At 43.4% G+C, this 57,671-nt stretch carries 51 protein-coding genes and 1 pseudogene (1 of these 52 only partly in view); 4 read left to right on the forward strand and 48 right to left on the reverse strand.

All coding sequences use genetic code 11. The features are described from left to right. The 45 genes from DFQ00_RS30070 to DFQ00_RS28990 all read right to left on the reverse strand — a co-directional run. The coding region (locus DFQ00_RS30070; RefSeq protein WP_110894384.1) for a collagen-like repeat preface domain-containing protein at positions 1 to 2,134 on the reverse strand (2,134 nt) is incomplete at its 3' end. A 187-nt stretch (positions 2,135 to 2,321) separates the two neighbouring features. Continuing rightward, positions 2,322 to 3,716 (reverse strand): ATP-binding protein, encoded by a 1,395-nt coding sequence (locus DFQ00_RS03940; protein ID WP_174812107.1) that lies wholly within the window; start codon positions 3,714 to 3,716, stop codon positions 2,322 to 2,324. A 55-nt stretch (positions 3,717 to 3,771) separates the two neighbouring features. After that, a complete protein-coding gene (locus DFQ00_RS03945) occupies positions 3,772 to 4,488 on the reverse strand; it encodes a response regulator transcription factor (RefSeq protein ID WP_110894386.1) in 717 nt (238 codons plus the stop codon). A gap of 141 nt (positions 4,489 to 4,629) precedes the next feature. Continuing rightward, on the reverse strand, positions 4,630 to 5,892 hold the full coding sequence (gene ccsA, locus DFQ00_RS03950) for a cytochrome c biogenesis protein CcsA (protein WP_110894388.1): 1,263 nt from the start codon (positions 5,890 to 5,892) through the stop codon (positions 4,630 to 4,632). Beyond that, complete coding sequence (gene resB, locus DFQ00_RS03955; RefSeq protein WP_110894390.1) at positions 5,889 to 7,562, reverse strand: cytochrome c biogenesis protein ResB; 1,674 nt, start codon at positions 7,560 to 7,562, stop codon at positions 5,889 to 5,891. Before resB ends, ccsA begins: the two co-directional genes overlap by 4 nt. Before the next feature lie 14 nt (positions 7,563 to 7,576). Then, positions 7,577 to 8,104: a redoxin family protein gene (locus DFQ00_RS03960; RefSeq protein WP_110894392.1), complete on the reverse strand. Its 528-nt coding sequence runs from the start codon at positions 8,102 to 8,104 to the stop codon at positions 7,577 to 7,579. A 136-nt stretch (positions 8,105 to 8,240) separates the two neighbouring features. Next, complete coding sequence (locus tag DFQ00_RS03965; protein ID WP_110894394.1) at positions 8,241 to 8,990, reverse strand: pseudouridine synthase; 750 nt, start codon at positions 8,988 to 8,990, stop codon at positions 8,241 to 8,243. 134 nt (positions 8,991 to 9,124) lie between these two features. Continuing rightward, positions 9,125 to 9,946 (reverse strand): S1 family peptidase, encoded by an 822-nt coding sequence (locus tag DFQ00_RS03970; protein ID WP_110894396.1) that lies wholly within the window; start codon positions 9,944 to 9,946, stop codon positions 9,125 to 9,127. Positions 9,947 to 10,073: 127 nt separating this feature from the next. Beyond that, on the reverse strand, positions 10,074 to 10,607 hold the full coding sequence (locus DFQ00_RS03975; protein WP_110894398.1) for a spore maturation protein: 534 nt from the start codon (positions 10,605 to 10,607) through the stop codon (positions 10,074 to 10,076). Positions 10,608 to 10,613: 6 nt separating this feature from the next. Next, positions 10,614 to 11,240, reverse strand: a complete 627-nt coding sequence (locus DFQ00_RS03980) for a nucleoside recognition domain-containing protein (RefSeq protein ID WP_110894400.1) — start codon at positions 11,238 to 11,240, stop codon at positions 10,614 to 10,616. 81 nt (positions 11,241 to 11,321) lie between these two features. Continuing rightward, on the reverse strand, positions 11,322 to 12,506 hold the full coding sequence (locus DFQ00_RS03985) for a D-alanyl-D-alanine carboxypeptidase family protein (RefSeq protein ID WP_110894402.1): 1,185 nt from the start codon (positions 12,504 to 12,506) through the stop codon (positions 11,322 to 11,324). Positions 12,507 to 12,686: 180 nt separating this feature from the next. Next, positions 12,687 to 13,490, reverse strand: a complete 804-nt coding sequence (locus DFQ00_RS03990) for a sigma-70 family RNA polymerase sigma factor (RefSeq protein ID WP_110894404.1) — start codon at positions 13,488 to 13,490, stop codon at positions 12,687 to 12,689. A 73-nt stretch (positions 13,491 to 13,563) separates the two neighbouring features. After that, complete coding sequence (locus DFQ00_RS03995) at positions 13,564 to 14,208, reverse strand: lytic transglycosylase domain-containing protein (RefSeq protein WP_146236095.1); 645 nt, start codon at positions 14,206 to 14,208, stop codon at positions 13,564 to 13,566. A 78-nt stretch (positions 14,209 to 14,286) separates the two neighbouring features. Beyond that, positions 14,287 to 14,505 (reverse strand): hypothetical protein, encoded by a 219-nt coding sequence (locus tag DFQ00_RS04000; protein ID WP_110894408.1) that lies wholly within the window; start codon positions 14,503 to 14,505, stop codon positions 14,287 to 14,289. Continuing rightward, complete coding sequence (locus DFQ00_RS04005) at positions 14,496 to 14,936, reverse strand: hypothetical protein (RefSeq protein ID WP_110894410.1); 441 nt, start codon at positions 14,934 to 14,936, stop codon at positions 14,496 to 14,498. Before DFQ00_RS04005 ends, DFQ00_RS04000 begins: the two co-directional genes overlap by 10 nt. 97 nt (positions 14,937 to 15,033) lie before the next feature. Further along, positions 15,034 to 15,351: a hypothetical protein gene (locus tag DFQ00_RS04010; RefSeq protein WP_146236096.1), complete on the reverse strand. Its 318-nt coding sequence runs from the start codon at positions 15,349 to 15,351 to the stop codon at positions 15,034 to 15,036. Positions 15,352 to 15,556: 205 nt separating this feature from the next. Next, entirely contained in the window at positions 15,557 to 16,120 is a 564-nt protein-coding gene (locus DFQ00_RS04015) for a sigma-70 family RNA polymerase sigma factor (RefSeq protein ID WP_110894414.1), read from the reverse strand. 573 nt (positions 16,121 to 16,693) lie between these two features. Next, a complete protein-coding gene (locus DFQ00_RS04020) occupies positions 16,694 to 17,110 on the reverse strand; it encodes a Na-translocating system protein MpsC family protein (protein ID WP_341866249.1) in 417 nt (138 codons plus the stop codon). Between the two features lie 175 nt (positions 17,111 to 17,285). Continuing rightward, positions 17,286 to 17,477, reverse strand: a complete 192-nt coding sequence (locus DFQ00_RS04025; protein ID WP_110894418.1) for a hypothetical protein — start codon at positions 17,475 to 17,477, stop codon at positions 17,286 to 17,288. Beyond that, a complete protein-coding gene (locus tag DFQ00_RS04030) occupies positions 17,446 to 17,769 on the reverse strand; it encodes a hypothetical protein (RefSeq protein ID WP_110894420.1) in 324 nt (107 codons plus the stop codon). The genes DFQ00_RS04025 and DFQ00_RS04030 overlap by 32 nt, the downstream gene beginning before the upstream one ends. Positions 17,770 to 17,847: 78 nt before the next feature. Then, positions 17,848 to 18,768: a PH domain-containing protein gene (locus DFQ00_RS04035; protein WP_110894422.1), complete on the reverse strand. Its 921-nt coding sequence runs from the start codon at positions 18,766 to 18,768 to the stop codon at positions 17,848 to 17,850. Between the two features lie 14 nt (positions 18,769 to 18,782). After that, positions 18,783 to 19,178 carry a hypothetical protein gene (locus DFQ00_RS04040; RefSeq protein ID WP_110894424.1) on the reverse strand — a complete coding sequence of 132 codons (396 nt, stop codon included), beginning with the start codon at positions 19,176 to 19,178 and terminating at the stop codon, positions 18,783 to 18,785. Further along, on the reverse strand, positions 19,175 to 19,735 hold the full coding sequence (locus DFQ00_RS04045) for a hypothetical protein (RefSeq protein ID WP_110894426.1): 561 nt from the start codon (positions 19,733 to 19,735) through the stop codon (positions 19,175 to 19,177). The genes DFQ00_RS04040 and DFQ00_RS04045 overlap by 4 nt, the downstream gene beginning before the upstream one ends. A 13-nt stretch (positions 19,736 to 19,748) precedes the next feature. After that, entirely contained in the window at positions 19,749 to 20,540 is a 792-nt protein-coding gene (locus DFQ00_RS04050) for a hypothetical protein (protein ID WP_110894428.1), read from the reverse strand. Positions 20,541 to 20,555: 15 nt separating this feature from the next. After that, positions 20,556 to 21,509 (reverse strand): hypothetical protein, encoded by a 954-nt coding sequence (locus tag DFQ00_RS04055; RefSeq protein WP_110894430.1) that lies wholly within the window; start codon positions 21,507 to 21,509, stop codon positions 20,556 to 20,558. A gap of 3 nt (positions 21,510 to 21,512) precedes the next feature. Beyond that, the gene (locus DFQ00_RS04060) at positions 21,513 to 22,595 is read right to left on the reverse strand and encodes a hypothetical protein (protein ID WP_110894431.1); all 1,083 of its coding nucleotides are present in this window, start codon (positions 22,593 to 22,595) and stop codon (positions 21,513 to 21,515) included. An 11-nt stretch (positions 22,596 to 22,606) separates the two neighbouring features. Beyond that, positions 22,607 to 22,960, reverse strand: coding sequence for a hypothetical protein (locus DFQ00_RS04065; RefSeq protein WP_110894432.1), 354 nt, complete (start codon positions 22,958 to 22,960; stop codon positions 22,607 to 22,609). A gap of 1 nt (position 22,961) precedes the next feature. Further along, positions 22,962 to 24,728, reverse strand: coding sequence for a hypothetical protein (locus DFQ00_RS04070; RefSeq protein WP_110894433.1), 1,767 nt, complete (start codon positions 24,726 to 24,728; stop codon positions 22,962 to 22,964). 54 nt (positions 24,729 to 24,782) lie between these two features. After that, positions 24,783 to 25,916 (reverse strand): hypothetical protein, encoded by a 1,134-nt coding sequence (locus DFQ00_RS04075; RefSeq protein ID WP_110894434.1) that lies wholly within the window; start codon positions 25,914 to 25,916, stop codon positions 24,783 to 24,785. A 16-nt stretch (positions 25,917 to 25,932) separates the two neighbouring features. Continuing rightward, on the reverse strand, positions 25,933 to 30,558 hold the full coding sequence (locus tag DFQ00_RS04080) for a hypothetical protein (RefSeq protein ID WP_110894435.1): 4,626 nt from the start codon (positions 30,556 to 30,558) through the stop codon (positions 25,933 to 25,935). Positions 30,559 to 30,603: 45 nt separating this feature from the next. Then, positions 30,604 to 36,309, reverse strand: a complete 5,706-nt coding sequence (locus DFQ00_RS04085; protein ID WP_110894436.1) for a hypothetical protein — start codon at positions 36,307 to 36,309, stop codon at positions 30,604 to 30,606. Between the two features lie 101 nt (positions 36,310 to 36,410). Further along, the gene (locus DFQ00_RS04090) at positions 36,411 to 37,547 is read right to left on the reverse strand and encodes a hypothetical protein (protein WP_110894437.1); all 1,137 of its coding nucleotides are present in this window, start codon (positions 37,545 to 37,547) and stop codon (positions 36,411 to 36,413) included. A 14-nt stretch (positions 37,548 to 37,561) separates the two neighbouring features. Next, positions 37,562 to 39,517 carry a hypothetical protein gene (locus tag DFQ00_RS04095; protein WP_110894438.1) on the reverse strand — a complete coding sequence of 652 codons (1,956 nt, stop codon included), beginning with the start codon at positions 39,515 to 39,517 and terminating at the stop codon, positions 37,562 to 37,564. An 11-nt stretch (positions 39,518 to 39,528) separates the two neighbouring features. Continuing rightward, positions 39,529 to 39,939 (reverse strand): hypothetical protein, encoded by a 411-nt coding sequence (locus DFQ00_RS04100; RefSeq protein WP_090922364.1) that lies wholly within the window; start codon positions 39,937 to 39,939, stop codon positions 39,529 to 39,531. An 18-nt stretch (positions 39,940 to 39,957) separates the two neighbouring features. After that, positions 39,958 to 40,374, reverse strand: a complete 417-nt coding sequence (locus DFQ00_RS04105; protein ID WP_110894439.1) for a hypothetical protein — start codon at positions 40,372 to 40,374, stop codon at positions 39,958 to 39,960. Next, entirely contained in the window at positions 40,374 to 43,496 is a 3,123-nt protein-coding gene (locus tag DFQ00_RS04110; RefSeq protein WP_110894440.1) for a M23 family metallopeptidase, read from the reverse strand. The genes DFQ00_RS04105 and DFQ00_RS04110 overlap by 1 nt, the downstream gene beginning before the upstream one ends. A 15-nt stretch (positions 43,497 to 43,511) precedes the next feature. After that, complete coding sequence (locus DFQ00_RS04115; RefSeq protein WP_110894441.1) at positions 43,512 to 44,915, reverse strand: hypothetical protein; 1,404 nt, start codon at positions 44,913 to 44,915, stop codon at positions 43,512 to 43,514. Between the two features lie 49 nt (positions 44,916 to 44,964). Further along, positions 44,965 to 45,615: an S-layer homology domain-containing protein gene (locus tag DFQ00_RS04120; RefSeq protein ID WP_110894443.1), complete on the reverse strand. Its 651-nt coding sequence runs from the start codon at positions 45,613 to 45,615 to the stop codon at positions 44,965 to 44,967. A gap of 33 nt (positions 45,616 to 45,648) precedes the next feature. Further along, positions 45,649 to 49,461, reverse strand: coding sequence for a coiled-coil domain-containing protein (locus DFQ00_RS04125; protein WP_110894445.1), 3,813 nt, complete (start codon positions 49,459 to 49,461; stop codon positions 45,649 to 45,651). A 68-nt stretch (positions 49,462 to 49,529) separates the two neighbouring features. After that, entirely contained in the window at positions 49,530 to 49,865 is a 336-nt protein-coding gene (locus DFQ00_RS04130) for a hypothetical protein (protein WP_110894447.1), read from the reverse strand. A gap of 17 nt (positions 49,866 to 49,882) precedes the next feature. Continuing rightward, entirely contained in the window at positions 49,883 to 50,362 is a 480-nt protein-coding gene (locus tag DFQ00_RS04135; RefSeq protein WP_110894449.1) for a hypothetical protein, read from the reverse strand. Between the two features lie 130 nt (positions 50,363 to 50,492). Further along, positions 50,493 to 51,314, reverse strand: coding sequence for a hypothetical protein (locus DFQ00_RS04140; RefSeq protein ID WP_110894451.1), 822 nt, complete (start codon positions 51,312 to 51,314; stop codon positions 50,493 to 50,495). A 190-nt stretch (positions 51,315 to 51,504) separates the two neighbouring features. Then, a complete protein-coding gene (locus tag DFQ00_RS04145; protein WP_110894453.1) occupies positions 51,505 to 52,143 on the reverse strand; it encodes a hypothetical protein in 639 nt (212 codons plus the stop codon). Next, positions 52,140 to 53,222 (reverse strand): glycosyltransferase, encoded by a 1,083-nt coding sequence (locus DFQ00_RS04150; protein WP_167433591.1) that lies wholly within the window; start codon positions 53,220 to 53,222, stop codon positions 52,140 to 52,142. The genes DFQ00_RS04145 and DFQ00_RS04150 overlap by 4 nt, the downstream gene beginning before the upstream one ends. Next, the gene (locus tag DFQ00_RS28990) at positions 53,200 to 53,859 is read right to left on the reverse strand and encodes a glycosyltransferase family 2 protein (RefSeq protein ID WP_167433592.1); all 660 of its coding nucleotides are present in this window, start codon (positions 53,857 to 53,859) and stop codon (positions 53,200 to 53,202) included. Before DFQ00_RS28990 ends, DFQ00_RS04150 begins: the two co-directional genes overlap by 23 nt. A gap of 131 nt (positions 53,860 to 53,990) precedes the next feature. Between DFQ00_RS28990 and DFQ00_RS04155 the strand changes: the two genes are divergently transcribed. The 4 genes from DFQ00_RS04155 (at position 53,991) to DFQ00_RS04170 (ending at position 56,059) form a co-directional block, all read left to right on the forward strand. Continuing rightward, the gene (locus tag DFQ00_RS04155) at positions 53,991 to 54,794 is read left to right on the forward strand and encodes a GT-D fold domain-containing protein (protein ID WP_110894457.1); all 804 of its coding nucleotides are present in this window, start codon (positions 53,991 to 53,993) and stop codon (positions 54,792 to 54,794) included. Between the two features lie 178 nt (positions 54,795 to 54,972). Next, positions 54,973 to 55,242, forward strand: a complete 270-nt coding sequence (locus tag DFQ00_RS04160) for a hypothetical protein (RefSeq protein ID WP_110894459.1) — start codon at positions 54,973 to 54,975, stop codon at positions 55,240 to 55,242. Positions 55,243 to 55,356: 114 nt separating this feature from the next. After that, positions 55,357 to 55,647, forward strand: coding sequence for a hypothetical protein (locus DFQ00_RS29410; RefSeq protein WP_146236097.1), 291 nt, complete (start codon positions 55,357 to 55,359; stop codon positions 55,645 to 55,647). A gap of 205 nt (positions 55,648 to 55,852) precedes the next feature. Further along, positions 55,853 to 56,059, forward strand: a complete 207-nt coding sequence (locus DFQ00_RS04170) for a hypothetical protein (protein ID WP_146236098.1) — start codon at positions 55,853 to 55,855, stop codon at positions 56,057 to 56,059. Here the strand turns inward: DFQ00_RS04170 and DFQ00_RS04175 are convergent. The 3 genes and pseudogenes from DFQ00_RS04175 to DFQ00_RS04185 form a co-directional block, all read right to left on the reverse strand. After that, positions 56,056 to 56,844, reverse strand: coding sequence for a peptidoglycan recognition protein family protein (locus tag DFQ00_RS04175; RefSeq protein WP_110894465.1), 789 nt, complete (start codon positions 56,842 to 56,844; stop codon positions 56,056 to 56,058). The two genes, DFQ00_RS04170 and DFQ00_RS04175, sit on opposite strands and share 4 nt — an antisense overlap. Beyond that, complete coding sequence (locus DFQ00_RS04180; RefSeq protein ID WP_244213684.1) at positions 56,841 to 57,266, reverse strand: phage holin family protein; 426 nt, start codon at positions 57,264 to 57,266, stop codon at positions 56,841 to 56,843. Before DFQ00_RS04180 ends, DFQ00_RS04175 begins: the two co-directional genes overlap by 4 nt. Positions 57,267 to 57,432: 166 nt before the next feature. Beyond that, positions 57,433 to 57,671 (reverse strand): annotated as a pseudogene (locus DFQ00_RS04185) (spore germination protein GerW family protein) (its annotated part continues 142 nt past the right edge of the window); the annotation flags it as partial.

Below are 57,671 nucleotides of genomic sequence, written 5' to 3' on the forward strand. Positions count from 1 at the left end.
GATAGGTCGGCGCAACCGCCGGATCAAATGCAACGACGCCCGTTAAGCCCACACCCGTCGCTCCTGTTGGGCCCGTTGCTCCAGTCGAACCTGTGCTGCCTGTAACACTCAAGCCAGTGGCTCCCGTTACTCCTGTTGCACCCGCAGCTGCCAGTAACGTGTAATCTGCAGAGGTGCCTGGCGTTCCCGCTGGTGATGCCACATTTGCAATATATGTGCCGCCATTATATGTCACGATCTGACCTGCTGGATAGGTCGGCGCAACCGCCGGATCAAATGCAACGACGCCCGTTAAGCCCACACCCGTCGCTCCTGTTGGGCCCGTTGCTCCAGTCGAACCTGTGCTGCCTGTAACACTCAAGCCAGTGGCTCCCGTTACTCCTGTTGCACCCGCAGCTGCCAGTAACGTGTAATCTGCAGAGGTGCCTGGCGTTCCCGCTGGTGATGCCACATTTGCAATATATGTGCCGCCATTATATGTCACGATCTGACCTGCTGGATAGGTCGGCGCAACCGCCGGATCAAATGCAACGACGCCCGTTAAGCCCACACCCGTCGCTCCTGTTGGGCCCGTTGCTCCAGTTGACCCTGTTGCTCCGACTCCAGCAAGTAACGTGTAATCTGCCGAGATGCCAGGTGTTCCGGTTGGCGAAGCTACATTCGTAATATACGTACTTCCGTTGTAGGTGACTACCTGACCTGCTTGATATGTCGGTGCTACGGTCGGATCAAACGCTACTGAGCCGTCCAGACCAGCTCCGGTGGCTCCTGTCGCCCCCGTTGTACCTGCTCCTGCAAGCAATGTATAGTCTGCTGAGCTGCCAGGAGTTCCGGTTGGCGAAGCTACATTAGTTATATATGTGCCGCCATTATATGTCACAATCTGTCCCGCTGGGTATGTCGGCGCCTGAGCTGGATCAAACGCGATGATACCTGTTAAACCAACTCCCGTTGCCCCTGTCGCACCCGTTGGTCCAGCTCCAGCAATTAATGTATAATCTGGCGAGCTTCCCGGCGTTCCTGTTGGTGAAGCCACATTGGTAATATACGTGCTACCATTGTACGTCACCACTTGACCCGCTGCATACGTCGGTGCTTGAGCAGGATCAAATGTGATCGAGCCACTCAGCCCTGCCCCGGTTGCCCCCGTTACTCCTGCCGAAGCGATCAAGGTGTAGTCTGACGATATACCCGGTATACCTGTCGGACCCGCTACACTGGTAATATATGTGCTGCCGTTGTAAGTAACGACCTGACCCGCAGTATAGCTCGGCGCAAAAGCAGGATCAAATACCACAGATCCAGAAAGACCAATGCCTGTTGCTCCCGTTGCTCCTGTTGGTCCTGCAGCAAGTAACAAGGTGTAATCCGGTGAACTCCCAGGTACACCCGTAGGTCCATTCACATTAGCCACATACAAGCTGCCATTGTAGCTGACAACCTGACCTTGGGCATAAGTGGAGCCAGCAGCAGGGTTAAACGTGGTAATATTGTTCAAACCTACGCCTGGAGCACCGGCTGGCCCTTGTATGCCTTGCGGACCCGCAGGGCCGACTGGTCCGACCGGACCCACTGCGCCTGCTGCACCCGCTGGCCCTCTCGCTCCGGGAACACCAGGCACACCTGGAACTCCTGGGACACCCGGAGGTCCTGCTGGCCCTGTTATGCCAGCGTCAAGAGTCGTTGTTGCTCTGCTTAATGAGATGGATGTGGAACGAGTTAACCCGACCAGCCGATCTTTGACTGCCGGTGGAATCTCCAGTAGCAAGGTGACACTCAGCAGATCATCCTGCAGATTTTGCAAGTTACCTGCCAGATTGGTCAAAGGAACAGGAATGACCTCAGAAGAGGCAATGGTCAACTCCAATACAGCTTGAAGCTCTGCCTTCACAGCCGCTCGGAACTCAGATTGATTCACAAATGTAAGTAACTGACGAAGTCCATTCTGTAAAGCAAGTATATTGGCTGCGGTAGGCTGACTAATGGCAGCTGGAATCGTTACAGCAAGAGAACGAAGAATAGATTCATATTGCTCCAGTTCACTCGCAGTTATCGGAATAAACGGTGATCCCGCTCGAAATGATCTGCCTTCCAAAAATGCTTTGATGTTTACTCTTTTTCGTCCTTCGGACATGTTTGATTCAATCCTCCTTTGGAATCTTCTTTTTCAAGCTTATGAAGGAGGTGAACAAAAATTATCTTGGACATATTTTTATAGTAAAAAAAGAGCTGTTTTCCTTGTTCCACGTTGAACAAGATTAAACGGAAGACTTCAACAAAAAACACCCTCCATCAGAGGGTGTTTCGGCATTTTTTGTTACCTATTTCGAAGAATCTAGAGGAAATTGTAAAATAAACTCTGTCCCTTCTCCAAGTACACTATTCACTTGAATCGTACCTTGATGAGCATCTACAATATTTTTGACAATAGCCAGTCCCAGACCCGTTCCTACACTTTCTCCTCGAACACGAGCTTTGTCTGCTTTGTAAAAACGCTCAAAGATGAACGGTACATCGGATGAAGGAATACCCACACCCTGATCCTTTACACACACTCTGGCAAAAGACGTTCGCATATGGGTGATCCGTTCAACAGAAATAACTACACTTTTACCTTCAGGTGTGTGCCTAAACGCATTATCCAGCAAATTCGTAAACACCTGTTCGAGCCGATCCTCATCGGCCTGCTGAAGTGAAATCTCCTGCTTGCAATCAAACTGAAGCTGAATTCCTTGCTCCTTCGAGCGTACCATAAATTTCCGATAAATGCGTTCGAGGAGCTCGCCAAGTTCAACTTCCCTCATGTTCATATCTGTATGCCCTGCATCCATGCGTGCAAGATCCAACAGATCCTTCACCAGTCTGCCCATACGCAGCGATTCATCATGAATGACCTGAATCAGTTCTTCACTCTCTTCCGGCGAGGTTGCCATGCCGTCCAGTAGCGCTTCGCTGTATCCCTGCATCATGGACAAAGGTGTACGAATCTCGTGAGATACGTTGGCAACGAAATCACGCCGCATTTTTTCCATTTTCACTTCTTCCGTAACATCTCGCAAGACAGCAACCGCCCCGCGAACAACGCTATCTGCATACAGCGGAGCCATCTGAACAGACCAAACCCCTTGTTGCACATGCACGTTGGAACTCTGATCACCACCCTGCTCCATTACCAATCTGAATAACGGAACAAGCGGCTCCGGTACATCGCGAGACGGCTTGCCAGCAGTATATCCTTCCAGACTTCCATCCTCCTGAGCCCAGTCAAGAGCATACCAAGCCTGCATAATTTTCTCGCCAGGCGGATTGGTCAGAATCACCTTGCCTTCGCCATCAAACGTAATTACGGCATCAGTCATACTCCTTAGCACGCTCGCCAAATGTTCCTTCTCATGGTTCAAATTCCGGATCGTATCCTCCAGTTGTATAGCCATGTGATTAAACGTGTTCGCCAGTTCACCGATTTCGTCATTAGTACGAAGAGAGAGCCTCATGCCATAATTGCCTTTTCGGATAGCATTCGCCGCCTGAATCAGTTGTTGCATAGGCTGTGTAATTTTGGTGAATAGAAACAGCGCAAAAAAGGTTGTTAAACTGAATCCAACGATACAAATATACGTAAACAGCCTCTTGATGTCTCTGGATTCCGTTTCTGCAAAGTTGGTATCAATATAGGGCAACAAAAATAGACCCAGCGCTATAAGAACACAACCCACAAGGCATATGATCGTAATCCATAACTTCCCAACCAGTGATCTCCAGAACGCAAAACTATTTCGGTACTTCCAGTTTATAACCGACACCCCACACGGTTGTAATCATCGCCGCCGATTCAGGGGATACCTTGTTCAGCTTCTCACGAAGTCGTTTCACATGGGTATCCACGGTACGAAGATCACCGAAAAATTCATAATTCCATACGTCCTTAAGCAGCTCTTCTCTGGAGAAAACTTTGTCAGGCGATGTTGCCAAATAATGCAACAATTCATACTCTTTGGGAGTTAAGCTGATCTCTTCGCCGCCCGCAGTCACCCGGTGTGCATCATGCTCAATGACCAGATGTGGAAAAACGATGTTGTTGCTTGAATTACTCTCTTTGGACAAATACGCCGTTGCCGATGAGCGGCGCAGAATGGCCTTCACACGATAAATAACCTCACGAGGACTAAACGGCTTAACGACGTAATCGTCCGCGCCTACCTCAAACCCTTGTACTCGGTTAATCTCTTCCCCTTTGGCAGTAAGCATCAATACAGGGGTCGATTTTACTTGACGTAGCCGAGTGCACACTTCAACACCATCCATGCCCGGAAGCATAACATCCAGCAGAATAAGGCCGTAATCACCTGCGGTTGCTTTGCGAAGTGCAGTTTCTCCATCCTCTGCTTCGTCAATTTCATAGCCTTCTTTTTCAAGATACATTTTCAAAAGTCTGCGGATTCTTTCTTCATCATCAACGACCAGTATTCGATTCTCATGTTCCGACATGCTACTCCAGCCCCTTTGCAATAACTCCTCAATCACTTCTATTATGTTCGATCCTGCGAACAATATTTGAATACCCTGTTTGTTTAAAAAGGGTACATCATGAATTTACCGCTGGTGTGTCCCTCATGTTCATGGACTCTACTAGTCTGCTCCAGCGTAGGAATGCAATCCCGCAATAATCAGGTTTACGCCGACCAGCGTAAACATCACCACCAGAAAACCCAGCACCGCAAGCCATGCAGACTTCTGACCCTGCCATCCTTTAGATAAACGCAAGTGCAAATAAACACTATAATAAAGCCACGTAATTAATGCCCATACCTCTTTTGGGTCCCAGCCCCAGAAACGACTCCAGGCAATCTGTGCCCAGATCATGGCAAAAATAAGAGCTCCCAGTGTAAAAATCGGGAATCCGATAGCTATGGCACGATAACTGATCTCATCCAGGTCATCAGCATCAATTCCATTCATCATTGGCTGCAACGCTTGTCCAAGCGGTCTGCGTACAATTAAACGAATAATACCATATAAAATCAAACCTACAACAATAGACCATACCACCGTGTTCAGCTTACGTCCTGCATTGACTCCATTCATCCAGGAAGGCGTTTCAAGTAAAGGCTTTTTCATCCCGAGAAACGGTTCCATGCTCTCCACTTCGCTATTGTATGGAGCAAAAATAGGAGGCATGCGATAAATCACTTTCTCTATTGTACTATTTCCCTCTACCTCTGTGTCAATGCCGACTGTTTTCTGTACAAAAACAGCCTCATAACCAGCGGAGCGGAAGGCAAACACTGTTCCAATAAATCCAATAACGACAACAATTGTAATCAGCGTAAACTCCACCCAGCCGCGTTGACGGCGCGAGGTCTTGTCTTTCCCGCTAAAATCCACCGTACGAAGCAGATACATAAATCCAGCGGCAAAGCCCACTGCGAAGAATGCCTCACCAAGCGCTGCAAGCGTAACGTGTATTTTCAACCAGATGGACTGTAATGCCGGGATCAAGGGTTGAACTTCCTGAGGAAATACAGCAGCATAGGCCATAATAATAATCGTCAGCGGAAGTGCAAACAAACCCAGCAAAGACTTGCGATAAATAGCGTACACCACTATAAAGGCAACCATAATCATCATGGATAAAAAGGACATGAATTCATACATATTGCTTACCGGGATGTGACCTGCTCCAATCCACCGGGTTACGAAGAAAACAAGATGTCCTGTCAACGCTACTGTAGATGCAATAAATGCACGCTTGCCCCAGCGATTCATATGAGCCAGCGGATCACGATTACTCCATTTCTTGCCCATTACCGCAACGGCATACAATAAAAATGCAGCACAATATAGGAAAAAAGATACGATAAATGCATCGCTGCTGAAATCCAGTATACTCATGCTTGGTTCCCCCCGTTATCCAACGACTTCTCATGCACTTCCAGATTCATTTGTTTCAAAATACCGGCAACTTCCCGCCGGAACCCAAACCAGTTCTTGTTGGTGTGCCCACCCAGCGTAATCCGCTCATCGTCAAATCGAATCCAGATCCGGCGATGATGCCAATAAAAGCCCATCACAAGCCCCAGCATGACTATGCCTGCGCCTACCCAAACAAACGGCATCGCTTTATCCACACGTATATTCAGATAACTCACTGACTGGATTAGATCAACTTTATCCATGCTGTCGACCTCCAGCTGCAATGGAAGCTCTCCACCTACAAGCTGACGATTAATTGCATCCTGCTGAAAGCGCTGCTTGTCGATTTGTTTGACAAAGTACAAATATTGAATGCCCTTCTCGGGCAGATCAGGCCCTTCCATATGGAAAAGAAATGCAGGTGCGTTTGGCGAAGGAGACTTGGATTTAGGTACCCCTTTATCGTCCAACGCAAAATCCATATATTTCTCTTTGACCGTCAACCTATAAGGTCCGACCTCGAAGTTACGCTGTGTATCCATCATATCAACCTTCAAAGAGCCGTATACCTCACCGGTTTTGGTATTAACCAGATCAGGAGTAACCGAGCGTATCGTTGGTGTCAGATCATAATCAAACTGGTACGCCTTCAGGCCGTGGTAATTGAGTGGATGATTGACACGTACATCGTGCCTAGCAACCTCAGTGAGCTGAGGTTTTTTGGACGGATCAGAGCAATCGGCTGTACATTCATACAAAACGACCTTGGTTTCAAACAATTTGGGAACCGTTTTATTCAGATTTTTGAATTGCTCTGGTATCTCGTCATCACTGTAAAATTCCACATTAAACTTCTCATTTTTCAGATACATTGACGTATTTGGAATCTTTTTAATCTCGCCCTCCGGGAAAGCAACATGCTCATCGAGATTCAGGCCTGGAAGCCCGCGTGCGAGCACAGCCAGCAGGAAAATAATTAGCCCGATATGGATGACATATGGGCCCCACCGACTGAAGCGCTGCTTTTCCGCAAGCAATGCGTCCCCCTGAGTGTGCACACGATACCCCTTCTTGCGCAGCGGAGTAACCGCTTTCTTAATCCAATCTTCGGGGGCCTCATCAATCGAGCCCTGGTACACCAGACGCTGTCTTGTCAGGAATTGCAGATGCTTGCGGATTCGCTGCTTGTTCAGCGCTTTGTATAGTGGAAGTACGCGATCCAAGCTGCAGATGACAAGCGAAGCCCCGATCAGCACGAGCAGCAAAATAAACCACCAGGATTCATATGTATGAGACAGGCCCAGCAGATAATAGATATGACCTAACTGACCATAGGTCTCTTTGTAATAAACGGAAGGGTCCATGTTCAGAAAGGTGCTCTCCTGCGGATAGATTGTGCCCAGCATGGAGCCAACCAAAGTGAGAACGATCATGTAAACTGCAACTTTAACGGATGAAAAAAAGTTCCATATGCGGTCGATAATATTGGGATTACTGCGCTGTGAGCGCCGCGCCATACCGTCATAACGCATCTCAAGCACTTCATTCGATTGAGCCTCTGTCTCCAGCAAAGGGTTGCCACAGGCTTCACATAATACTGTTCCTACCGGATTCTGATGTCCACACTCACATTTCGTATTTTGAAACACGAATAGACCTCCTGTCAGGGCTGCTTCGCCAGTTGTGAAATTTGAGCGTCAAGTGTACCCAGGTCCAATTGTCCGATGTGAATAGTGGAGATTTTGCCCGTATCAGATACAAAAAACGTTGTTGGCATCGGAGAAATTCCGAAATCCCGAACTGAATTTTTGGCCCTGTCCAGCATAATCGGGAAAGTCACTCCCACCTGCTGCACAAAATTTTCTACCGTCATCTGATCTTCTCCAACGTTGATTCCGACAAATTGAACACCTTTGTCTTTCCATTTGTCAGCCTGAGCCTGTAATGCAGGCATTTCCTTCACACAAGGCTCACACCATGTGCCCCAGAAATTAATCACCATCGCTTTCCCTTGATACTCATCAGACGTATGAACTTGACCATCCAGGCCCAGCAGTTCAAAAGAAGGGGCTTGATCCCCTTCTTTTGGCTTGCCGTTCGAGCCGGATACCGATGTCGTAATCGCGTACCCGCCCAACACCAGGATCAAGCATAAAATAACGATTTGCACCGTTCTTCTTGATTTCCCCATGTGCTGACTCCCCTTTTTAATGACGATTTCATTCGCTCATCTGTTTAACACAGAAAACTGTGAACATCCTATGAACAATTATAGCGAATTTCGTCACAAAACTGCGGCGGTTTTATGAAAATTATGTGTCCTCACATTACCTTTTTTTCATTTTTTTGGCGGGTTCGGACTTAGCCAGTGTAATCAGGTTGTTAACTTCCTCTTTGGTCAGCTTACGCGTTAACCCACGTTTCAGGTTTTGCAGTAGAATGCCACCAAAAGAAATCCGCTTCAGGCGAATAACTGGATGGTTGATGGCCTCAAACATACGTCTGACCTGGCGGTTTCGTCCCTCATAAATCGTAATAGAGATAACAGCCTCATTCGCCGCTGTATCTACATCCTTGTACTCCACTTCCGCTGGTGCTGTCATGCCATCCTCCAGCATAATTCCGTTTTTGAGCTTGTCCAGCGCAGAACCATGCGGTACACCTTTAACTGTTGCCAGATACGTTTTGGGCACGTGATGTTTCGGGTGGGTCAGCAAATGGGCAAATTCACCATCATTCGTAAGAATAAGCAGTCCTTCCGTGTCATAATCCAGACGACCTACGGGATAGACACGCTCTTTAACCCCTTTCAGATAGTCGGATACAATTTTCCGTCCTTCCGGGTCTGATGCACTTGTAATAACCCCCTTCGGTTTATTCAGCATCAAATACACTTTGTTCTCACTGCGGATCGGTTTGCCATTAACCGTAATCATATCCTCTTCGGGGTTCGCTTTCGTACCCAGTTCGGTTACGACCTCCCCGTTAACTTCCACTTTGCCGGACAGGATCAGTTCCTCACTCTTGCGGCGGGATGCAATGCCTGCCTGTGCAATAATTTTTTGTAATCTTTCCATGTTTGTCATGTCACCTCACACTAATGATACCCATCCAAACGGGAAATCACAAGGATTATCGTTTGCATATGAAAAAAGGCTACCTTCGCTCGACCGCTTTCGCTGCATCGCACAAAGGTAAACCTCTTTCGTTTTTAGGATACAGTTACTTTACCTTCAACCACCACAGGCTTCTTGGCCGGAGTTGCAGCTTCTTTGATAAACGCCTGTAATGTCTTTGAAGTAATAAAATACGTCCGTCCGCTATAAACAAACGTCATCATACCGACAACCTGATTGTTTTGGTTCAGCACCGGTCCACCCGAATTACCTTGAGCCATCGCTTTGACGATGCTACCAATGCCAGATTGTCCTGGCACATCTGTCGCTTGCGAACTGAACACTCGACTTTTGGCAATCGTATTGTAGGTTGAAGGGAGCTCATCATCTAGAATTGTGAGGTCACCAGCAGCATTTTTAGGGAATCCGATGGTGTACACCAGTTGATTATCTTTGGCATTCGCAAATGTGACAGGTTCAGCATCAATCGCTTTATCCAGCTTGAGCAGAGCCATATCCGTTACCGGATCTGTTTTAATGATTTTTGCTTTAATAGACTGATTCGGCGCACCCGGACTGGCTACAGTAAGCGTGCCCTCATCACCAGCAGGTAGTTCGGCAAAGTCCTGCACAACATGATAATTGGTTAGCACAACGTCTTTGGATATCAGAATAGATGTGCCTACATCGTAATAAACCATATCGGGATCTTTTGCTTTAATTAGACGAACATTCACCACCGGAAAAGAATCGGCAGTCACAGCCATTTTAGCTCGCAATGATGTGTCGAAGTATCCGTTAAATTGTATCGTTTGCTCGGCTTGGGCAGCCGCTAACCCTGTGGGACCTGCAAGCAGTCCCATCGCCAGCATACTTGTCATCCCCAAATGGAGCATTCGTTTCCAACTCTTATGCATGTCTCACTCTCCTCCGTTATCATTCTAGCATAACTAGTATATCGGAAGGAAAGGAGCACTAGATTAGGACGTTTCGGAGAACGATGAAGGCGACAGATTTTGCTGAATCTTCGTCTCAAGACACGTCCTAGCCAAAAACAATTAGACATATCGCAAGCGCTGCAATAAATCCAACAACGTCCGAAAACAATCCAACTTTGAGCGCGTAACGGCCGTTGCGTATGCCCACCGCGCCGAAATAAACCGTCAATACATACAATGTGGTATCTGTACTGCCCTGAATGGTCGATGCCATCCGGCCAATCATGGAGTCAGGTCCATACGTTTTGATTAAATCCGTTGTAAAAGCAAGCGAGCCCGTCCCGGTTAACGGACGTAGAATGCCCAGAGGAAGCACCTCTCCCGGTACACCCATCCAGGATACGAGCGGAGTGAACAGACTAATGACATAATCTAGTGCCCCTGAGGCTCGGAATACACTGATGGCAACCATCATACCTACCAGATGCGGGATAATGCTGATCGCAGTCGAGAAGCCGTCCTTGGCCCCATCAACAAAGGATTCATAGACCGGGACCTTTTTGGCAAACGCATATAATGGAACAAACGCGATAATAACCGGGATGGCCCAGACGGAAATCCAGTTAATGAAGGTTAACAAGGCTGCTCATCCTTTCATGCCGGAATTGCCGCTTGAAGTTATACGCGGCGGTCTGCGTAACGTCCTGTTTCGATACCAGCGATCAGCCATAATGGCAGCCAGTGTTGCAATGATGGTGGCCATTAAGGTGGTGCCTACAATCTCTGTCGCATTGGCTGAGTGATAGTTCAGCCGAATCGCAATCAATGTCGTCGGTATTATCGTAATACTGGCTGTATTCAGAGCCAGCAATGTACACATGGCCGGGGAAGCTGTCTGTTTGTCCGGATTAAGTTCCTGAAGTTGCTGCATAGCCTTGATGCCCATCGGTGTGGCTGCATTGCCGAGTCCGAGCAGATTGGCACTCATGTTGGATAGTATGTAACCCATTGCCGGGTGATTTTTCGGAACATCAGGAAACAGAAATCGCACAGCAGGTCCAAGCAGCTTCGCGATCCGCCCAAGGAGGCCGGCATCTTCGGCCATTTTCATCATGCCCATCCAGAATACCAGCACACTAATCAGGCCAAAACATACAGTAACCCCTGTTGCCGCACCGTCGAACGCTGCTTGAGTGACAACCTCGATCTTCCCGTTTATGGCTGCAAAAGCAAAACCGATTAATATCATCATAAGCCAGATCAGATTAATCACTGCATCATGCCTCCCCCTTCACAGCAAAGTTCAAGCTGTTCTTTAGTTTTGTTCTGATCAAAGTCAAGGACACGATTTGTTTTAGGGTGATAACAATCTGCTGAGCACAACTTTCCATGCAGATAGCCATGTTGTCAGAGCCCCGACACGGCCTAAAGCTGCCTCTTCCACTTTGGGCTCTGGCGGGATATAGCTGCCTTTGCGGTACACCGGGATAGAACCGACAACTTCACCATGCAACTGCATGTCAATCCGCCCTGCCAGTCCAAAGGATGGATTGGTTGTTGCTTCACTCCCGCCTGCTTCAGCCTGTGAACGCTCATCAAGCAAAACCAGCTTTTTGGTTAATGCCTCCTGCTCCCCTTGAGCCAGCGGATATTTGAATCCGCGTCCGGTGACAAGCTCCATATTTTGTAGCGGCTGCTCATGTTTTGCAATTTCAACGAGCGGGAAGTGTTCGAATCCAAAATCCAGCATTCTGGCATGGTCATTCCAATCATCTCCATCATTCAGCGTTACTGCCGCTAGCTGCTGCCCGTCCCGAGTAGCCGAGCTGACCAGACAGCGGAAGGCTTTTTTGGTATACCCTGTTTTCACCCCGTCTGCACCGTCATACAAACGAAGCATTTTGTTTTTGTTATGCCATGAATATTCCCAGCTTTCATTCGGATTTGGTGCAGATTTGTTCTCTGTTGCCACGATGCGCTTGAACACCGGGTTATGGAGCGCATACGCCGTTAATCTGGCCAGATCATTCGCTGTAGAGTAGTGTCCCTCTGCGTCAAGTCCATGCGGATTCATAAAATGGGAACGGGTTAAGCCGATTTCTTCCGCCTTTTTGTTCATAAGCAGCACAAACCCCTCCTCCGACCCACCCACATGCTCTGCAATCGCAGAAGCAGCATCATTCCCTGATCGAAGCATGAGACCATATAACATGTTCTCGAGTGTCATCTGCTCACCAAGCTTGAGGTAGAGCGAAGAGCCCTCCTTGGCAAAAGCTGACGGCGACACCTTAACTTTGTCATCCAGTTTACCTGCTTCAATTGCAACGATAGCCGTCATAATTTTGGTCAAACTCGCAATACGCAGCTCCTTGTCCCCATCTTTACTGTACAGAATCCGTCCTGATGTGACATCAATCAGCGCTGCACTCTGCGCATGGGTTGAAGGGGTAGTAACTGCCTGCACCTGCGATGCTCCCATAGTTGAAAAGAGCACCACAGGCATTAGCATACCGACAATAGCCTTCATTAATTTTCGCATCCACATTCCTCCGGGTCGCTTGGAATCTTGTACTATCCTATGTTCGGACAACCTGGAGTATGTCCCTCATCGACGAAAACAGCAAAAATCCCTCTTCCACCAAGGTGGCCGAGGGAGAACAAAGGCTACTTCTCAACTTCTATAATGAATGTAAAATCTATATATTAAACGATTTTATATCTATTTGTTATCCGATTGATTCAGCATTTTGGCTACTTTTCTCATAATTCTGGACACCTTCATCTGACTGATGTCTTCCATATCAGCCGTTTGTGTCTGATTAAATCCATCTACCCGATGTTTTAACACCGCTGCCTCTTGCTCACTTAGTTTTCGTTTTACTGATTCAAGCACAGCATCAACATACATTTTATCCAGAATATCTTCTTCAATATTTTCTCCACTATAGATCGTATCCATCAAGGTTACGGATTGAGGATACTGATCGTCTGTTCCTACCGGTTCATCCAGATATTTGACACCCTTACCGATCTGAAGGGCCTTGTTCACTTTTTCTTCTTCTTCATCAAGCAAAATAGCAATGTCATGTGCAGTTGGAAGATACCCCATATCATACTCCATACGATTAATTCGATGAATTAATTCAGTGGCTGTACGTGTTGGACGAATGATGTTGGCACTATCCCTTAAAAAACAACGTATTTCTCTGACGATGGCGGTAACTGCAAATGAACTAAATTTCACACCACGGTATGTATCGAAAGCTTTCACAGCTTTCAAAAAGCCTAAACGACCTAGCTGAAGAATGTCATCCTTTTCGACACAGTGATTTTTAGTTAATAGTTCAGGTTTGCCTATATATTTATGGACGGAGTGCCAGATTAAATTTTCATTGACGACGATGCAATCTCCAAGAAATTCTTCATCGGTCTGACAGCGTTCAATATTATGTATTTCATCCATACTGTAATATTTTTTGTTTTGCTCAAGGTTATTATGAATGTATTCAGAATATTTCCCCATGTGAATCTCCCTATTTACGAATCTATAAATTTGCATTTACTATCTTTACATTGTTCTATATGGATTAGAGTTACTAAAGCGCCTCAAGCAACTCTTTCATCTTTGAATAGTGCTTATTAACCTGATTATAGTACCAGCTACGTGCTTTACCCCGATCTACATTACCTTCGCCCTGATTGTAAGCTATGGTCGCCTTACGAAGATTTCCGTCGTATTTATTCAGCAAGTATTGCATGTAACGTATGCCTGTTTTAATATTGGTTTCCGGCTCGTACAATTTGCTCTTGTTAACTCCGAGCCATTTCGCTGTACTCGGTATAATTTGGAGCAGACCAATTGCTCCGTCAGAAGATACACTATCTTCAATCATACGACTCTCCTGCCACATCATAGCGATAATCCATAAAGGCTCTATCTTAGAATCTTTCGTATACTGTTCTACCCAATTCACATAACGTTGCAGTTCTGCCTCTGCAATAGATTTCTCATGCTGTAATTGTATGTATCCTTGTATCATCTGAACGAGGTCTGACTGCGGAGCTTTTAAAGCCCTTATATCTGATGAACGAATAGAAGAACTGGCATTCTGCTCTTGTGGTGTGTTCAAAATCACCGATTGTTGGGATCGTTCAACAACGTTTACCCTTTTAACATTTTCCTCGGGCGGCAGATGATTCTGCCATATCACATAACAGATTAGTAGGACCCCTACACTCATAGCTTTGTTCCAAATGAGCAAAAGAGAGTCCACCTCCTTTCTGAAAATCACAAGTCATGTATTCTACATGTATAGGCATTACTGCTCTTCATTTAATTCACTTGGTTGATAAACAATGATGGCTGTATACTGTATCTCGTTAGTGCCTGGATGAGTTACAGTGCCCATTTCAATCCCGCATACAAACATCAATGGGTAGGTGCTTAGCCATGTATTCATCATTCGTTCCAACTCAGCTGATATGGACGACTCAAACATTTTCACAGCCAGATCAGAAGCATAGTTATTTACCTGCATGGCGTGTCATCCAGTACGGTGTTACAGGCTTCATCTCCATCATTTGATAAAGCTATTTTTTCATTGCTATCCGCAACCAAGGACTCTTCTTCCTTCTTCTCATCAATGAGCTTGTTGAACTCTTCTTCGCTTAATTCAAACAGTTCCAGTTCAAATGCAGTTGTAAGAATATAACCCATACCATCGGTTAAATGAACATTAAAATACGTTTGTGGTTGTTCACTGAAATCCCCATCCTCATAGTTGAAACCAATGACGGCCTTTTCATAGCCAGCTACAATACCTGCAAACCAAACGTTCGCTTTGGTCGTTGCTCCGGTAGGTGTTTGAACCTCATGAATATTAGTCGGTGCATGAACATACTTGCCAATCATACTTGCTACGATGGCTTCGGTTAATGTATCTGATTTTGCTTTAATAATTTGTGTCATGAGTACATTCCTCTCTTATCTTATTGGCGGTTCTTTGTGTTATAAGCTCTATACGTAGAATTTCCTACAAAGTTAAGAGTGGGGTTCGAGACTGAATCTAACTCTGACTTATTAGCATATAATGTTTCTGCATATGCTGGATGGCGCTGCTCAATTCCACGACTTGTTTTGAAACAAATGAATCTATTAATGGCTCACTAGCTTGAACTCCCACACCCAGAATGAATTTATGTTGTTTGAATGCTTGATGCATTACAACCACTTCCGTACACGAAAAGCCAGTCCTCTGGAGATTAACTAGAACAACATCCGCCTGATCAACCATCTTATCAACGATCAAGGCATACTCCCTGCCACTCAAGCTCGAAGAAGCTGAAGTATCAGGAAATGCCCAAGCAATCTCAGGAATATTCACAACGTCCTCCATCCGAAATCCCAATACTATAACACTAAGCATGCTATATCGCTCCAATCTTTGCACAATGATACATTTTCTATACGAAATAAAAAACACCCTGTTAAGGGTGTTGCTTGCTCATATGAAATATATGTAGGTGTTCAATCTAAGGTTATTATTCCGTAAGGCTATGCAATCTAGGCTATTAATTGCCACTATGTAATTAAAGCGCTTCGTATTTAATGCGAATCCCCTTCCATATTTGTGATATCCTCGCCTTGGATACCCCCATCAATGCTGCAATTTCTACAAATTCATACCCTGACGTTCGAAGTTTAAAAATCTCTTTCTCACGTTCATTCATGCCCATATTTTCCATGATATCGGTAAGAAATTCGAAGTTCTCATAAGCAAATCCGGTATGCCCCAACACCAGAGCCATATCTCCCCCATCACCTTCATCTCCACCATGATCCGTGGTTATAATCTGTGCCGCATTCACCACACTAAGGTTTTTCTCAGATGTACATTTACGATACATATCCTTGATTTTATTATCAATTAAGTGATCTACAAAGGTTGACATTTTGGCTTTATCAGCATCGTACTTCTCTAACGAATGAACCAGTTTGATCAAAATTTCTTGAGTAACATCCTCTTTCTCCATTCCAGCGAACGTTTTCCCTCGCAGCTTGTGACGACATTTCTCCTGTGCTTTGTTCAGGAACATATCAATATCCCCTATTTCAAATAAAGCATCAAACCCCATAGCAGTTGTAGCTGACATTATATTTCTCCTCCAGTAACAAAATAATGATCAGAACATAAACTCGTTTTACCAATCTTCCTTCGGCAACCTAAAAAGATCTTCCCTGCTTCTACTGAACATATGTAGTTATTGCTACTCCTTAAAGTCAGGTCATGTCTAATCTAACAGCACTTGAATACAACCTTCGTTTGATCCGCCTCCCTCTGTCATGAAGTTACATTAAGGATAACAAATACGAACTAATGTTCGCAACTTATTTTTACTTGTGTATCTCTCAGTCTCTTTTACACTCTTTATACGAAATAAGATGTGTAAGGTAAAGAGCTCCAGAATAAAACTAAAAAGACCAACACAGAGCGCACCACTGGAAAATACCAAAATGGTGGAATGTGTCGGTCTTGGTCTGACTTCATATTTCGTTCCAATTACCGAGAGTATGGTCTTCATCGCATAAAAAGAATACAGGCTTCATCAAGATTATTAATCTATCCAATCGCCATAAGGGTAGTATAAGGAAATATGTAGGATAATGTCAACAAAAAAATGGTTCCCTAGTACCTGATTGCGATTATTTGAGCAACCTTGTAGTTCTCAGGGCATGTTTATCTCATCGTTTTTCAGCAAAACCTCAATATCTTTATTCATTTTGAAAACCGTCACTTGCTCCGTAAACTCAGGGCCAAAGAACGTCGTTTCGACTTCTTCAATGCTTAACCCCATATGAATAAAGGAGAAGACAGGATTGAAATTTTCCTTCATCATGAGCGCAAGCTTCATTTTATAATCAGCGAAAACTTCGCTTTCATGTGAATGCATATGCTCCAGCATGAAGGTCTCCGGCTTGGTGAATTTTGCTGTAAACTTCAAGATGATGAAATGGTTCATGATGGAAACCCTGGTGTCTACCGGCCCGCGTTCTGTAATGTTTTTTCTAACTCTCGATGTAAGTTTGGCGAGCTCTCTTTCCAAGTCCTTTATTTCAATGTTTCCATCCCCCCCTTGCCTCAACTCCCGGCCTTGTACTGCCCCGAATACATGAATTCAACCTAATTTAATCAAAAGTCGTTATACAAGACAAGTTTCCTGTAAAATCATTAAACCAGCATCCACTCATCTTTAGATGAAAAAGGAATAGCCCCCAGATCTAGGCTGAGTTCTATCCCTTCTACATATGATTATTGTGTTATACGTCTCCTGAATCTTCCAGTTTCAATAAACTAAATGCTACCAGATGGAGAGCAGCCTGAGGACCATACTCGTGTTCAATCTGTTCCATTGCTTCTTCTGTTGCTCCCACCAGATCCTCCTTATCCGAAATCATTTCGGTGGTCACAATCTGCTCCTTATTCAGTGCGAAGGTCAGTCTGTACAGCATCAGTTTCCACCTCCCTGGAGACCAGCTCAATATTCCGAATATCCGTCAAATCAATGATATGTACCATTTCAGTAGTATCTTCAAGCGTAATCGATTTACCTTCATTTTTATGTTTAGTAAACAAACGACGGTACTCCTGCTTCACTTCATCTGCAGTTAGTGGAATTTCTCGAATGACCTTATCTGAATCCTTTTCTTTCTGTTGCAGTCGGGGATTATCCTCAATCCAGATAATTGATTTCTTTTTCCCGCTGCCTTTGAAATAAAAATGCGCTGTTAGTTCAATGTTCATTCTGTAATTCCTCCTCTTCACTACTCCCTCTATACGTAGAGCTCAAAATAAGGTTAATAAGAAAAAGGATAGTTTGGACTATCCTTGATATTTCTTTACAGCAATTCGATTCCCTAGTGAATCGTATATATAGCTAAATTTAGTCTGCATCGGCGTGGTTCCCATGGCGGTTATGGACTTGGCAACCATTCGGCCCTCCGTATCATATTGATAGATAACATCTAGCAACCCCGGCAACTGAACAAACGCCTTACCATCAAATCGGTAAACCTCACCAACGGGAATGACCATTAATGAATCATTCTCTGCATAATCATCTGTAGACGGTGGCAAAGTCCAAACCGGCTCTCTGACGGACTGCTCCGTGTAGTTGTCCGTGACCACTTGTCTTATAATTCTCCCCTGCTCGTCAAAAGCAAAATAAGTAAAAACATCTGCGTAATCCACTAAATCGCTATAAACTTCCCATGAATCTATGGAGCGAAGTTTGCTGCGCTCCTCTCTGGTCATGCTCACATGATCCTTGCCATCAACAATCATATCAGCACTATGGATATCGGGATGTATATAGTGATTGGCGCTAGGCTCTATATTGGAGAGTTTTATTCGTTCTTCTCGAGTCATAACAACTCTAATGTTACCATCAGTCAACATATCAGCATCATGCGTATCTGGATGAGTATAAACCACTGTTTTGGTTCCGTTAAGAATGATGGCTCCATTTTCTGTATGATTAGATAACCGATCCCCACCAGCTTTAACATAAGCGAGACCATCATAAGTATATAGTGTTGGTTCATTTTGATTCCCAATGTCCTTTTGTACCATATACACTCGTCCATTATCACCTTTGGTTGGAAGCTCAGACTTTAACTTAACCGAAGCTACATTACCGATAGAAAGTGCTTCCATTCTGTTATCCAAAGTCATATAAGAATCTCTGGCTTCTCTGACTTCACGTTCTACTTTTGCGGCTTTGCTGTAAGAAACAATATCCACGGAATTCCTCCTTTCTACCTTGTCGTCAGACCAGTGACCTCTATATCGAAGTGCGATACATCTGTTCCTAAATTTTTCAACGACATATGAAGTGTCGAAGTTTCGTCTATGTCCGCGTATGGAAGATCAATCATGTCATAGATACCCTCTATGAAATTCCCCGTAGAATACTGAGCATTGTTAAAATAAAGTACATCGGGGCTTGGTCCAGCACTGTTTAAAACTTGAACTTCTACATTGGTTTCCCTCGTTGGAACAACCCTGATCGTTTTGATCATAAATCGAGGGTGCTCCATAGGAATATGGATAAACGCCTTTGCTCCTCCATCAACATGCTCTACTTTTTGTACAAATGAAACGGGTAGCAGCACTTTTCTCATCTCCTCCATTAGCTCCCAGCTTCGATTCAAGTTCCTTCCCTCCTAACAGGAATATGTGTATCCGGATAACGGCGCGGACGCAGATGCTTCATTGATCCGATCCCGCTACCATCATAGGACCAATCCCCCCATGTTTTGCCCTGCAATGCCACTTGCCTAACAGGTATTTTGACTTTAATGCACCAGTCCATGCCTGGATCATTCTGCTTCACTTTTACACCTTTTATCGCATTTCTAATTACGCCTGTACCACTCGATTTAGTCGGTATTCTTTCGAGTAATATTTTGTTATTCTCGATAGCGCTTCCCGTCACTGTTCTCATGCCGTGTGCATACTGATCAGAAACGTATCCAATTAACGGGTCCTCATGTGTGTCCATCACTCTCCATGTGCCCCACCGATAGTTATCTGAGGATATAGCTTTGGTGAACAGATTGCCTACAGAAGTTATGATCTCTTTGCCCTCATAAGCCGATGGAGCAGATTCCAGATCGTAACCGTTCTGGTACAAGTCCTCTGACTTACTTAGTGTGAATAGAGTACCACTTGCGGCAGGACCTGCGATTTTCCCCTCAAGCACACTCATGTCCATTCACCGCCTAATCCATTAGAACTGAAACAGTGGCACCTGATAAGAAACTTTGACCACCAATAGACAGAGAATATACTTTATAGGTTTTAGTCCCTACCTTTATCTCATCCCCATGCGATACTCCCGCTGAAGGAACAGTAAAAATATCAATAAGCTCGCCCCTAGGACCTTCAACACCATTACACATAATCACTGGAGCCATATGATAGAGTGAACCCCAACCCGGGTTGACCGGCAGCATTACAGAATATGCATCATAGATGTTGTTCACCATTCGTTTATCTTTATCTCTTAACGTCTGTATGCCATTGTCACCGTTATAACTTAGCCCTACCCCTAGACTGGAGGAATCACTTTCTGCTGCATAACGATTCAGAATACCAAAATATCCAAGATTAGAAATACCAGTAACCGAGTTCACATCCCCCTGCAAATAGATAATGATACGATTCGGTTGCACTGAGACGTGATAATCAATTAAGAGATTTGTATCCACAGCTCTGGTATGACATAGAAAATCCTTTTTAATCTCTGATTTCCCGGCAGGAACGCTGCCATCCGATGCTACAACATCCTCTAACACACTGATAGTCAATTTATTTCCTGTCGTTTCTTTCGTATTTCCAACTTCAAGTCTAAAGAATAACTTATCTGAACCGCTTGTTCCAACGGATTTCAAAATGATTGCACTAGCCCTTTCATAGTAAACAGACCACGGTGAGCCCGTAATCGTTTTAAAGCCTTGAACAATATTTGCAAATAACTCATTCATTTTTACCTTGCCCGCAAAATTCGCCATTTGTATCAACACCTCCTATATTTGAAAAAGCAATGCTCTCTGTCCTCCACCAAGCAGCTTGGCGCCATGGAAAAACTTAGGTCTCCCATAGACCGGTACCTGGTTCGTATTGTAATAATATCGACCGGTATCTGCATTGGGGTAGTCCTGATCCATAACATGGAATACATAATATTTCCCGTCTTGTCCCAAATCGAGAATAGATCCGTCCGGGTGCTGCACACTGTTTTTAAATACAATAGAACGTATGCCTTTGAGTTCTCCTCTTGCACCCTCTAATGGATGATAGACCATAAAAGGCGTGACATAATACCTGGAACCAACACCTGGAGAAGGAATAGATTCTGTGCCAAAGTTGTAAAGAGTGTATTCAGTACCATTCCGCGAGGCCATCACTACACCTCTTGGTGTATCATATTGATCGGCAGCGTTGTTATCTGAATAGGCAAAAGGCATATGTGGGAATACACCGTAAAATTTACTCGCAATAGCCGGATCCTCCTTTTCTATCGCTTCGCATTTGCCCAGGAAAATCCGAACGGGATACGCTCTTTCAGGATAATTCAAGCTCTCCCCATGAATGAACACCATATCCTCATTTGTAATGACGGACCACTTGTAATTCACGTTGTACTGACCATTATGGCACATGAAGGGCGTTTCCAATAAAAATTTATCGATATCCGCAGGAGGATTTATAAATAGATCAGGCAAAGCAACACTGCCCCCTTGATTTTTCAGTCCCCAACGAACATTCACACCTCTGGCATGAGCCACCACACACATCGTAAACCGCATATATGAACTTTTCGTATTCGTTAATAGAACGTTTCCCCAATTCGCATAAGTCGTTTCGGCTGTATATAAAGTTTCCCAATACGGATCCAGTGCATTTTTAAGTGTGCTGGCCAGTGTCGTCGCAAAAACGCTCAAGGTGCAAGTAAACTCGTATCTTCTGATCATCGTCATCGATCACACCTCCTTCTCTATTTCGAACAGCAGCACTCTTTGCCCACCACCGAGAAGAAGGGGAGAATCAAAGAAGTAAGGTTGGCCAGCGTATGCCGTACCATTCGTTGCATAGAATTGCTGATTAGCAGCAGGATGTGCTTGATTCAATGCATGAAAAATATAATATCTTTCATCTCCCAGATCTAATATCGACCCATCGGGATATTTGCTGGCATCACGGAGAACTGCAGTTCGTATACCGTGAAATTCCCCTCTTGCCCCCTCTGTCTCATGCCATACGTAAAATGGTGAGATAAAGAATCGGCCACCCACACCTGGTGAAGGAACCTGCGAACTTGTGGCAAAATGATATAACGCATTAGGTGTCCCATTTCGAGACGAACGCATGTATCCTCGTCCTGTCCGGAACTTTAACTCATCATCATTGTCAATCATGCCATGGGGAAAGTGTGAAAAAATCCCTACACTATCATCTGCAATCAACGGATCTTCTTCTTCAAATGCCTTAATCTTTCCTAAATACATTCGGAAGGGATAGGCCACATTCAGGTTGGTCTGAGGTTCACCGTAGATAAAGATATAATTCTCGGAGATAAACAAATTCCATTTCCAATAGACATTTACTGCTGTATGTACGCGTTGATAGTCTCCAGAATAAACAGAATTATAGTCCATAGTGTGAAATGGGACTTCAGATATTGCACCAAGTTCCTTGTACAAATCAGGTATTATTGTTACTCCATTATTTTTTAGCCCTGTTCTTAAAACATAATTTTTTGAATATGCTCCCCGACTATTATCAGATGCATAAGTATAACTAGATGAATTCATAGAAATTGTGAAAAACAAATTAGAATCTCTTAAGTTTTTCGCGGTGATAGTTCCTTGATTAGCTATGCTGTTCAATCCAGTATTCCAAGATTTGGGCTGAGCATATGTATTAGTTGTACTATAAGTCCATTCCCAATGGATATCTCCATACAAATCCTGTGTTACTGTATCATAGAATGTCTTGATAAACGTCGAACAATAGGAGTAAAACTCGTAACGACGCAAAGCGCCCAAAAGTATATTTTCAGCCATACCCAGTCCCCCTATGCACCAAATCTCATTCTCATATCATTTAAAATATGTTCCTTGATTGCCGAGAGTAGAATAGCTTTGGTCATCTCACTTCTCTCAACTAATTCATGATTTATCTCTTTTTTTTCCTCGTTGCCTAAGAATGTATCAACTGCTTGATCAGTCTCTGCGATTTCCTGAATCTCATGTAATCCTTTTAATGAAGGCAAAAACTTATGCGCAACACTATCAAAAAGAATATGGCTTTCAAAAGCAAAAATCAGAGTCTCGATCTCTTCCGTACTAAATGGCTCTTCATGATTACCCACTAACTTATCCATAATGGCATGAAGTGCAAATTTTACATCCTGCACTGTTCTCGTCATATTAGATCACAACCTTTCTGATTTTTACATGTTTAATATTACCGCTGCCGTCATACTCAAAAATTTTCTGGACACCCTGACCGTCATAGATCACCGTCTCAGTTTTCACTGTGCCGTCGGCATTATAAATAAAAAGGTTTTTTTTCAACAGCTGCGGTGTTTCTTCGGCAGTGAATATTTCCTCCGACTCGACATCCCCATTCGGAAAATAACGATACACAACATCCAACTCTAGCCCTGTGCCTTCCAAAAAAGTTAGTCTTCGCCGCAGATCGGTATCATCAAACGTTGCGCCTCCTTGAAGTACATAATAATCAGCACCATTGTTAACTTCACGAAGTACTTTTCCGGCAACATCCCGTTGATATTCAATCGTTTTAACCTGCCCGCTACTTTCAGTAATTTCTTGCTTTTCAAGAAGACCCTCTGGAGTATAAAAGTGCTCAATTTTTCGATTGATCCCTCCATGAATCTGTTCCAGGTGTACCTTTCCGTCCGGATAATAAGTGTAGTCTGTTGTCGATGTCGTATTAATAATAGAACCTCTGCTAATGACAGTGACCCTTGCTTCCTTAGGCACATCGAAAGTAAATCGAATTACTGTATCACTGTATTCAATGTAGTCGTCTCCCACATCCATACGGATACCATCTAGAAAAACTTCGGTTGAATTCGCACCGATCACATACCTTGGAATCTGAAAATCTCTAACCATCGACAACCTACTGTTAGGAGAAGAAGTGTAATGAAAAACAGATTGATGTTCTATCGTTCCGCGACTCTCAGCGAGTTCAAGACGACTTTGCATGTTATCCAGCCGATCCTTCAGAGCATCATAAACGACTCCGTTTTTATCTTGGCGTGATTGATTGACCTCTTCCGAAAACTTCTCCAGCTTTGGTTTCATTTCGTTAATTTTAGTTTCATGTTTAGCCACATCGGAAACCTGATCAGCAACAGTCGTTTCAAGTTCTGACACTCGCCCTCCAAGCTCAGAAATATCCTGCTCGACCGAACCTTTGGTTAAAAAGTACCTGAAATCAAGAGTAGTAAGAGAGGTTGTAGGCGAAAGACCAATATCAAGCCCGCCGATAATAATCGCATCCAGAGGTTCTTTCTGATCTGTGCTATGCGAGAATGTTCCATTTTCATGCAAAAAAATATAATATGTTGTGTTCTCTGAAATATCGGAGATTATATAAGTTTGCGAGAACTGATCTACAATAATTTTGTTAATACTGGCTCGCCCTGCATGAATGGTTACCTGTACACTATTGCTGCTACTAAGATAAACCGGATGAGATACACCCAGATCCTGAATAGATTGCTTGCCAGATAATTCAACTGAATTCTCCAAGGTATCTAAACGATGATGGAGAGAAGACTCTGCTCCCCGGGCCTCATCTATCTCTGTTTCAACCAGAGTTAATCTCTTCTCCTGATCCTTGTGATACTGGGCAAGTATGTTAATATCTGATCTTGCCATGAGAACATCCTGTTGAGCATCCTCCAGCCTTGTAGCATGGGATTTAACCTGGATTTCAACATCATGCAAACGCTGATCATGATTCGTTATCATCAACTGGTTCTCATTCGCAGATTTTTCTATAACACTAATTCGCTCGCCAATATCTACTGCTGAGCCTCTGGCTTTATCTAATTCTGCAAGATAAGAATCAATCTCATCATGAGTTCGAATCCCAATATCCACTAACTCCTTATGGCTCTTCGCAGATGATGTACGAGACTGGTTAATCCTTACTGACATTTGACCACCTCCATTCTTGCCTTATTGTATCTATACGTTATTCAATAATGAAAATTAAACATATGTTGAGTACATCTGAAGGGAAAATTTAACCTGGGAAGTATATCTGTCCTGGGATTCTTCACGTTCCATCCGCAACCAAAACGAATATAACTCTCCCGGTAAAATCTTAAACGCAGTTACAGAATAGCTGAATGCTCCAGGCATTCCATCGACATCGGGTGCAATCTGTACCTTGTCCATCCCATTCATAAGCTTAAACGTTACGTCTCTAAACTCTCCGGAGGCCATCGGGTTTCTCGCATACATCCGCACTTCCTGTACTCTGGAACCCCCTGTTGTTAAATAACCAAGAAAACGATCGGTGTTGGGATACAGAAGCACATCAAATTCTTCACCCGTTTCCGCGTTAATTTCCTTATAATACATGTCTGGTGTAACCTCAAATAACATTAGATCACCCTTGTAAAGCTTCATGGAACCCTGTCCCAGATATTGATTTCCGTCGACGAGTTTAACTCTGAAACTGCCCTCTAAGGGATAAGGATAAGTATCCATATTAAACTGTACTTCCGTCGCACTGGATCGACATACTCTGCTTTCCAATACAATACCATTCGAATCAAGTAACTCCACTTGGGTACCACTGGTCAAATTATCCAAATACACCGATGTGCTTCTATTAATTCGAACCTGTTCCACAATCATGGGATGGTCACCTTCACCTTTTAAGTAAAGACCAATCTTGGGAGCACCTGCTAGCTCGATAGAACCTATGATATGCCATACTAGACCATCATCTGACCAGTATGCAGAATAATAGTTATACTCTCGCATTAAGCGAATCCAGGGATAGCTCTTCAAGAGCGGTGTTGGTAGAGATGTATCCAAAAATTCTTCAATCTCCATGAAATTGTGCTCATCGATGAAAACAACAACACCACCGTAGCAGCCTTCCGTTTCGGGGTTATAATTGTTTTTGACATCCATTACGAATTGTTTTAACGCAGTCAATGGCTTGTAAAACATATATATCGGATCACTACCATGTTTAAGTGTTAGATGACCCTGCCCCGTTTCGTATCGACTGTCATCGCCAGGTAACACTTCCCAGTTCGCATCCAGACTATGACTTGTAAAAGAATCTTCGTATATTTTTCCAGATTCCTTTAGTCTCGCGACTCCCATGCTTATCCTCCTCTCATTACGTAAACAGCCATATTCGCTTGCCGATTACACACATTTTAGGCCTTGATTTCCATACTTCAAGTAAACATTTAATCAGTGCTTCTACGCACTGATCTCCGCCACCACCTTCACAGTAAGGAATGACATAAACATCATCGCATATCCAGTTGGTCAGCTCCATCCAGTCCAGATTGGCATACTCGTAGCTGCGTGTCCCTTCTTCCTGCATGGAAGTAAACACCCATTTGAATTCATGCTTACCTTTGGGTACCGGATGTGAGAAGTTATAATACCCACCCTCCTTAGTGAAAGTTTGGATTAAGTTATTGTCGATGAAGAAATCAAGCTGACAATCAAAAGGCACAGGAACCCATACCCACCGTTCATACGCTTTGAAGTCCTGCAGCCGGAAGGTAGTCAGATATGGCTTGCCAGTCACTTCGCTAATCTTTCCTTGCTGATCCGTAGTGATCTCTACTTTATATTTACTATACGGTTTGGGTGATAGATCGTTTATTTCAAAACCACGAAAACCATGGCCATAATACTTTTCATCTAAAAACACTTTTCCATCTTCTCGGATGATTTTCACATGCATATTGCTATTATCGCAGCCCCCCATCCAGATCGGTTTGTTATTCCAGACCTCAAAGTGAGTTACTTCAGCCCAAGAAGGTGCAATTTTGATGATGTCCTCAATATGTAGTTTTCCTCCCCAGATCATGGCACCATCTCCCGGGCATCCTTGTACAAAGCGCACTTGAACTTCATACTTTCGCTTCTCATCTGAGGTATTTTCCACTTCGATTGTAATCATCTGGTCCTCTTGATTCGTCACATCTCGAGAGTGTAGCAATCGCCCTTCTTCATAGGTATCAATAACTATCTTCGTTCCTGAACATGCCCTGTTTGTATTCTTATATAATCGAATAACGTCGAGCCAAGCATGACTTCCACCATCTGGTGCTGTTGTGTCTGGTGGCGTCCAAGGCTCTGGCCCCGGGTGAGGGGAATTGCCTTCCGGGAACATGTTTCCATTAGCATCAGTACAGTAATTAGGCCAGCTCTCGTAAAAACTCCCCTCACTCAATGTAAAACCACCTGCACCAAGACCAGTCGCGCTTGTTGAGGTTTTATCTTTATGGAGTGTGTACACTACTTTATATTTGTGCTCCGGGATTAATGAAGAAGGACTGCTAATATATTCGCTAACTTTTTGACCATTTTTAACTTTTATTTGTATGGGATCGAACTTTCTGTTTGCTGTTAAATCATACCACTGCACATTCACATAAGTCGTTTGATCAGAAGAAACTGGGTTAAGAAGCTTATTTTGATTGACACCATCCGGATCATCCGTCTTTACCGTAAGGCCTTTGACGGCTGCATAATAGTAATTACTTTTTTTCCCCCGTTCATATCCATTAATAGTATCAGTAAGACCTATAATCAATGTGTATTGCCCTGGTTTATCTACTGTTATTGTTTTAGAATACTTTTCTGCTTTAGTCCAATGTGTTGTACCAAGTTGCTTGCTGTTATATCCCTCGTTGTCTCCAACATTTATGGTCCGATCAAGAAATGTTACTGCTTTATCAGTATTATTTTTAGGGTGATATGCTATTCTAAATCTTCCAGCAAGTGTACCTTCAGTCAAATGACATAAGTATTTAAGATCAATATCGAATGATTCAACACAATAGAAATCAAAAATTATCTTTTTGGTATCTGAGCCAAACAAACTATATTCAGGACTTTGAGGGTTGTTTCCAGAAACATCCAAAGAATAATAGTCTAATGTACCATTTGATTTGGAAATAGTCTCAGCGCCTATATATTGAGCACTTTTATTATTTAGCGTCCTCTTTACAAGCACCCTCTTTTTGGTCACTGGATAGACTGTCAACAACTCAGAATAATGTAAATCTCCAATTTTAGGGGCTGTAAATGTACGAACAATTGTCGAGCTTTGCTTTGTAGTACCCACTTCGTCCGAAGAAATAAAATCACCTTTATTGGTTGCATCAAACTTAGCAGCTCGTGGCGAATGTCCACCATATAATTTTTGTGCGTATTGGATGTTATCTGTTTTTGACCCCCAGGTATAACACTTCACTCCGTATGGATCTGTCGTTGCCCCACCTTGCTGATCACTTCCCGTACCTGTTCCACTGGAAGTTCCCGAACCGTTTCCAGAACCACCCTCTTCGTTATCTGGCGTATATTTTTTACCATCCCGGTATCTCCAGCGAAATTGATGGTTACCTGGTGGCAGAGGATACATACAATTGGTCCCTTCCAAGTCATTTGACTGGCTTCCAGTCCAAACCGAGATACCATCGATTTGAAGTTCAAGTTTTTCCCCTGGATCAAATTGCCCTCCATATTGCCAACAGATGTAACCCGAATTGTCCAAGTGAGCTTCGAAATCACATATAAAATCCTGATCATGTCCCTGTGCCCACATGACTCCATCACCGTTCACAATTTTTTTCCAAACCCAATTTCCAGAGAATCTTAATGATTCATGATATTGCCCTTCATCATTAAACAATTCTTCAAAAACCTTAAAATCTCTTGTGACCCCTGTGACCGGATTGTACGATGAATCCATCGCTGGGTAGATACGCATATGTTCTTGAATGCTAAATTTAGCACCGGGATTTAATTCTGCATTATATCGAATCGTATCCCCATTTCTTTCAGTTCTAGCACCTGCATCTGTTACATCCCATCCGCGTGTCACATCAACGTACGAACCTAACCTTGTTGTGGAACGATATGTATTTCCTGTATTGTTTCCATAGGTAAATAGTTTTTCCAAATTATCAATAAAAGGCTGTTCAGTGTAATAATCTCGAATATAAAATTGGATGATATTTAAACCTTCCTCTAAAGGAATTCGTATCTGCTCCCCCTGGCTATGCATCGTTGAATAGTATTCAAGCATGCCATTTACAGTCACCTCGAACGATTCCGTAGCTCGTAATTGGTGAGAATAACTAAACAAAAACCAACCCTCATCTTGCAAGTTCACTTCAGTTTGAGCAATCATATTCCCTTCTAGAGGTTCATCCAGCCTTAATACATTCCCTGATTTTACCCATGATGGACTGCCTGACATCTGCCATTGATAATTCCCAAGGCCCCGGCCATGGAGAGATTCTTTCCAATGATCAATCTCGTACGATGGACATACAACTTCAACTACTCCTTTTAGATCCACAGTGGTATCAGGGCCCGCTACAATTTCATATTCAATTTTGGCTTGATTGGTAGTTGTTTCGGAATATTCCTCATTGAGATTCCACTCTACACCGTGAACAGACTGAGCCTGACTATTATGACTGCTTTCTCCATGTTGAGTTCTGGATTTAAAAATATCATCAAAGAACAAATCATAATCTTTAATTGGATAAGATTCTTTGTCTATTCCCATGTAGTAAGCAAAAGAAACTGTAGCATCACATTCATTATCCAAATTCATTTTCATCGTCTTACTTCGCTCTTCATCTGTAATGAACTGAGCTTGAAAGTGGGCTTGTGCAATACTTTGTGATGATTTTACAACCCAATCACTGTCCCACTGCTCGCCATCCAGATCACGATCCAAAGGAGCAGGCGGCTTACGTGTATCCACAATTTCAACCACTTCAATATCCTTAATATAAATCCCATTGTTCTGCCACACTTCAGGCCGCATTTTGCGAATTAACCAGTCGAATTTGTACATTTGCCCCGGCTGTAATGTGAACGCTGCTTCCTGCCAGCTCGTATTTTCGCTCCATTCGCCACCAACCTGTTGCCCGTTAATATAGAACAACATGCCATTACCACGTTTAGCACTGACCATGTATTTAAACCGAATCTGACCATACCGTTTAACACGCCAGTTAAATGTGATCTTCGATGAATTGCCAATCTGCAGCAGGCCCAGATTAAGCTTCAATATCATTTCTGATCCAGACTGTTCATTTTTGCCTACAGAGTGCACAGTGCCCCATTCCTGATCCTCGGTCGATGAAACATATCTGAAGAAATCCGGAAATTTATTTGAAAATGGAACATCCTTTTTCATGGAGAACAAAGGAATTTCGTACACTTTGGCATCAAAATGATTGAAATAATTACCGCTAAAATGATGATAATACGGCGCAGGGCAGACCGGTAAAGAAACCCCATGATGGCTGCCGCCAGGCTTCTGGGCATTTTCCAGAATCTTGTGAATACAGTCTTTAATCATCTGCAATACACGCTGATACTGTGTTTTATCGGGCGGTTGCTGCTGTTCTACCCACCACTCGATTCGCCGGTACATATTCCATAACGCCTCACGACATCGTACACTTGCATACCATGTTTTATCCTTTAAATACTGCTCAATCATCTGATCAATGCTGTTCTCCAGCGCATCCAGCTGAACCGTTTGCCATCGCCCAATCTGGCCATAGCCTGGGTCTCCTAAAATGGGATTATTTTCTTCTCCATATCGATCCGTTTCACTTCTGGGTGCATTGGGACTCTGTGGCAGATGAGCAGGATGATTAGGATTACCCGGACTCTTATCCGCAACCTTTGCTCGCATATTAGCAAATAGTACACCTTTTTGTGATTTGGAGAACAAACCAAATGTATGTCCCACTCCAATCACCTCCCAATTACGCTATACGAAAAAAGGAGCACCGAGTTAATCGGTGCCCGTTAAATCATATTGTAATTTTGAATCCGTATAAATTTGCAGCCGGTTCTCCATTACTGATACCGATAACATATACCACTTCCCTTTTTCCCATTTAAAGGGCTGCATCGGAGATCCTACAGGCCGCACATTCCCTGCAACAACTTGATATAATTGCATGGGCGACCTCATATCCAAGTTATTCTCGCGATCTCCTCCATGTATCATAAACATCCAGTAGTTCTGATCATCAAGATATTTGAATAAGATACCAGCACCCTTGTCATCTGCATCGGAATCTACTTTGAAATTGACTGAGAATTTATAAGTGTCAGCCAGAAAATTGTTGCGATACCATCCACTCATTTCCGCTGTCTCATTCTTAGAGTAAAATTTCCCGAGAAGTTCATCTCGATCCCATATTCCTTTGCCAAATGATTTCCACTCATCGGTTTGAGATAGTTCCAAGGCATCCATATCTCTGGAGTATGGATAGTATACATTAAAGGGATCATGTGGATCATACTCTTCAGGTACACCCATGCCCCCTTCCCAATCCTCAGGATTCATTCCTCGCTCAAGCAGATCATCCGAATAATCAAACATGAGTCCTTGTGCCATCGTATCCATTATAGGGAGATATGCATCCTCTGATTCCTGATGAGCAAATAAATGTTCTGTCACCTTAAAGCTATCATTCGGCTCCGTTTTTGCAAGATGATAATATTCCATGAGATGCGCTGTTCTTTCCGGAAGAAATGCGTACAGCTCCTGCAGATATTCTGATCTTTTTTCTGGCCTCTCGGCAAAAATGAAACCGGTAATAATCTGGGCGCACCGTTCTTCGAATGAAGCCACCAATGATTCTGGCTCTTCAATCTCGGATAGTCTTGCATTAGCTAGACCGAAACGCGTTTCTTGTTCGATACTAGACACGCGTTCTTCGGTTATCGCTTCACTCGTCATTTCATGAAGTCTACCCGAATCTGACAATTTACTGCCAAATGTCTCTCCATCTTTAACAATATAACTTTGGTATGGAGCATTATCGGCGTAACTTGTTTCTTCATCAGAAGAGTCGGATAACCTTTCACTTCTCATTGCAAATAATCCATCGTATCCTTGACTTCTGCGCTCTACTCCCTCTCCGTTGAAGAGCTTATGTGAATATGCATAACGATCCATTTTCCCTGCAATGATCTGTTCCAGTTCTAAGGTCACTTTTCTAGGTACAGCCATTCCCTCGTGCAGTTGATGATTATCCGCATAATAACTCATTCTTGAACCCGTAACCAAGTTGCGATCAAGATGAGCTTCACGCTTCTCATTATCGCCAGTCACAATATGTATCACGTCGAATTGTTTGTACTGGAATCCAACAAGATCCGTACTCACTCTTGAGCCCTTACTTTCCTTATAGCTATCTAAAATAATGTTAATACTTTCTCCTTCAAGGAGCTTCATAGAGCCGCTGGTCATCTCGTGGGTATGAGCACTTCTCACACTTTTACTTGCGTAAAGTTTATCCATGAGATCCATCGACTTGAGCTCTTTGCTCAGATCCAGTATTTCAGTTATAACGGAACCTTTATTATTTTTTAAGCCAGCAAGATTTTCTTCCCAATAACCATATTGCGGTTTGTCAGCGAACCAGATTTCTTCCACTTTACCCTCTTGGGGCTTTTCCGAAAATAAAACTTCCTGCGTTTTTCCGTACTTCAGGTTAGTACCACCGACAAGTTCGATGGGTATATCTCCGTAATGAAGTCCAGTACCACCAATAGATTCAACTGGAATGTCACCATATTTCAGGTTAGTTCCACCGAGCGGCAGAATTAGATCAAGATTACCGTATTGAGGTTTGTCAGCAAGAAGTTGTTCCTCGAGTTGAACCGTTTTCTCCTTCTCACTCTCTGTCGTCTCTTCATTGAATGCTGTTCTTGTTTCTTTAGACCCTGTAAGTAACGATTCTTCCAACTCTACTGCCTTGTTATTTTTCATTGCATTTTCAATGGGTTCAACGAAATGAGTTTCTCTAATTTCATGATCTGCTAACCCGTATTCTTCATGCATCTGACCAAGGCGAAGCTTCACAACTTCCGTCTCCATTTCGTGTATCCAAGCCTCTTTGCTTACTTTTATGAAAAGAAGCTCTTCAGACAGATCAGACGATAACTCCATGTTCTTCGCGATGAACTGACTGTTCATTTCCCCATCATATGAGCTTGGCAGCGCTACTAACATCTCCATCATATTTGCATGTTGCAGAAATAATGCCCCAGCACTAAACTCATCTTGTAACAAACCTGCCTCGCTATGCTTCACTGTTTCGAATAACGAGATACCCATATCAGATTGCAGTACTTGTCGTTCTCCCGTTTCAAATGTAATATCAAATAAGGCATCTTTTGATTCATTAAAACTTAGGAAATATTCCACATCAGAGATGCCTTCTCTTGAAATAGAGTTACCTATAGAGTAATCATAATCGAGAACTGACGATCTCCATATCTCCGTACCTAACGGTTGTTCTAAAATCGTAATACCTTGCTCATGTTGAAGTGTACCTGCTGTATAGACATTGTTAAGGTACAACTGTCTAATGTTTGCTGCACCTGTAGCGTATTCCCGATAAATTACAGTTTCTCGGTCCTGATTCGAACCCAGCCAGTCCGTATTCTGCAAATATGCTTCAGAAAGGTTGGATTCTCCTGTTAGAGAATCTTCATGGAGCATCATCTGTCGCAATTCCAAACGACCTGGATTGTGTGCTTCAAGTACAATCCCAGATCGATCACGATCCACTTTACCCATGTTCAACTCAATCATACGATCACTATTACGGCTTCGAACATTCCCTGCGATTTCTTCACTAAGTCGTTCTCCATTATGATCGAGTCGCTGACCCGCAATTAATTCAGGCTCAGGTAAACCTTTCCTCTGAACATGACCTGTCTCATACGCAGGGTCATCCGGGAACTGGCCCACACCCGGAATCAAATATCCAAGCGGATCATCTGTCTCAATGGTAATCGGTCGTGTATTGTAATCTGCTCCATACGTGACCTCAGTAATTTCACCGTCCAGATTTTCTTTTACTTTAGTTCCTTCGAAATGATCTGTCTCCTTGGTAGCTCGATACTTCTCTACTTCTGCATAGGCGCTACTACTCTCATGGGACGAATCAGACATTTTTTTGGATGCCTCAGAGGTTACAGTATCTATATGGCTTTGATACGTATTTTTCATGCCCTCCAAATTAAAGGAAAGTAGTTCTGACTGATGATCACTTTTGTTAGCAATTAGAAAGCCACACTCTATCAGCGCATCGATACGCTGCTGAATATCTGCCAGGTATTGCTCATTAATATACAGAGCATGATGTGGATCATGAACAGCCTCTAATAGCATTTCCAGCAATACCGCTGGAGTATTGTTCATAATCTCTCCTACAATGAGCTCTTCATCAAGATATCCCGGATACGTTTTATTCCCCAGCCAACCTCCTCCAATGAACTTATCGAGAAGCTCGTCTCTAATTATTGCCGTACGTGCCTGCCCACGTATGGATTGAAGGACGGATTCCCTATTCATTTTCATAGTAGTTCGACTAAATTTAACCGGTTGATCAGTAAGAAACATATTCTTTTGTTGATTATTTTTATTATAACTGTTTAATATTTGGATCAAGGTATGTCTGGTTTGTTCTTTGTTGCCCGTAACTGCCACAGCCTCAGGCAGCCACAGTTCTTGCAAAGATTTACGTTCAGCTTCTGTGACTTCAAGCAACTGACTCTCAAATGATTTTTTTCGCTCTGCCTTTTCCTCGGATTCAGGAAGATAAAGCTCCCTGCCGCCTGTCTGTCCAATATAAAATTTTTCATTAACATAAGTGTCAAACTCACTTTTTCTTTCGCCTTTAGCGCTATCGCGAAGTAACTCCAGAGCCTTCGAAACCAAACGGTTTCCTATTTCAGCATCTCTTCTTACATCTGCTTCCCTTTTATATACACGTTTACTTTCGTGCAAGTTTCTAAATACAAATCCATACTCTATATGCTCACGGTAGGCCTGTTCCACTTGATCATCAATTAAACTGTGAACTACAAAAATACGTTTAGCTTCCAGTAGTTCATCATTCACGTGCAGCTGCTCCATAAAAATTCGCTGAGCTGTGGTTAAACCATTCACATTGACCATATCGGCTGTTTGACTGCGAACAGATCCAAAAAAATGACGTTCCACTTCCGTTATTACTGATATCTCTCTCGAGGTATCAATAATTCCTGATTGCGTTAATGTGGGATGATTGTCTGTAATTCTGTTAGCTTGGTGCCAAGACGTTTCACTGGCATAAAAGACCGAACCATTTCGCCCGTAGTCCCTGCTGCTTTTTCTTAAATTATGGCTTAAATAAGTGTTCGTCATGACTTCCCGTTTCCCCCGAAAATCGGCATGAAGAACCGTCGGGTACTGACGATCTTTTAATTTGGCTAGCACATTCTCATGCAGTACTGCTCCCTGCTCAATAGAACGTTTAGCTTGATTCAGATGTGAAAAAAATATATTCTCCTTGATTTCTCTCATAGCTTGCGAAACATGGGGACTGGTTGTCGCATGAAATGTTTTTTCCCGTATGCTAGAGCCTAACGTTTGCAAGAGTTCAACCTGCGCTGCCTCATATTCTCGATGTGCTGAGGGCAACGTCGAATCAATGTGAAGATATTTAATTTCCTGAAAGAGACGATTCACTGCTATGGATACATCAGGTGGAATAACGATTTCCTTGTCTGAATTCACCCTTTTAGCGTTGATTAGATTGCTATGCGTGTATGTATCTTTTTCTTGCTCCCTGAAACCTAGTAAGTTCTCATATATGAGCTTTACCTCTTGTTGACTTATCTTCTGAGACTGAACACTCTGCACTAGTTCTGTGTCTCTGAATTGATTTTGGATTGCCTCGAGTAAATATGGATTCTCCGTCTGGCGTCCTATTATTTTGTTTACAGTATGGTAAACCTCTGTTACTTCCATATCGGGATAAGCTTGCCGGACAGCATCTATCCATTGCTCGATTATCAGTTCAGATTGGATATCATGCTCTGCGCCAATCGCATAATCAGCAATCATGCCGAATTCACTAACTTTGAAGCTGATCTTACTAGGCTCCAATTTATCCAGATTGTTTACAAAGTTGCGAGTCAGTCCTAATTTCCTAAAAATTCTCAGTTCTTTATCGTTATCTACTCGCCAGCCTTCCGTCATCTCATCGTGGACAATGGAGTCTTTCCGTTCGTTAAACCGGTCACCTTGAGATGGATTATCCATCTCAAGGGCTTTAATTAAAGCAGAACGCTCCATATCCAACGAAAAATCCATAACGGTACCTTGCTTGATAGCCGAGTTTGATCCCTCCAATGAATGGTTCACGATCTCTGCTTTATCAGAATGTGATTCGCCCAAAACGATAAAACGTTCTTCACCTTCCAGATCTTTTCGGATAGCTTCCACCAAATCCTGATTAAACCCGTTTGAAATAGAGCGAGCCATATAAAAATCAAGCATGAGCACGCTCGGGTAACGACTATAGGGCATATATATAAATCGATAATCCTCCGGTCTGCTACCTGTAGTTCCAACAGTGAACAAGTAACCGAACTGAGTGGTCGTATAATCGATGACAGTAAAATTGAATTGGTTGACTACTTGACTCACTTCACGACCTCCTTCCGATAAAAAAAGGGAACCCCCTGAGTGGAGTCTCAGAACGTTCCCTCTTGCTGAATCTATACGACACAGCTTACATTCAGTTTAATTTAGGCTGTATAGCGAACTTCTTTCAGGATCGCCACACCCATGCGTTGGTTAGCCGATAGATTCATAAAATTTTGAGCCGTATCTGTGTCAAAATAACGATATACCTCTTGATTCCAGGTTTTCCCTTCAACATCAATAATCAACTCATCGAGATGCAGGATATTATGTTTGGTAACCGCAATGCAGTTATCAAATTGACCGCGATACCCTTCATATGGATGAACAACATAAATTGGAGACAAATGATATTTCGAAGTCCATTTTGAAGCCTGAAAGCCCTGCGGTTCCAATTCGAGACCAGTATCTCCTAATTCCGGATCTTGATAAGCTTTCCCTTTCGGTGGAGCCTGTGTAATAAAAGAAGGATAATGCTGCTGAAACTCAATGCCCGACTTGGTTTTTAACATCTGAAGTGTGTTGTTACCAGCAGAAGTATATTGCCCATAATAATAGGTCCCTGTCGACGCAATTTTAGAGATATCAGGCTCATCAATAACCGCACCAGCAGTCAGCATTACATTTCCATCCACATCATTCAGATTGTATTTAAACGGTTTAAGGGCACCGACGTACAGGAACGATTTTTTGTAATCCAGGAAGTTTACAGCCGGGTCGGCCACAAGAACCATAGCCAATCGGTTGTTCATAACATTTACATACATATATACAGGCTTTTCTTTATTTCGATCTGTCGGCGTGTAATTTTCCAGCGCCCATTGGTACAGTACAGGGTGACCTGTCAATTTGAATGTTGGACGAGTAGTGACTGGCAGCGCTGCTGGTTCACTGCCCTCCAAATCTTCAAGCAACTGAACAGTTAATGTACTATGTTCCTCGTAAGCTGGTACGGGAGCAACCTCACGTGGTACAAGCGCATGATTAATAAAGCTCACATAAAAATGTTTTGTAATTGGGGTTGTCTGCGTTCCAATCGTCATAATGCCCCGCAAAATTAATTCCTGGATGCGATTGTTACTGTCCTTCTCTTCGTAGAAGACTTTCCATTGATTTTGCTCTTGAGCTTCACCTGCAGTTGATTCGTAAGGATAATTTCCAAAGTCAGTAACTTCTTCCTTCAATTTAGTCAACAAGTCCTGAGAAGTAGTAATTGTTTCTACATATTTAAAATTTGTCATTTGTATTTTTCCTCCTATTTTATCTCTTTTAAGAATGCAATGGTGATGACATCTGGTGAAGGAGAATGCTTGAACAGATTAAGCGGGCTTTTAATGCTGAAAAATTTGTACACTTCTGTCCATGTTCCCAGCGACGGTTTGGAAGGGTCCTTCAGAATCTCGGTATCTACAATCAATTCATCGCGATTCACCAGATTATGGTCATAGATCGCAACCACACCGTCCATATACCCCCGATAACCTTCTGCCTGATGAACCAGATAGATTGGACTTGCATGATACTTTCCAGTCCACAGTGACTTTTGGAAGCCTGCCGAATCTACAATTAACTTGGAGAGACCTGAAGGAAGTTTCCCTACAGAAGGATAATTCGGCAGATGCGAGATAAATGCTGGATAATAGCGTTGGAACAACACGTTGCTTCTTGTTTTCAACATAGACATGGAATCCATACCATTAGAGGTGTACTCCCCATACTGGGCATAAACATCTGGATTAAGATCCGTCAGAATATCATTTTTGGTATAACCCGTCATATCCGTCCGAAGATCTCCCATTCCTACGGTTACGCCAAAATTCCCTCCGTGATCAAACTCATTAAACGGTACAATTTTACCTATGTATCCAAAACTTCGATAATAGCTGTGAATATTAGGGGAAGGGTCTCCTTCAAGTACCAGGACAACGCGATCGTTATTCACTGAAAGAGTATACGATACTAAATAATCCGGTCTTCTTTTTTTATTAGGAAGCCATGATGTTGTAGAATTACGACCATGGAAAAAACGTGCAGCCGGGCTAACAATTTCTGTTTTCTCGTCATAATCCAGTTTCCATTTCGTGGATGGTGGAACAAATGGTTTAAGTGCCTCAGGATCATTCCATACAAGATACATATAATGCGCTTTTAGCTGGTCAATGACAGTTGGTGATTTCCCCAATGTAATGCTATCCGGATCACAGATCCCGTCATACGTTTTACTTTCACTGCCTTGCTCATTTTTGCCTTCAAAACCTTCTCCATAGTAAACATTAATATAATTCCAATCATTAGCAGGCTGCTCAAGCATGACATAATAATCACGACTCTGGATGCCCGAAGGAACCGTAGGTGTTGCTTTGACAACCGTTTGGGCAGTTGCATAATTCAGAACATCAGCTGTGTAGTAGAGTTCATCAAATTTGTAGGTTTGTTTAACAGGTTCGTAATAACTATCAACAATACTGGCCCAATCCCAGTAAGGGGATGAATATTGTGATACTACTCTTCTGGTAAAGTTATACTGATACTTCCCCTTTGGAGTAAGCTGGATTGCATAAGCCCAATCCGTAGGCATCTCTGTAATGATCTCAAATTGATTCCATTCCGCAGATGGTTTTGTTGTTCCATCCAGATTGCCAATAACCTGGCGTACAAGATAAGCTCGGTACCCCTCAGAAACCGAACTATCCTGAACTACTGTTACTAGACATCCAGGAACATCCACATATACTGTTTCTTTCGTAAGATTATCCTGATAGCTGAATTGAACAACCTGAATTTTTCTTCCTGTCTTATAGTTTCCATAAGTTGTACCCACATTGGACGAGTTTGGATTAGGCTTGCCTTCAATTTTCTCATCGTAGTAAATCGACCCTACTTCCCAAAGACAACCATCTGCATCTAGTGCTGAATCCCCGGTGTGACTTTTAGCCCCTGTCCAATCCGGAATTTTGTACACCCCATATTGCTTTCCATCCGAATGAGCATACATGCCAACGATACCTTTATGATAATTCTTACTGTAGGTGACCCATTTCGCTCCATCAGACTCATACACCTTTTTCCAGCGATTAGCGTCAAGGCCACCTTCAGCTCTGGGAATATCAGCATTCACAATCTCATCCGCCAAAGTATTAATCAGTTTTTGTGCTTCCGATTCTCCGTCCAGATATGCGGCAAAATTCGTTAGCGGTTTTTGCAGTGCCATCGTCACCCTCCTTATTTCAAAAATTTGATGTTGTACCAGACCGTTTTGGCCTCAGGCACTACGCTTACGAAGTCGAACTTGATTGTGGTTCCAGCCGGGATCGGGTAAACAATACCGAAGCTGTTCCCCATCGATACCGATTCGGGAAGTTCCTTCGTATAAATCGTATTGCAAATTCTCTCTTTCCCGATGGTCAGTTCCCAATAATCACCCACGCAATATTGACTTGCTGCAAACGCAATGCTAAGGAACTCCGTGTCATACGCCAGAGTGAACGTATCCGACTTCGTGGTCTTCGCCGCTGGAATATCCAACATCTGTCCCCGAATGAACGGGATTGTTTTTTTGCTGAAGTGTGGGTACGGCAGCTCGCGCACTTTGTCGATGACGCCACCCGCGATATAGGATACGTTAAATGCCATGAAACCACCTCCTGTAGGTTATATACGATGTACATTTGTACCAGTTAAGCGTCCTTCGTCATCATAATTCAGAGCAATATTATAGGTAAACATGGCTTCTCCTTCTGCATCAAACGTTCGGGCCGTTACCTGGGTTAAACGGTAGTACCTGTAATATTCATAATCTGGATGGTCATAGCCTACACTTGAAGGAAAATCATCCTCGTCTTCTGACCCGAATTGGAGCCAGATGGATACCTTCCATTGGGATTCATAGATAAGATCTGCCCCAGTGACACGGTCCGGGTCCTTTATATGTTCTCGATACAAGGTTACAGAAGGCTCGCCTTCCAGCGGTGAAACGCTAGATGAATTTGTACTGCTGAATTTTCGAAGCTCTCGGTGAATCAAATCCAGCACGGGAAATACGATATTTTCGTTGACAATGCCCGCCATTACACCATCACTCCCTTTCTAGCCCACATCAAATCAATAACTTGAAGCATGCCACGATCCACCGTAAATGTGGTCTTGATACTCTTAATCGTATAAATGGCTCGTGTCGTCGTTGTTTTATCTGTCACGATGACATTATCCAGCAGATCAAGCGCCGGATTGGCAGGTATGGATACCTGCAATGTACGGCACATACGCTTCATATCAAAAAAAGCTCGCTCCGCCACTTGTCTTTTGGCTTCTACCGTTTTCGCCCACGGCACATTAAGCACCATAGTTCGAATTTCCCCTTTGAGCTCCAGCAGAATCTCCTTGTCTACAAAGCTGCTCTGTCCCTGATTTGCATCTACAACGACAATGTGACTCCGCCCTCTGGACCAATCGGTTGATTTGGTAATGGAAATCAGATTGTCATATTCAGAAAATTCGGCAACAACAGGTTTGTCGTAATTCAACCGTTCCAGGCGATAGGTTCCATAACGATCACAGTAACTGCGATAAGGAATTTCCGAGATCACTTCTTGCACCGCTTCTGTCACTTTGGTGGACCATTGTTCAAATGTTCTCCCATATTCCTCAGTGAACGGATTTAACCACCCGTTTGGAGTCAGAATGGTGCTTGCATCCTTCACTTCAAATTCGCCTTCCTGACCAGGTACAGGAACAATAACCCTGCCTGTTTTCTGGTTCACCTCGATCAGGTACGTCTCATCAATAACATAATCGGGATAAGAACGATCTTCACTGGTTGCTCTCCAGCCCACCAGACCTGCATGCTTGATGAGATCAAGCACAACCGTTGACTTCACCCAGGCTACCTTCTCAAATTCAACAGGCTGGGAAGCTGCAGGCGCAGCACTTGCAGCAGTAGGAGCTGTGATAGTCCAGCTTCCCGGGTCTGCCAGCATCTCCTGATAATACATCCACACTTTATCCACCCAGTTCGTCTCATCCTCACTCCAAACCATAGGCGCGATATCTCCACCCCTGTGGAAATAAAGGACATCCGCCTTGGAGGTTACTTTTTTGCCCTTGGATGCCAGAGCTCTGGACATGCGTTCTGCACCACGTTTCATCTGCTCCTGAATGCCACTATACTTCTTGTCAGGGATGCCATATCCGAGAATGAAACCGCCACTAGCTTCTCTGCCTCTGCCCTGCGTACCCATGACCGTCTCGTGTCTGCAGATGGCCAGCAGGAACTTGTGATCCGGGACACCGTAAGCTGCAGCTTGTACTTGTGCGGCTTGAATGATGGTTGAAGTCCTGTCCGTCTGAACAGCCGATGCCGGAACCGGATCGGGAACGTTATCTATATCATCAACTTCAGGATAAGCCTTCTTCTCTGAAATGACTTTTTCAATAACTCGTTTGTACATATCCCTCGCCGTAATCTCAAGTGTGGAATCCTCACCATTAATATCTACCTTATCAATCAATCCTGTAAAAACACGCATCATATGTTGACCATATCCCATATAGATGCGTATCGGTGTATTCTCACTCAGGACACCTACATGAAAACCATTGGCAAAATACGACCAGGGTGAAGGTGTTCCTTCTAGTTCGGGAAAATAAGCTGGATTGTAATCCGGGGAAAAGTAACCTCTAGGATTGGAAATTGTCAGTCTTGCTTCCCTTGCTTCAGCATCAAAAACATCATCAATCTCCGCTGCAATAATATTAGGAAGCACCTGAGTATCCATATAAACAAAAGATCCAACCTGGATTACATCCGTTTCCTGCCGGTTATTCATCACAAAGCTCTCATAGCTGTTCGTCTGATAATAACCTTCAGATGGGTCGAGTCCTTCCTCCGCCTTCTGATTTTTTAAAGGAGCTGGAAGCAGTTCCTGGATGCGAATATAGTCGATGGCAAGCTTCTTGAATTTATTGTTCGTCTTGCCTGCTGAACCCGATGAAGCAGCCGAATTGACTTTCCCGCCGTAGGTCACTTTAACCTGGATACGTTTGGACTTGGCTGGAATCACAATGTTTTTTAATTCCGTAAGTTTCGTCAGATCATAATCTCCGGAAAATGAGTTTATGTACGCATACGTCTTTCCATCAATGACTATCGTAAAAGAGTCACCTTCTGATCCACTAAAATTAGTACCTAATCCAATACTAAGCAGCCCTAATGTAGGCATGCTAAGCTTGGTAACATCGATCTCAAACTCTACCACTACCGCTTCTCCGCCAAATGTATACAGCAGCTTGCCACCAGAATCGGCCAAAGTCCAGCCGGATTCAATCTTGGCGTAATCGCCAAACTTCAGTCCAGTCTTGTACACACCCTTCTCGTACCAGTTGCGTTTGTCAAACTTCTCATTCAGCTTGATCTCTCCAGGATAGCCTCCAACATCTACTGGTCTAACGTCACGAAATGTGGTCTCTGCATTACCGTGTAATTTTCGCTTGCCTTCCAGATACAGCTTGGGATTAACCGCCTTCCCGCCTTCTCCGGTTTTGGTCGTTGGATTAACCCCCTCCCATATTTCAAAATGTAGATGTCGTCCTCGGCCAGCTGCTCGCTCAGCAGCAGAAACTTTATGCCCATTCGTATAGACACCGCCTGTATTGCCAAGCGTTCCAATAACGTCGCCTTGTGCTACTTCATCATCTACTGAACAAAGAATATCCTTGAGATGAAAATATTTTGTAATAATGCCACCAGCATGCCTTATATTCACGGCATTTCCCGCGCCCTCTGTCTTGCTTCTAGTTATTCGTACAACTTTGCCTGACCATGCAGACAAGATTGGAGTCCCTATCTCATCCCATAGATCAATTCCTCGGTGTGACCGACCATTCGATCTGGCAGCACCGAATTTATCTGTAACTTTAATCGTATTTATCGTCTTGCCCTTTACCGGAAAACAAATGTCCTGCGCGTTTACTTTTGTTGAACCGTTATATATACCGTTCGCCGTTTCATCTACCCATACGGATTGTGTATTCATGACCGGGACTGCTTCGGAAACTATATGTCTGAACTCCTCGGTTCGTCCCGGAATAAAAGCCAGCCTGTCCACTTCGACCCGAATGTTGGGAAGAGCATATTCACCGAGCTTTAATCGCTCAGATAGCACACGTAGAACTTCATCTGAAATTGGAATCATATGCACTCGCCTCCTCTACTTGAATCGTTCAATCGTCCATTTTATGAAGCGGTCCAGAAAAGCTGCAGCCTCGGCACGGGTCATCGCTGAATTACCCAAAAACCAAATTTCTTCGGGATCAATCCCGTTTACAGGCCGCCCCATATCGGTCACAACTGCCGCACCATCTAACTTTTTTTTCACGGGAATGCCCATAATCAGTGGATCATTGTTGGAGAATGTCTCATCCTCCATTTCGGACACAGCTACCTTCCAGAAGGAATCCTTGGTCTGCTCAACACGTTCACCCTTGTTTTGATAATATATAGCAGACTCCTTACCGACATCCGCAAATCTTTCACTTACACCTTTCTCATAAAAGAAATGAACCTCATCGCCTTCCGATAAAGGGCCATTAAACACAACCGTATGATTATCAATCTCGGTGTAACCTGGAACTGTATCTTTTTTGTTTTTCAACTCCACATCCACTTTTAGCTTCTTCGCCCCATACGGGTAATTCCCATTCAACCTGAAGACTCGTTGGCCTTGAAAAGCTGTAATTTTCTGATCGACACCCTTCGTAGGTGCTTCCATATCTGTGAATCGGGCATAAAACACTTTTCGCAATTTATTTATCAGATGGAATGCTTCTCCACGCTGAATGATTGCATTGGGAAAAAAACAATTGTTGTAGGATGGGTTGTCTGATTTTGCCTTAATATCCTCACTCTTGAATTTAAAAGCCCCGCCGCTCGTTTTGGTCCAATAATTAAACTTGCATGTAACACCATTGAGATTAAAAGGCAGAAACACCGAGCCTCCCGGGCTTACACAATATACATCTGTACGATACCCGATCGCCTTGGTGGCTATCTTGGTTACTGCCGCTGCATCTCCCATGCTATCCGCCCATATTTCAGAAGGAATACTGAGTCTGCGAAGAGGCTGTCCACCTGCATACATATACTCCTGATGACTCCGGCTAAAAGGATCATAGAAGTATGTTGTTGCAGCACCCAAAATAGCTCTCGGCAAACTACCAGTCCAGGAAACAGGCGGCCTTTTCCATTTTTCATCTAGCAGTGGTTCTCCATAGCTGCAAAATGACACAACCTGGCCTGCTTTTACACCTGTGTATAACTCAATATCCGTTAAATTTTTGTTGTTCTTCTCTGCTGATTTATAGATCGTCTGCACACCATCAATGAAAACATATAACGGATTATCATCAGTCGGCTCAATCAGAACCGGTAAACTAAACGAAGTTTGTCCCGATGTTGCCTTAATCTCTTCGTAAACAAAAGGCTTTCCCTCCTTAAACTTGTTGTAATTAATCCCGGCCACAAACACTTCACCATCTTCGAGCACCATATTGGTTGCTTCCATCACGTCGTTATAGAACCAGTCGCCTTCATTGACATCCACCCATTTACGCATGACATACACCTCCTGTATTTAGAATAGACAGAAAAAAGAGTAGGTTACCCTACTCTCGAATTGTTCGTTCTAACAGACGTTTGGTGCGCATCAGAAACGTAACAAATTCTGCTCTGGTAATGTAATCCTCCGGACGGAAGTACAAAATTGGCGTGCCGTCTAATTGCGTAACCACGGTCAAACCCAGATCACCCAAACGTTCAATGGAATTTCTGGCCCAATGATCTTTACCTTCTGTCGTCTGCAAATCCTGAAACTGCACCTTACTTTTGCGGTCATATCCATCCTTTTTGATGAGTGTCATGGTCAATTCGACCTTATATCCCTTTTGATCCTTGTCCATCGTATCCTGATGATAGAAGATCGGATCAACCTTAATGGACTCGACCACGCCCACATAGATATTTCCTTTTTCATCATAAAATTTATGTGTCCAACCCACGTACATCACATAATCGTGATAAGACTTTTTGTCTCGGAACAGTACATTAATAATTGCTTTATAAGAAGACACACCCATCTGATGAAAATGAGAAGGAGCATTAATCATTTTAATCTCTCTTACCTGAGGATTGGGTGAAGGGGATGAATATGGATCAATGATCCGCCCCTCCACGGGCTCAAATTTCATGCCCGTATCTACAAAGAGTGCTCTTTTGTATCGGTCATTCACTAGACCAAACGGGTCTCGTTGAGGCATAGCTGAATCCCTCCTTTTTTCATTCTGAATTGTTTATCTTGGACCATACATGCTTCCCATCCCTGCACCAACATTACCTGCCATACGATTTGATATCCCTGGCGTATTCTTTCTTAATGTTCGATCCAGAGCCGAAGTGAGCTTCTCCACATCTTTTGTGCTGCCTGTCATATTATCAATATTGACATGAACCGTGACATCTCCCGAACCCACCATTACACTTTTATGGGTGTTGCCAGCAGTCATATAATCAAAATAATCCAGCACTTTAAGGCCTGTTGGCAGATTAAACGTCGAGATGGGTTTGTCCATCTTTTTGCTGATTTCTGCCAGATTTTTGGACTGTTCGACCCCGATGGAGCTTAATTCCTTGAGAATCGTCATATATTCATCGGAATTGACATTGAATCCCCCGTTTTTCAGCAACTCGTTCCATTGCTGTTTGTATAAATCCATCTTGAGATTCATATCTCTAGCCCGAGCCTTGTTCAATGCGATCACTTCAGATGAATCTTCCTTGCCGCCATTAGCAGCCAATAGATCATACATGCGTTTATCGTAATCCATCTGAGTCAATTCCAGTTGATCGCTCATCTTACGCTTCAATTCATCAATCTTGCTGTTTTTCACACTGTTTAGTTCCAACTCGGATTGTGCTTTTTGTTGTTTCTTCTCATTGATCTCCATGCCAAGCTCATCTTTTTCCTTACCCTCAGCTAACTTATCGTATGTTTTCTGCAAGCTTGCAATAGCTTTGTCAAAAAATTTGATGTTCTCTTGTAAGTATTTCTCCATCAGTGCACGCATCTGACCAGAGTCCTCACGAACGCCACTAATCAGAAGTCGGGAACGTGTCACCTGGTAATTTGTTTCATTGTTACTGGTCGAGGTGCTAAGCTGACGGTTAACCTTGGCAATTAACTCATCAATACCGTCATGTTTTGGCTGAGCTAACGCGGCATTAGCAGCTGAGCCTACAATTCCCGCTCCGGGAATATATTGCATGGGTGCAGGTATGTATTGCATCTGTGGCTGGGTGTACTGAACCTGTGGCTGATTTCCTTTTTCAGGGGTTTTACCCGCCTCTTTATCCATCTGAAGTTGAGACTCTTTTTTCTCCTTCTCATAGTTGTATTCTTTTGCCAGCTTCTTCTCTACGGCCGAACCATCTTTCTCGGTCCATAAAGCTGTGAACCCATCTAAATAATCTCCAAACTTGTTATTGGTAGCACTGTTTCCAAAAAGAGAACTCATCGTTCCCGATACAACAGCATCCATGCCCAGATTGAAGCCTTTCCACACCTTGCCTACGAATGAGGATTCCTTCATATCTTTGAACTCTTTAGCCAGCTCTTCCTTATTCGTAGCCCGAATGTTTTGTTTCTCCGCTTCCGATTTCCCTATATTGCTTAGCGGGTCAACCAAACCCGAGATTACGTCCATGGCAACCATCGCTTGTCCAAGAGCGGGTACAGCTTTCAGTGGTCTTAACATGCGGGAACCAAATTTCACAAGTTTCGATAGTTTCCCTGGTGCTTTAATTCCTCTGGCTGCACGCTCCGCATTGATCTCATGCTCTGTAATTACTTTTCCATGTCTATCTTTTAAGATATCTCCATCCTTATTTCGCATAGGTGCATGTTTATTAAAAAAGGCTTTTCGATTACCCGTTTCACGCATATCCTTGACCCGCGAAAAGAGACCTCTCTTTTTAACTTTATTATCCTTCTTCCCGTAATCTACCCCATCCATAATGGCATCCTTCATGACATCTTTGATCAGATCTTCATGGCGGGCTACAAACGGCTTGATACCTGAATCTTTCTTCTCTTCCTTTCCGGACGAGGCTCCTGTACCAGGAGCAACCGTCATTCCTCCGTTCATCATCATTCCGAGCTGCAGTTTTTCAAGTTCTTTCAATTTAATGATATATGCAGAAGCATCAACCAAACCTTTTCTGAAAGAAACGTTTAACTCATTTACTTCATTTCTCAGCTTGGTCAGAGTTGCTTTCAATAGGTCAGACTGTTTGCGAAGCTTATTCAGATCAGACTCATAACGCTGGACATCTGTGGCACCAAATTGAAACTCGTTGTTCAGATGGTACAGCTTATTGCGAAGTTCAACCGTCTCCAGATCCATTTTATTCATCGTCATCAACCATAATCTGGATTGATGCTCAAGCTGCAGTATGGATGTCCCTGTATGATCGACTTCACGGCTTAGAAACTCAAGGTTTCGTTTCGTCTTTGCTATTTGGGCATCCAGTGTATCCATCTCTTCTCGGAGCAAAAAAAGCTCTCTAGCGACTCTTCTGACATTTTTCTCTGCCTCGTCCCGCTCTGATGCATGTAATGAGGCTGCCATACCATTGTTCTGAGCTACTGCTAAATCGTATTTTTCCTTGTGAACATCCCTGCTCTTCTCCGTCTTCGTCAGCTCTGATCGCTTATCTGCTGTCTTATCTGCCAGTTCAGTTCTTTGCTGATTAAACTGCTGTAGGCGATATTGCTGTTGCTTCATCTCCTGAACCACACCTGCACGCTGAATATCAAAACCACGGACTGGTGTTATCTTAGGCGACTGAGCATTATTGTCATAAATCAAGCTCTCGGATTCTTTTTTTCCATATCGCTTCTGTTTCGCTTGATCCATCACCTGACCAACCTTCTCCCATGCCACCTGAACGCCCACATCATCCATAATGCGGTTGAGCAGTTCCAGATGATTAACCATATCACTTGTTTGATTACCGATTAAACGCAGCACAGCATGCAAATGATTTCCGAATGCTGAAAATTCCGCTCTCAAACCTTGCATCACCCGATGTGTCGAAATTTGAAAAATCGTCTCCATTTTCTTTTGCTGCAGCTGTATTTCGTCTTTTGGCTCCATATGAGACGGTCGTGACTTATTGTCCACAGAAGTTTTTAACTGCTCTGCCAGAAGCTCAGTTCTAACTCGATTCGACGTGCCGGTAAGGTTATGCTCGACGCCTGAGCTAGTTTGAACGGATAAAGCAGCCTGACTGATCCAGTTCGCCAAACGATCTTCAATGCCCGTATCTGCTTCAGAGCTGGTTGATCCCCGTTCTGTTTGCTCGAGACTACTCATTAAGTCTTGAAGACTTATGTTAAGTAACGAGGAAGCATGTACTAACATATTCGTCATTTGAGATAGTTCTGTATTTTCGCTTGACCACATGGATGCCAGCGAACCAAGGCTCGTTGCCACTCCCTCCACGTCACGATGACCATTGGCATGCACCTTTGCGACTTCTGCTGCAAAGTTCACTGCTTCAGATGGATTGTTATATTGTCGTGAACCAATACGATAGGCCAGTCCGACATCCTCCTGATTCATACCGCGCTGCACAGCAATTTGCTGTAATTGATGTACTGTATCTTGTTCTGATTCCGATCCAGTCGCATGATGCTTTGCAGTAGATTGGATTGCAAAATTTTGCCCTGCTCTCTCTACCTGCTCCTCCAGCTGACGAGCAGACTCCAAAGACCGCTTGAGCATCTCTGGGGAGTATCCTTTTGCCTTGCCCATTGATAAATACTTCATCATCTGAGCTACGGAATCAACAAGTTCCTCCGGCTTGGTTGAAGAAAGCTTTTCTAGTTCATGAAATGCCCCACGATAGAAATGTTCAAGATCCTGTGCCAATGATTCAATCCATTGCCCCTGCATCGTATCCCTCATCACTTGAACATGATGGATCAACGTACTTATACCAGAAACAGGCTGCTGATTTAACACAATATCCATCCCCGACTCCAGCTTTAACTGTTCTGCAATCTGTTGTTTTAAAGAATTGGTTGTCTTTAGTTGTTCATTCATTCTCTTCACCGCCTTCTATGCATAAATCCCGTTCCACCTTCACAAAGGCAAAACGGGAAGTTTCAGTTCTATCCTCCAAGCGCTTGCGCAAGCAATCCGATATCCTCTTCCGATATTTCGGTGTACTCCTCATCCTCAAAAGTCCTCGTTTGTCTAACCGTACCATCTTCTCCAGCTTCCTCACCTCCAACACTACCGAACATGCGCAGAGGCGCTGTCATAAGTTCAACCTCGAATTGAATATATTTCTCGGCTGACTTACATAATTCCGCTACCTGAGGGAGTGTGTACTCCCAAATATCCCACTTGTTTAATCCACAATGCTTATGGAGGGTGAAAAAGATTTCTCCCCAGTGCACGGGTTCCTGTGTTTCCGTATCACGGATTTCGGTTCCCTCCAGCATCTCCCCCTCGGTGCGCTCTACTTTTTTAGACCGTTGAGTCCAATCATGAGATCAATCACTTTACGAGCGGTATTTAAGTCCAGGTACTCATCCAGGTATTCACGATTAATGATGTATTCCCCTTGATCATCCTTTGTTACAATGTGGGGGTAATTTTTGAAAGCAATGCCCAGTACATCAAACAAATCCTGCTGTCGCTGTTGATCAAGTTCATCATCATCCGTAGGTATAAAATTCAGAATAATGGCATCAATGTTTACTGTCTTTAACAATTTCATCAAACGTCGGGCATCCTTCAGGCTGCATGGCGGAATTCTGTATTTACGCCGATCCCTTAGTGTAACGATCTCATCATCTTCAAAAAAAGCTCGCTCTGCTGCCTCGATTTCTTCAGGTGTCACCTTTTTGTTCTCGGAATTATGCTTGAATCTGCTTGCCGCTTCTTCATTCAGGCGCTCCGCAAGCTCACGCTCAGCCCGTTCTTGATCCGTTTCCATCAGTCACACACTCCCTCAGTTCATTCTTATCCCCGAAAAGTAAAAATGCCTGACAAGGCAAGGCACTGTGAAGGGGAGAACACAGCCACCATTGAAATACCTTGCCAGGAACAACCAACACCAGTCTGAATTAAATTTTGCTTGTTGCGCTGAAGCGTTTAATGCTGCCGATTTTTCCATCCGGGCGTTCCGGATCGAGGATTTGCAAGGAGATTGCAGAAGCAGATGCCGCTGCACGTTGAGCATTAATACTGAACGTTCCTTTGGCACGGCACATATACAGCTCGGTTTCAACACCTGCAAATGTCCCGTCTTTTTGCTGGAATGTACCGTGATGAATGACAGAGATCGGGAATGGTACTTCATCCACCAGCAGATCAACCATGTCTACGACTTCATCACGTTTGTAATTCATTACGATTTCTTTATCAATATGTACAGCATTAAGAACTACAAGGCCGTTAGCTGCGTCATAGAAAAACTCGTCCGCTTTAACAGCTGAACCTTTGGATGGTAGTTGTTTCAGCAGTGTATTGGAATCCTTGAGACGAACAGCAATACCTGCATCTTTCTCATAAATGGTGCTTCCAAAGGCTGGCTTCACTTCAGCAAAACCGGAGTTGGCTGTGCCCGTTGTGGCAACCGCCTGTTCGTTCAGCACCCATACGTAGGACTTCACTTGCTCTTGAACGGTTGACCCCATCATCAACTGGATTGCATCCAGATCAAACTTGGCATCTGTAGCAGACACTTCAATGGATTTGGACTTCACGAGTACATCAATAGCGAACAGACCATCACCACCAAAAATATCTTCCAATTCCACGTTCAGATCAATTTTCAAATCCTGAAGTGTCCCCAAAGTAACGACTTCAATCGCTCCCATTGGGTCTGTTGGATAACGTTTAGCCATAAATGTGCCTACACCTTTAATAATCATTTTTTTTGCCATGAATTTGTCCACTCCTTCAATTGATATATAATTTATAGTTACGGAGACATGAATAGGCTATCGCCAAGTTGCACTATCATGGTCTGGAGATCCTTGCTGCAACCTGACAAGCTACTCATCCTCTCTGTGTTCCTAGTCTAGAACCAGATCATTATTCCCTAACACCTATATATAAAAAATGATCCCTCCATTACATCAGAGGGACAGGTCTATTCGGTAATTGATCAATAATGCCCGCAATTTGTTCCGCACGCTCGCGTAGTTCATATTCCTCAGCAGTTATCAGGTGAATATGTGAACAATATCGACCATGCTCGTAGATTCGCTCCGGCGTTATGAAGACCACATCCGCAATAGCTTCCATCGCATGCTTTTGCTTTTCATACTGATCCGGATCAGTCAACGAATCATAAACGACAAGATCCGGATACGCCGCCTCCACCGAGCTAGTTAATCGACTATCGTTTACCCAATATACAATGCGATTCTGGCCAAATAAGGCGCGTACATTCTGACCTGCCCGGGCAACGACAAAATGCGGGAGAAGGGAGTATGGGTACTCCAGATCATCAACCTGATAATATTCATCATTCGAGTTAATATAGATAATGTTATATCCGATTTCAGCAAGTGCCTTTAACAACCTCTGCGGACGTTTTGCAAATCGTTCACTATGAAAATCAATGGCTGGCAAATAAACAATGGTTGTATTCTTATAAGGCACATATGATTGGGAAAAATCATATTCCTGCTCAATAAATTGTTGTTGTACCTCCTCCATTGCAGCAGTTTCCCTTGTGCCAAACAATCGTCTAAACATTTTTTTCATCGTCCATTATCCCCCATCACCTGATTAATCTTCTTTATTGCATCCATCGCTCTGGCATCCCAACTATTGGCTCTGGCGACCTGTGTGCGGGCCCTGATTTTGGAGGTATCATTCTCATTAATTGCTTTCTCCAGCATCTTGCCGCAATTGTACCGATCCATAAAATAAGTCACATGAGCATATTTATGTACAATCTCTTCCATGCGGGTGGTCAGAACAGGTTTACCCGCTGCTAAATACTCGTAGTATTTGATCGGATCACATCCACGAATCATCTCTGTAAGCTTGAAGGGCACGATGCACACATCAAATTGAGCAATATATGCAGGCAGCACCCTGTAATCCTTATGTGGTAAACATGTAACATTGGGATGCAGAATTCTTTTTTGATACAACGCATTGTTACCAATTAGAACTACCTGATAACCGAGATCTGCAATTTGAGTAATAAGTGAATAATCGACCCAGGAAGCCATCGCTCCGTGGAACCCCACCACTCGTTTTCCTTCAGGTATTTTAGGAAAATCTGAAGGTCGAGTAAGCGTGGTCTGCGCTTTCTCAAAGTGTTCATAATCCGCACCATTCGGACACATAAAGATTGGCTTTCCTTCCTTTTGATGTGCTTCATACATAATCCTTGCGGTAGTTGAGATCAGGTCCGCCCGTTCAAAACATTTAGGGATATACTCCTTCCAAACGGCAAATTCATCTGCTGAATTATCTAAATAATCAAAAACGGTAAAATCGAATTGCTTTCCATCCGCATAGTCATATTGTGCAGGGCTAGAAAACCAGAGTACCTTCTTCCCTTTGATCAAATGATCATAATGGATTCCCCGTCTCACAAGAAACAAATCCTCATTTAGCTTCTCAATTGGACGCTCCTGAGCACGATACGTTTCCGGATTAATGAAAATTGCTCTTACACCAGGAATTCTGGAGAATGCCGTCATTAATTGTTGCGGACGCTGAAATAACAGATTCCAATCCAGGGCTGGGGGATAAATTATGGTCATTTCAATACTTTGGAATACCTGATCCGCTTTTGCTTTCTTCTTAGGACGCAGCCAATTCAGCAACGAGCTCAACTCCTTCCGCGTAGACATGCACAGGCCGTAATCCCGTGTCCACAAACAGATCAAAACCAAGTGCTCTGGCATGCTCACAGAACGCTGCATCCTCACCTGAAGTATGTTCGGCATATCGAACCCCGGCTGCAATAACCTCACGTTTGATCAGATACACCGCACCTGTCCAATCTACCGGGATCACACCTTTACTGAATTCCGGAACATGTCGTCCTTGAATAAGTGCATTATGTGCTTTGATCTGCGGATGATTTCGAATCAACATGGCACAGATATGCTTGTCGTTATTGATGAGTTGCTGCAGGCTATGTGGTGGAATTACGATGTCTGTATCTACAGAGAACAAGTACTCACAGTCAGACTTTAGAAACTCTTCCAATAACCGATTTCTAAGCTTTGCCAGATGCGCGTAGGAATATTGTCCCCGCAAGTGTCCATGGGCTGTTCCCATATCATGAGATACATAAGGGATATGATGATTCTGCAGGATGATTTCAGTCTGATCCTCACTATCGTTCAGAATATATTTGAATTGTTTCTGAACCGCCTGTTGATGTAGGGAGTGCAGATGCCTTTCGAGCACCCAAGCACGATTTCTCACAGGACTGCCAATGAATACGTTATTCACGGTTCATCCCCTCTCTCTTTTTTTACTTAGTGTAGACCGAATCTGTATTCTCTCTACATCTCGCTATCAAACACCTTTTCCAATAAATAGAGAGAGAAAAGCACATTCCTCCTATTCTAGAGTTAAAAGGTGTGAACAGGACAACTGCTCCTGCTTCGCCTTATAACGTTGGAGAAGAAGGTGAGGCTTTGCTAGGAAGCATAGATCTAATCCGCAGTTGGTATCAGAAAGCCGTTGACGGAGAGGCACATGCCACTATTCGATTCGGGGATGCGTCCAACACGATTTTGGCCCATGACGCCGTGTTAACCATGGACTTTATTAAATCTCATTATGGTTGGGTGAATGATCCTACATATTGTGGAATTACGTTACCGCATGCAAACGCGCGAGAGACCCTCGTTCATTGCTTGAGACAAGCAGATTACGTAGGATATTTAACACAGACGGAGCATTGGTATTTCAAACCGCTATTTGACATGTGTCTGGCATATTACAAGGTAGAGCCCCTTGAGACGTTCTATGCTTTTGAAAATAACTACATTGCCCGCTACCCGTTATTTTACGAGTTGTTCAGGACAATTCCCGTTCTCATTTGCGGAGCAAAAGCTGATGTATACCGAGAAGTGTTAGAGCGAAGATATGGCTGGGAACATATCGTAGGAACTGTGGATTGTGCCTCCTGGGCCCAGGTTGATACAGCCACTGTGGAGATGGAGAAACTTTATCAGCAATCCCCTTGGAAGCTCGCACTTGTATGCGCAGGTGCTCCTGGCAAAGTGCTCACGGTCAAAGCCAAGGATCTGAATACTGTAGGTGTGGATTTCGGCTCTGGTGCAGATGTTGCAATTCAGGCTGACAAGGAAAATCTTGACGCCTGGGAATATGATGGCTTTCCTGATTATTGGGAGGGAAGGCCTCAGAAAAGACCCTGATAAGGGTCTTTTTTTCTTTCTTTTTACGCTGATGTACGCCTGTCTCTTCTGACTCGGAGCTGTTGATAAAATAAAGTATCTGCCTTATTATTGATTAGATAACTCCTGAACTAACTTGAGATATACCTGCATACTGAGGAGCTCTGCTAAGATATTCGAACTGTTGGAGGGAAATAGAATGACGTACTCGAAGTCAAAAACTGAGACCGTAGCAAAGCATTTAAGGACACGATTTATGGAAGGGCATGTAGAGGGACACGAGATCGTCGTTGCTTTGATTAGTATGGTAAAAGCCGAAAAAATTGAATTGCACGAAGTTGCTCCGATCCTTCGTACCGTTTTTTTTGATCAACCTCAAGGCATTTGGGTAGCTCTCGAAAAAGCAAGTACACTGATGGATGATCAGTTAATTGATTCTATCCTTCAGGAAGTTAACGAGCAGGTTTAATTCTACATACTCCATTCTCATATTAGCGAAAAATTCACGTTCTATACATCCAAAGAATAGCAACCATCATTAACAACATGTTAGTTTTATTTCTCTCCGGCTTACTCTAATGATATGCGAAGCATAAATGACGCTACGTATGAATTGAAATCAGGGGAGGAGAAACCCATCGAGCCCATTAACAAAGCTATTCTATACCTAACCGTCATAGAAATGATGTTCGAAGTGCTTCAATACAATGAAGTAGATCAATCGGAGCTTGTAGATGCTCTGATAATGCTAGGATTTGATCCTATGGAAATTCTCTATGAGACGAATACGATTAGATCATTTCAGAAGATATGTAAAGCATTTTCCGAGCTTCATCTTACCGATGAAGAACTTACCACGTTTATTCAAACGTAATTCGTCACCCCTAGCTAGAACATACTCCCATCTTTAAACAACAGCAGCAGAACCCTGTCTCTAACGACGTAGGGTTCTGCTGTTTATTATTTATCGACTTAACATTGTACAACCGAATTCGTATAACGTTTAAGAGCTACTTCTGATCAAATATTCAAAATAATAAATGTAGCTTCGTTATGAACAGAAAGGTTGACTTGTGATCATGAATTTTACCTCACGAGGTGAAGAAACAAACTTGAATTCACTTCCGCTAGTTGGTATTCTGGATTTTCCCTCCGTACATTACCAATATGAGACAGAGCATCCCCAGAAGATTATTATTATTCAGAACTACTTCTTCCTTACAGATGCTCCTCACTTCAATGCCTGGTTAACAAACCAGATTGAACTTGCCAGAGTCAAGTGTTAATCACTTTGACTCGGCTTCCCATTGCCCTTACGTCTACGTTCATCAATAATTACTTTTAACATCAGTAGCTCTCCGTAAGTCAATGCTCTTTTCCGCACTTTTTCCACCCATGCCTGCTCATGGATAATTTGATCTTTATACGCATCACCAATATATTGGTTTAATTCTCTCCATGCCCATTCTGCATAATTCAATACTTGATTCATCTCATCATCCTCCGTTACTGTGTGCTCCACCAGCGAATTCAATTTTTTATGTACGTCCTGCTTAAACCTTTCATATTGTTCAGGTTCCTTGATCCATGGCAATGGACACTCCTTCCAGCCCACTACCTCCTTATGGGTGAAAAATATCTCTGGAAAACCTCTTTGTTGTATAAGATATACAGCCAAGTCGACCACTCGATTAAATGTATCCTCATGAATGCTTCCATCCTTTTCAATACACATCTCAATTCCTACAGTGCTATTGTTGGGATATGATCCCAACTTCTTCAGAGCCTCTTCGGTGTATGTCTTGCTTCCACAATGATAAGCAACCTCGTCATCTGGGAGACTGCAATAAATAGATGTACGATCAACTGAAAAATGAGCACTTGCGTAACGAGCTTTGGTACCCTTGCTCACATTCTGATGTGCAAGACCGGCAAAGTATTGGCTTATATTCCTAGCTGATGCCCCTGGAGAAGCTGTATAATGCATTACAATTCCACGTTTGGCTTTCAGCTTCAGCCCCGGCCGGCTATAGGGATTTAACGGAATATAGTCTTCAACTACATGAATCATTGCGAATCCCCCCGATCGCCACTTTGCTGATTATTACCCCGAAGTTTGAATAATGCCGAAGCGATAAATTTAGGAACAGGAAGACCCATTTTCCCCATATTCTCCAATATACTAATTCCTTCTGTGCCGATAATAAACATTAACATTGCATCACGCATAAAATCATTTGAATTTCCAGCTACAATATCGAGTTGATGAGCAATAATTACAAACACAAAAGTTAAAGATTTGCGTGCAAGTCCCCACCAGCCTACCCTGCTGGAAAGTTCCTTTTTGTACCAAGCAGCTAAAACTCCTGTAAAATAATCCAATCCCACGAAAATCGTCACTGCAATTAACAGATGATTGATTCCTCCTACCAAATAAACTACAGCAGATAATGCCCATCCAAACATAATCATAAATATCGTATCTTTCTGCACTGCCTTTCCCCCTTCATATCTGTTTGATGTCTAGGTTAGGCGGTTCACAGACTTCCTTCTCAACTTCCAATGAAACGTACCAAAAAACGATAAACTTTCGCAAAGCGAACAGCAAAAATCCCTCTCGCCCTAAAGGGCAGGAAGGATTTTAATAAATTCATTCTGTTTAGCTGTACGTCGAATGGTCTGTTGGTGTTACCGGGATACCGGTTTCCGCTGCTGTATGGTTCCGATGGCGGAACATGTCCTGAATACGGTCGAGGACGTATGGAGTAGAATCAATCAATTTTTCGAACAAGTGCGTCGAATTATCGAGTGGTACGATGTGCACGCCCTGTTTGCCTACAACCAGAAAGGCTATCGGACGGATAGATACACCACCGCCACTACCGCCGCCGAACGGAG

Source organism: Paenibacillus barcinonensis, from assembly GCF_003217495.1.
GTDB classification, from domain to species: domain Bacteria; phylum Bacillota; class Bacilli; order Paenibacillales; family Paenibacillaceae; genus Paenibacillus; species Paenibacillus barcinonensis.

Bases quoted from the DNA above. Each gene is read 5' to 3' on its own strand.
- DFQ00_RS03990 (WP_110894404.1), bottom strand. From the start codon at position 13,490: ATGGGGAAATATTCTGAATACATTCATAATAACCTTGAGCAAAACAAA.
- DFQ00_RS04105 (WP_110894439.1), bottom strand. From the start codon at position 40,374: ATGGCGGGCATTGTCAACGAAAATATCGTATTTCCCGTGCTGGATTTG.
- DFQ00_RS04110 (WP_110894440.1), bottom strand. From the start codon at position 43,496: ATGATTCCAATTTCAGATGAAGTTCTACGTGTGCTATCTGAGCGATTA.
- DFQ00_RS04015 (WP_110894414.1), bottom strand. From the start codon at position 16,120: ATGTCAGCTACAACTGCTATGGGGTTTGATGCTTTATTTGAAATAGGG.
- DFQ00_RS04090 (WP_110894437.1), bottom strand. From the start codon at position 37,547: ATGACAAATTTTAAATATGTAGAAACAATTACTACTTCTCAGGACTTG.
- DFQ00_RS04065 (WP_110894432.1), bottom strand. From the start codon at position 22,960: ATGACGAGAACAGTGCAGGATGTAAAATTTGCACTTCATGCCATTATG.
- DFQ00_RS04070 (WP_110894433.1), bottom strand. From the start codon at position 24,728: ATGTCAGTAAGGATTAACCAGTCTCGTACATCATCTGCGAAGAGCCAT.
- DFQ00_RS03945 (WP_110894386.1), bottom strand. From the start codon at position 4,488: ATGTCGGAACATGAGAATCGAATACTGGTCGTTGATGATGAAGAAAGA.
- DFQ00_RS04055 (WP_110894430.1), bottom strand. From the start codon at position 21,509: ATGACGATGATCAGAAGATACGAGTTTACTTGCACCTTGAGCGTTTTT.
- DFQ00_RS04095 (WP_110894438.1), bottom strand. From the start codon at position 39,517: ATGGCACTGCAAAAACCGCTAACGAATTTTGCCGCATATCTGGACGGA.
- DFQ00_RS04100 (WP_090922364.1), bottom strand. From the start codon at position 39,939: ATGGCATTTAACGTATCCTATATCGCGGGTGGCGTCATCGACAAAGTG.
- DFQ00_RS03970 (WP_110894396.1), bottom strand. From the start codon at position 9,946: ATGCATAAGAGTTGGAAACGAATGCTCCATTTGGGGATGACAAGTATG.
- DFQ00_RS04175 (WP_110894465.1), bottom strand. From the start codon at position 56,844: ATGATTCATGTAGTTGAAGACTATATTCCGTTAAATCCCTATAGCCGG.
- DFQ00_RS04160 (WP_110894459.1), top strand. From the start codon at position 54,973: ATGACGTACTCGAAGTCAAAAACTGAGACCGTAGCAAAGCATTTAAGG.
- DFQ00_RS04060 (WP_110894431.1), bottom strand. From the start codon at position 22,595: ATGGCTGAAAATATACTTTTGGGCGCTTTGCGTCGTTACGAGTTTTAC.
- DFQ00_RS03960 (WP_110894392.1), bottom strand. From the start codon at position 8,104: ATGGGGAAATCAAGAAGAACGGTGCAAATCGTTATTTTATGCTTGATC.
- DFQ00_RS04170 (WP_146236098.1), top strand. From the start codon at position 55,853: ATGAATTTTACCTCACGAGGTGAAGAAACAAACTTGAATTCACTTCCG.
- DFQ00_RS03985 (WP_110894402.1), bottom strand. From the start codon at position 12,506: ATGCGAAAATTAATGAAGGCTATTGTCGGTATGCTAATGCCTGTGGTG.
- DFQ00_RS04120 (WP_110894443.1), bottom strand. From the start codon at position 45,615: ATGCCTCAACGAGACCCGTTTGGTCTAGTGAATGACCGATACAAAAGA.
- DFQ00_RS03965 (WP_110894394.1), bottom strand. From the start codon at position 8,990: ATGGAAAGATTACAAAAAATTATTGCACAGGCAGGCATTGCATCCCGC.
- DFQ00_RS04130 (WP_110894447.1), bottom strand. From the start codon at position 49,865: ATGCTGGAGGGAACCGAAATCCGTGATACGGAAACACAGGAACCCGTG.
- DFQ00_RS04000 (WP_110894408.1), bottom strand. From the start codon at position 14,505: ATGCAGGTAAATAACTATGCTTCTGATCTGGCTGTGAAAATGTTTGAG.
- DFQ00_RS04125 (WP_110894445.1), bottom strand. From the start codon at position 49,461: ATGAATGAACAACTAAAGACAACCAATTCTTTAAAACAACAGATTGCA.
- DFQ00_RS04145 (WP_110894453.1), bottom strand. From the start codon at position 52,143: ATGAAAAAAATGTTTAGACGATTGTTTGGCACAAGGGAAACTGCTGCA.
- DFQ00_RS04140 (WP_110894451.1), bottom strand. From the start codon at position 51,314: ATGGCAAAAAAAATGATTATTAAAGGTGTAGGCACATTTATGGCTAAA.
- DFQ00_RS04050 (WP_110894428.1), bottom strand. From the start codon at position 20,540: ATGGCGAATTTTGCGGGCAAGGTAAAAATGAATGAGTTATTTGCAAAT.
- DFQ00_RS04030 (WP_110894420.1), bottom strand. From the start codon at position 17,769: ATGAACATTGAACTAACAGCGCATTTTTATTTCAAAGGCAGCGGGAAA.
- DFQ00_RS03995 (WP_146236095.1), bottom strand. From the start codon at position 14,208: ATGAGTGTAGGGGTCCTACTAATCTGTTATGTGATATGGCAGAATCAT.
- DFQ00_RS04115 (WP_110894441.1), bottom strand. From the start codon at position 44,915: ATGCGTAAATGGGTGGATGTCAATGAAGGCGACTGGTTCTATAACGAC.
- DFQ00_RS04025 (WP_110894418.1), bottom strand. From the start codon at position 17,477: ATGCTGTACAGACTGACCTTCGCACTGAATAAGGAGCAGATTGTGACC.
- DFQ00_RS04135 (WP_110894449.1), bottom strand. From the start codon at position 50,362: ATGGAAACGGATCAAGAACGGGCTGAGCGTGAGCTTGCGGAGCGCCTG.
- DFQ00_RS29410 (WP_146236097.1), top strand. From the start codon at position 55,357: ATGCGAAGCATAAATGACGCTACGTATGAATTGAAATCAGGGGAGGAG.
- DFQ00_RS04075 (WP_110894434.1), bottom strand. From the start codon at position 25,916: ATGGGAGTCGCGAGACTAAAGGAATCTGGAAAAATATACGAAGATTCT.
- DFQ00_RS04005 (WP_110894410.1), bottom strand. From the start codon at position 14,936: ATGACACAAATTATTAAAGCAAAATCAGATACATTAACCGAAGCCATC.
- ccsA (WP_110894388.1), bottom strand. From the start codon at position 5,892: ATGAGTATACTGGATTTCAGCAGCGATGCATTTATCGTATCTTTTTTC.
- DFQ00_RS04045 (WP_110894426.1), bottom strand. From the start codon at position 19,735: ATGAGTGTGCTTGAGGGGAAAATCGCAGGTCCTGCCGCAAGTGGTACT.